This is a genomic window from Rhizobium sp. P2_G9, from assembly GCF_056403475.1.
This window is the reverse complement of the sequence record NZ_JBFUFK010000033.1, coordinates 1-55785: the sequence shown is the minus strand read 5'-3', so window position 1 is coordinate 55785 and position 55785 is coordinate 1. Positions and strand designations below refer to the sequence as shown.

The window sequence follows — 55785 nt, the reverse complement described above, 5'->3', positions numbered from 1 at the left end:
GACACCTTCGGTCACCTCGATCGTCAGCCTTGCCGGATCGAACGCCGCCTCGGCCAGGATATCCCCGACCTGCGATGCGAAATAGGGATTCCGCAGTTGCAAGGGCGAGACGTTCACGGCCACGCCGATACCCGGCCACCGCGAGGCTTCACGGACCGTGGTGCGGAGGACTTCGAATCCGAGCTGGTCGATCAAGCCGGCCTTTTCAGCAACGCGGATGAACACTTCGGGCGAGACGTCGCCGCGTGTGGGGCTTTTCCAGCGTGCAAGCGCTTCAAGGCCGCGCACCTGCCGCGTGGAGGCGTCGATGAGCGGTTGGAAGACGGCGCGCACCTGGCCTCGCGACAATCCCTGCCGGAGTTCCTGCTCCAGCTCGGCATTCTTTCCGGCATCCTCATCCAGGGAAGGGTCGTAGCTCACGGCAGTCCCGCGGCCCATGTCCTTCGCCCGATAGAGCGCAAGGTCCGCCCGTCGCAAGAGCTCGGGCGCATCCAGGGCTGCGTTCAAAGTTTCGGCGGTTCCAACGCTGCCGCTGATCTCGATGGTGCGCCCGTCAACGACGAACGGTGTCGACAGGCAGCGCAGAATGTCGATCGCGATGGAGCCTGTCTTCTGCTCTTCGGTTCTGGCGATCACCGCGAACTCGTCTCCGCCAAGCCGGGCAATCGCTGAGCCCGCGGGCAATTGGTCCACCAGACGATTGGCGACTGCTTTGATCAGTTCGTCGCCGACAGCGTGTCCCCAGGCATCGTTGACGGGCTTGAAACCATCGAGATCAAGCATATGCAGGCCGATGGCGCGTGGCTCTGAATCGAGAGCGGTTTCGATCTGCTCGAGACATCCCGCCCGGTTCCACAATCCGGTCAGGGCGTCATGTTTTGCCTTGTAGTTCGATGCCCGTTCTCCACTCTTCACCGCGCGGAACGCCGTGAAGCCGACAACCGCCACCGCCGCCAAAAGCAGGATCAGAACCACGCTGGCGCCGATGACGATCGGCCTGACACGGAGGTAGCTTGCCGTACCTGGATCGACATGGGGCCAGGTGAAATATGCAATCTCGCGCCCCTTGATGTCGTCGACGCCGGCATAGAGATCACGCTCCTTGTCGACAGCGCTTTGAAGGGTCAGCCCGTCAATGGTGAAGGTCCGGCTGACGTCGGTCACGACCTTCGCGGTGAACTGTTTGGAGAAGACCAGCACCTTCAAACTGGCTGGATCGACCTTCACATCGTAGGCGGACGGTTGAATGGCGGCTGCGCCGATAATCGCCACGCCATCCGCTGTTCTAATGAAAGCCACGGGAAGGCCGTCGCGGTTCGGGTCCGGTCGCCGGGCGGCTGCGAGAAGCTCATCAAGCTTTCCGAGATAATAAGCATCGGGATCTGTGAGCACCGCTCCCTTGTGATAGGCGATCAGGGGCTTGCCGACAGGCTCGATGACCATCGCAGTGTCGTAAAGCGGATAGTCCGCGGTGGTCGAGCCCCAATTCTCGGTCGCCCAGTCCGCGGCACCCGAAGTCTTCATCTGCCGATAGGCGTCGTCCCAATAGGCATTGTCGCGTACCGTTGCCCCGAGCTGTTTTTGCAATGCGCGCAACGCGCCTTTTGCCGCGGTCACTGCGCGAGCGTCGTCGATGGCGTCGGCTGTCGACGCCATGGAACCGAAGGCTCCGGAGACAATGTAGCCGAGAACGGTCAGCGTCGCGAGAAACACGGCCGAGGTCGCCAGGACCGCCGCGAGACGAAAATTCAACTTAGTCTTGGAAACCGACGCCATAGGTACACCAGTATTGTAGTCGCCCTATACCACATGGGCACCAGTCGGCATCATGCCCGTCAAGCGCTGGTGGGGTAAGTTATCGTTGACTACGTGAATCTGGAGTTAAGAACTGACGGTACGCAAGGGTACAAAGCATCTGCCATCGACCAAGCTTGGCAAAGCCTTAACAATTTGGAAACGCAAGAGGCGCCCGATCCCCGCGAGGAGAGCCTTGATCATCCGACAGTCGGCGATCCCAGCCACTCGGCGGCATCAGCGATGGCCGGTTCCGGCATAAAGCGGGACGCGGTGAAGCCGTTCAAGAGACTACGACACGATCTCTTGCGCCCCCTGAGCAGGATTCCTGGACGCTCGCCTCTGACAAGGCTCCACCGCAATGCTCGAAGGCCTGCGCGGCATTGGATACAAAAAACCCCCGAAGTTGACATCCAACGTTCGGGGGCAATTCATGAGAGCGGGGTTCCGCAATCGATGCGCCCTGACCTGTTAGCGGGCGGCTTTCGCCCGCACCAGGGCCGGGATTTCGTCCCGGCTGATGCCCAGATCCTGCAGGGCGTGGCTATTCAGGCGGCCGAGTTCGGCAACGGTGCGGCGATAGGAAAGCCAGTTGTTGAAGCTGCGTGCGACGTTCATGATGATCCCCTTTCGTGGGCTCTGGTGACGTCGGCAACCTCATTTCCGGTCCGGCGTCTTGATGACACTGATATGGGGAGTGCCCGCTGCCGGAGTAGAAGCGTAAGTTTCAATGCACCTATGCAAATGACGCATGTCGGCGCGCCAAGCTATGAGTGTCCCAGCATCTCGCTCCGGTATGAAATGGCGGCTCACTCCAGCCGCACTCTTGCGCAGACCATATCTGGGGCGATAGCTTGCGCATCATCGGTAACAGGCAGGTAATGCAACGGACGATCAATGAAGAAAAAAGCGCTCTCCTTTGATATTTCCGCCATCAGCCCGGAAACCGGCGCCCCCGCCGTAGACCGGTTGATCGCCGGCAATCCGGTATTCACGACCTGGAACATCGAAGAGGCCGAGGGCGGCCTCTATGCCGGCATCTGGCAGGCCACGCCGGGCAAATGGCGGATCGTCTACGACGAGTGGGAATATTTCCATGTCCTGCAAGGCCATTCCGTCGTCACGGAGGATGGCGGTGAGGCGATTCACCTTAAGGCGGGTGACAGCCACATCCTGCGCCCTGGCTTCAAGGGAACATGGGAGGTGCTTGAAACGACGCGGAAGGAATATGTGATCAGGCTTTGATCGCGGGCTTATCTTTTTTGTTTTTTGCGCAGGTCGTTATCTGAAACCGGAGCCACTTTCGGGTCGCATGTTGCAGTGCGTGCCGGGCGCCGGACATCGAGAGGCAATTACGTCGGGGTGCTGGACCTTTGGAGCAGCAGAAAATAGGTGAGCGAACGGATTGGCGACGAAATGAAGCCAGCCCGCTCGTAAAGCCGACCTGCCTTCTCATCGATCGCGTGAACGAGCAGCGCCCGGATGCCGGCGATCTCGGCTGCTTGCAGCGTGCGAAGCACGGCGTCGCGGAGAAGATCGGAGCCAAGGCCTTGCCCCTGCAATGCCTCGTCGATTGCCAGGCGTCCCAGGATCATGACCGGCACTGGATCGGGCATGTTGCGCCGAATCTTGCCAGGTGCCTCTGAAGCCGCGACATTGCCTGTTGCGAGCGCATAGTAGCCGACGACGCGTTTACCCTCGGCGATGACATATGTGCGGCTGGCCCCCGTATCCTGATTGGCCAATGCCCGGCGCAAGAGCCAGTCATCAAGCGCAAGGTGGCCGCTTGAGAAGAGCGCAACGTCGACGTCGGCTGTCAAAAGGACTGGCGCGGATATCATTTTTCCCAGGCGGGCTTGCGCGCCAGAAGCGCCTCGAGCGCGGGATTGGGACGCGGCGGCGCATCGAGCGCGGTGGTGAACGCCTCCCATTGTGCGGCATCCAGCATGAATAGCCGCTGATCATAAACAGTGTCTTCGGCTGCCTTCCGCACGGTGTCGAGGATGAAATCGGTGCGGGTCTTGCCCGCGACCGAGGCCGCGCGATCGATCAGTCCGAGCGTGTCGGGCGAAACGCGAATATTGATGTTGTCACTGCGGGAAGTACCGGTGCGGGCCATGGTCAAACTCCTGCCCACAATGTAGAAGCAGGCCACAATGGTGTCAATACAATGTGCGCACGAATATTAAAGATGTAGCATTATCAAATGTTTGTAACGACCGCTGTCAAATCTGTTACAGCGGACATCAAGTCCCCTGATCCTTCTCGAAAGCCTCGGCAAATTCCGGCGAGGAGATGAAAGCCAGAACGTTCCGGATTTCGGTTGATTTCTCGGCGCCGAAAACCCTGTCGAAACGGTTCTGGGCAACCCGCCATTTTGCCACCAGCTCTTCCTGCTTGGCTTCACCGAACGCCGTCAGTCGCACGCGCTTGACACGCCGGTCATCGGCATCGGCGATCATTTCGACAAACCCGTCGCGGATCAGCGGCTTGACCGTATGGCCGAGCGCCGAAAGGTCCATCCGCATCGTCTCCGCCAAGGCCTTCATCGACGGCTGGCCATCGTAGCGGATCTGGCTCAACAGGCTGAACTGCGTGCCTTTCAGGCCCGTATCGCCCATGGCGCCCTCGTAGAGCTGGCCGAGTTGGCGCGCGGCGCGGCGGATCGCGCTGTTCGTGCAATGCATCCAGATGGCGTCGGGCATGGTGGGCACTCCTTTACGCTTTACCTATCCGGTTGGGCGGCGCATCGGAAACAACAAAAATTCCGTTGGCGCCCTTGCCATTCAAAATTTCCCTTCCGATATAGTGGCATATGCCAGTAAATTCCAGAAGGAGAGAAATCATGGCACGGACAGCGAATTTGGGTGTGGCGCTCGTGACCGGCGCCTCGGCCGGCATCGGCGCGACGTATGCAAGGCAATTGGCGGAGCGCGGCTACGACCTTCTGCTCGTCGCCCGCGACGTCAAGCGCCTGGAAGCGCTTGGCGCGGACCTGGCAGAGGCGTTCGGCATCAAGACCGAGGCCTTGCCCGCCGATCTCTCCGATCGCGACGAGGTCAGGAAAGTCGAAGCCAGGCTTCGCGCCGATCGATCGATCACGCTGCTGGTCAACAATGCCGGCATCGGCCCCAACGGGCCGGCCCTTTCCAACGATATCGACTATCTGGACCGGATGATCGCCATCAATGTCTCTGCCGTCAACCGGCTGGCGGTGGCAGCGGCGCAAACATTTGCCGAACGCGGCAAGGGCGCCATCATCAACATTGCATCGGCCGTGGCCATCGTGCCTGAACGTTTCAACGGCACTTATAGCGGCTCGAAATCCTTTGTGTGGCGCAGACGCTGTCGCTTGCCGCGGAATTGCAGGGCAAGGGTGTTCGCATTCAGGCGGTACTTCCCGGCTATACGCGCACCGAGATTTTTGATCGCGTCGGCGGCTCGATCGACAATCTGCCACCCGAAATGGTGATGGATGTCGAGGACCTCGTCGCTGCAGCACTCGCGGGCTTCGACCAGGGCGAACTTGTCACGATCCCGTCCGTTGAAGATGCCGGCCTCTACCAGGCTTTCGAGACTGCCCGCGGCGCGCTGGGCCTGCAGGGCTCGCGCAACAAACCCGCCAGCCGCTATGGCGTCAGCAAACAGGCGGCCTGAGTCTTACCAGGCGAGTTCCAGCCGTTCGAGCCCGTGGAAATGATAGACATCTTTGACCGCGGGCTCGGCGGCAAGCCGCATCTGTGGCAGCCGTTCGAACAGGATCGGCAGAGCGATCTGCATTTCGAGTCGCGCCAATGGTGCGCCGATACAGAAATGGATGCCGGCGCCGAAGGACAGGCTCGTGCCCTCGTCGCGGTCCGGCCGAAAGGCGAGGGGGGTGCTGAATTTCCTCGGGTCGAGATTGGCTGCGGCGAGGATCAGCCCGACCTCGTCGCCCTTTTTCAGCTCGATACTCTCGAATTCCACATCTTCAAGCGCCCAGCGCTTGAAGATGTGGACCGGCGCGGAAATGCGAAAACTCTCCTCGACCGTCAGTTCCGTCGCGCGGGCATCGGCAAACAGCGTTCGTGGATCGCATCCCGATTTCAAGATAACGTTCACCGCATTGCCGATCTGATGGACCGTGGCCTCATGGCCGGCATTCAGCAGGACGATGGCCGTGGACACCAGTTCGTCCTCGGTCAGATATTGTCCGTCACGGGCCGGTGACAACATCAAAGTCAGCAGGTCGTCTTTGGGGTCGGCGCGTCGCTCCGCGGCCAGCCCGACGATATAGCCGGCGAATTCCTTTGCCGCCTTGTTGGCACGATATTCGTCTTCCTCGGTCTTGCCGAACATATACATGCGCACATAGTCGTGGCTCCAATCGAGCAGTTGCCGGCACATGTCTTGCGGCACGCCGATCATGCTGGCGATGACGGTGACGGGGATGATCTCGGCAAACGAGGCGAGCAGTTCCGTGCCGCCATTCTTCTCGAACCCGTCGATCAGCTGGTGGGAAAGGGCCGCGATCTCAGGCCGCAAGCGCTCGATATTGCGCGAGACGAAAGCGCGGTTGACCAGCGTCCTCAGCCGCGTGTGTTCCGGCGGCTCGATGGAGAGCAGCGACTTCGATTCCGACCGGTCGAAATCGGCAAGATGCGGCGAGGGCTCCGGCCAGCCCAGATCTTCTCGGCTCATGACATGGGTGATCTGCCGGCCGAAGCGACGGTCGCGCAGCATGGCATTCACGGCATCATAGCCGGTGAAATACCAATGCCCTTGCTCCTCCCACCAGAAGGTCGGGGAGAGGGCATGCATGGCCGCATAGCCCTTGTTGGGTTCGCGGTAGAAGGCGGGATCGCGAGCATCAAGCGAAAGGCGGCGAGTTGCGGGATCGAAGGTGAGGTAGGAAGGCTGGGTCATGGGGCCAATCTGTTATCAACGATTGGCGGGCAACGGAAGACGGGCCTGCACCCTACATACGGGAGACCGTTGTGCCACCTGATGGTCACCAATGACGAAGATGTGGCTAAACTCCTATCCGAGCCAGGAGGTCATCCCAACGACAATTCCAAGATCTGACACATGTCAACTCTTTGAAGACATTTATCCTTTCTTCACCGTCCGACACAATTCCGGTGCAAGCTTGCGTCATTGTAATCCTCATTTAAAGCCGAATCGGACAGGGATACCCGGCAAATTCCCGGTATGGCTTGAAGTCCATGGATCGGACACTCTATGTATGGGAAGAATAAAGAGGATGATTCCCGGAAATCCTGAGCGTTCGGGACAGTTTGTATGAAGGATGGATATGAGAGATCCGATTGAAACGACCATGGCGATTATCCCGCAGGTCATCGAGCAGACCAATCGCGGCGAGCGGGGCTGGGATATTTTCTCGCGCCTCCTCAAGGAGCGCATCATCTTCCTGATCGGCCCGGTCGACGACACCATGGCGGCGCTCGCCTGCGCCCAGCTGCTGTTCCTCGAATCGGAAAACCCGAAGAAGGAAATCGCGCTCTACATCAATTCGCCCGGCGGCTATGTCACGGCCGGCATGGCGATCTACGATACGATGCAGTTCATCCGTCCGCCGGTCTCGACGCTCTGCGTTGGCCAGGCTGCGTCGATGGGCTCGCTGTTGCTGACGGCCGGCGCCACAGGTTCGCGTTTCGCCACGCCCAATGCCCGTATCATGGTGCACCAGCCTTCGGGCGGCTTCCAGGGCCAGGCGTCGGATATCGAGCGGCATGCCCGCGATATCCTGAAGATGAAGCGCAGGCTCAACGAAATCTACGAAAAGCACACCGGCCGGCCCTATGAGGAAGTCGAGCGCGCGCTCGATCGCGACAACTTCATGACGGCGGAAGAGGCGAAGGACTGGGGTCTCATCGACCGCGTCATCACCTCGCGTGTCGAGAACGAAGGCGGCGAGGAGTAGGAAACGTTCAAAACCCCGTCATTTTCCCTGTTCTTGACAAGATTGTCGTGGAAAGGGACTTTGCGGAAGAGGGTATGGGCGTTAAAGATACGTATTAAGCCTATGTTGAAGATTTGTGACATAGGCTTCCCCTGAAGCAGGGGGAGTTGTTGCTGCGTCCGGGCATCCATGTATGATGTCCATAGCAAGCTCCCCGAAGCCTCGTGTAACAGCGGATCTGCCGCTTCATGCCGGGGTGTCAAATTTGACCCCGCGTTGCCAACGCCCGGTCGCGGCGTGCTGGAAGGAAAATGAAATGAGTAAAGTCAGCGGTAACAGCGGCGGCGATTCGAAGAACACGCTTTATTGTTCATTCTGCGGCAAAAGCCAGCATGAAGTGCGCAAGCTGATCGCCGGCCCGACAGTTTTCATCTGCGACGAATGCGTCGAACTCTGCATGGATATCATCCGCGAGGAAAACAAATCCTCGATGGTGAAGTCCCGCGAGGGCGTGCCGACGCCGCAGGACATCATGAAGGTGCTCGACGAATATGTGATCGGCCAGAAGCAGGCCAAGCGCATTCTCTCGGTCGCCGTCCACAATCACTACAAGCGCCTGGCGCATGCGACGAAGAACCAGGATATTGAGCTTTCAAAGTCCAACATCCTGCTCGTCGGCCCGACCGGCTGCGGCAAGACCTATCTCGCCCAGACGCTCGCCCGCATCATCGACGTGCCCTTCACCATGGCCGATGCCACGACGCTCACCGAAGCCGGTTATGTCGGCGAAGACGTCGAGAACATCATCCTGAAGCTCCTGCAGGCGGCGGACTACAATGTCGAACGCGCCCAACGCGGTATTGTCTATATCGACGAAGTCGACAAGATCAGCCGCAAGTCCGACAACCCGTCGATCACCCGCGACGTGTCGGGCGAGGGCGTGCAGCAGGCGCTCTTGAAGATCATGGAAGGCACGGTTGCCTCTGTCCCGCCGCAGGGCGGCCGCAAGCATCCGCAGCAGGAATTCCTACAGGTCGACACGACCAACATCCTGTTCATCTGTGGCGGCGCTTTCGCCGGCCTCGAAAAGGTGATCTCGGCCCGTTCGGAAAAGACCTCGATCGGCTTCGGCGCCAAGGTCGCCGCTCCGGATGAACGCCGCGTCGGCCATGTGCTGCGCGACCTCGAGCCGGAAGACCTGGTGAAGTTCGGCCTGATCCCGGAATTCATCGGCCGTCTGCCTGTTATCGCGACGCTCGAAGACCTTGATGAGGACGCGCTGATCTCGATCCTGTCGGAGCCGAAGAACGCGCTCGTCAAGCAGTATCAGCGCCTGTTCGAGATGGAAGACGTGGAACTCACCTTCCACGAGGACGCTCTGCGCGAAATCGCCAAGAAGGCGATCGTGCGCAAGACCGGCGCCCGCGGCCTGCGCTCGATCATGGAAAAGATCCTGCTCGACACGATGTTCGAACTGCCGGCACTCGACGGCGTTCAAGAGGTCGTGATATCAGAGGAAGTCGCCAAGGGCAGCGCCCGCCCGCTCTACATCTATGCGGACCGGCGCGACGAGAAGGCTCCGGCCTCCGCCTGATTGCCTGCGAAACATTGGATTTGCGGAAAGGCCCGGTCAATCCGGGCCTTTTGCATTGCATACGATGTAAATAACTCGATTTATTCAGAAAAATTCGTTTGCTCCGGCTGGCCGGAAGCGTCAAAGTTTCGATTGATTCCAGGCGTCGAATGCGAGGCTCACCACGTTTGCGCAAGCCTCGCAACATTTGGATCGCCTAATGTGAACTGTGAATTGTGACAGCTGTTTGACAGAGGTCATTGCTCCGGGAGTTGAAAGGCTTGAATTGCATAGCTCAGATATCCACCTGTACCCCAACACAGGCTGGATCGCTGAGACGCTACAGAAGCCGGCGGCCGTAAGGGCCTGGAATGAAAGGGAAAGAAATGACCAAAAAAACATTCCCGACGGAAGGAAATGTGCAGAACTACCCGGTCCTGCCGCTTCGTGACATCGTTGTGTTTCCGCATATGATCGTGCCCCTGTTCGTCGGCCGCGAGAAGTCCATCCGCGCTCTCGAAGAGGTTATCGGCACTGATCGGCAGATTCTGCTCGTCACGCAGAAGAACGCCACGGACGATGATCCGCAGCCATCGGCTATTTTCGACGTCGGCACGGCTGCCAACGTCCTGCAACTGCTCAAGCTCCCCGACGGCACCGTCAAGGTTCTGGTCGAAGGCCGCAGCCGTGCGCGCATCGAAGAGTACACTGATCGTGAGGAATTCTACGAAGCCGCCGCCGTCGTGCTGGCCGAGCCGGAAGAGGATGCCGTCGAGATCGAGGCCATGTCCCGTTCCGTCGTCTCCGAATTCGAGAACTATGTGAAGCTCAACAAGAAGATTTCTCCGGAAGTCGTCTCCGCCGCCGGCCAGATCGATGACTATTCGAAGCTCGCCGACACGGTCGCTTCGCACCTATCGATCAAGCTGACCGACAAGCAGGAAATGCTCGAAACCGTCTCCGTCAAGGGCCGCCTGGAAAAGGCGCTCGGCTATATGGAAGGCGAGATCTCGGTCCTGCAGGTCGAGAAGCGCATCCGCTCGCGCGTCAAGCGCCAGATGGAGAAGACCCAGCGCGAATACTATCTCAATGAGCAGATGAAGGCCATCCAGAAGGAACTGGGTGACGAGGAAGGCCGTGACGAAATGGCCGAAATGGAAGCGCGGATCGCCAAGACCAAGCTTTCCAAGGAAGCCCGCGAAAAGGCCGATGCCGAATTCCGCAAGCTCAAGCAGATGAGCCCGATGTCGGCGGAAGCCACCGTCGTGCGCAACTATCTCGACTGGCTGCTGGGCCTGCCCTGGGGCAAGTTCAGCCGCATCAAGACCGACCTGGCCAATGCCGAAAAGATCCTCGACCAGGATCATTTCGGTCTCGACAAGGTCAAGGAGCGCATTGTCGAATATCTCGCCGTCCAGGCCCGCTCGACCAAGATCAAGGGCCCGATCCTTTGCCTGGTTGGTCCTCCCGGCGTTGGTAAGACCTCGCTTGCCAAGTCGATCGCCAAGGCGACCGGCCGCGAATATGTCCGCATGGCGCTCGGCGGCGTGCGCGACGAGGCTGAAATCCGCGGTCATCGCCGCACCTATATCGGCTCCATGCCCGGCAAGGTCGTGCAGTCGATGAAGAAGGCGAAGAAGACCAATCCGCTCTTCCTGCTCGACGAAATCGACAAGATGGGCATGGACTTCCGCGGCGATCCGTCCTCGGCCCTGCTCGAAGTGCTCGATCCGGAACAGAACTCCACCTTCATGGATCACTACCTGGAAGTGGAATACGACCTGTCGAACGTGATGTTCATCACCACCGCCAACACGCTGAATATCCCGGCGCCGTTGATGGACCGCATGGAGATCATCCGTATCGCGGGCTATACCGAAGACGAAAAGCTGGAGATCGCCAAGCGGCATCTGCTCTCCAAGGCCATGCGCGACCACGCGCTACAGCCGAAGGAGTTCACGATCACCGATGAAGCGCTGATGGAAGTCATCCGTGCCTATACGCGGGAAGCCGGCGTCCGCAACTACGAGCGCGAACTGCAAAAGCTCGCCCGCAAGGCGGTCACCGAGATCCTGCGCAACAAGGTGCTGTCGGTCGAGGTCACCAAGGACAACCTGGCGGGCTATCTCGGCGTGCCGAAGTTCCGTCATGATGAAGCCGACAAGGAAGACCAGGTCGGCGTCGTCAATGGTCTGGCTTGGACCGAAGTTGGCGGTGAGCTGCTCACCATCGAAGGCCTGATGATGCCCGGCAAGGGTCGCATGACCGTTACCGGTAATCTGAAGGACGTGATGAAGGAATCGATCTCTGCGGCCGCATCCTATGTCCGCTCGCGGGCGCTCGATTTCGGCGTCGAGCCGCCGCTGTTCGAGAAGCGGGACATCCATGTCCACGTTCCCGACGGCGCGACCCCGAAGGACGGTCCGTCTGCCGGTATCGCAATGGCAACGGCCATTGTCTCTGTCATGACCGGCATTCCGGTGCATCACGACGTGGCAATGACGGGTGAGATCACCTTGCGCGGCCGTGTGTCGCCGATCGGCGGCCTGAAGGAAAAGCTGCTGGCGGCTCTGCGTGGCGGCATCAAGAAGGTGCTGATCCCGATAGACAACGCCAAGGACTTGGCCGATATCCCGGCCAATGTGAAGAACAATATGGAGATTGTTCCGGTCTCGCGGATGGGCGAAGTGCTCGAACATGCGCTGCTGCGCCAGCCGACGCCGATCGAATGGGACGAATCTTTCGACACAGCGACTGCCAAGGCAGCCGCTGCCACGGACGATGCGGGCGTCGCGATAGCCCACTAAACTGTTCTTCGTGCCAGAATGGCGCAAAAAAACCGATGGCCGGTCTCCTGACCGGCCATTTCTTTATGGAAAACAGCGTAAAAAGGCTGGATTTGCCGGGTTTTTGCTGTATCAGAGTTGCGGCCGGGCCACCGATAATTAATGTGCCCAGAATTATACGATTCGTTTCAAACCAACTACGAAAGGGGTGGAAACATGAACAAAAGTGAACTCGTTGCTGCAGTCGCCGAAAAGTCTGGTCTCTCCAAGACCGATGCGGCCTCTGCCGTCGATGCGGTGTTCGATACCGTTCAGGACGAGCTCAAGAAGGGCGGCGACATTCGCCTCGTCGGTTTCGGTAATTTCTCCGTGACCCGTCGCGAAGCGTCCGTCGGCCGCAATGTTTCGACCGGTGAAAAGGTTGATATCCCGGCACGCAACGTGCCGAAGTTCACGGCCGGCAAGGGCCTCAAGGATGCCGTGAACGGCTGACCCTATCAGAGCCAGTAGGCCCGAACAAAGCCCGGCGCACTCGCGCCGGGCTTTGTTTTTGGTCAAAGAACTTTGGTGTTCGGGGGCACCCCCCTCCGCCCTGCCGGGCATCTCCTCCTCAAAGGGGGAGATTGGCTGGGGGGCACGCTCTTCGCACCAATTCAGGTGTTGAGATCAGGGCGAGTGGTCGCCGCGGGTCGATCTCCCCCCTTGAGGGGGAGATGCCCGGCAGGGCAGAGGGGGGTAACACCACCCACCACCCGCTAAAGCAGCCTCAAGCCACTTGCGCCACCGTCGGAACGACCGCAACGTCATAGGTCGGATCGGTCACCGCGATCGCCGCTGCCGCGACCTCGCGGCCCTTCTGGCGGAAATGCGACAGGAAGAATTCGCGGTGGTCCGGATGCTCATGAAAATGGTGCGGTGTCAGCACCGCCGACAGCACCGGCACATTCGTGTCCAACTGCGCCTGCATCAACCCGTTGATCACCGCGGCGGCGACAAATTCATGCCGATAGATGCCGCCATCGACGACAAGTCCGGCAGCGACGACGGCGCCGAATCGGCCCGAAGCGGCGAGGCGCTTGGCCTTGAGCGGGATTTCGAAGGCGCCCGGCACTTCGAAGAATTTCAGCTCATAGCGGTTTTCGCCGACGGCGAGCATGGCGGCCTCGAAGGCCTCGCGCGCCTGGTCGACAATGTCCTTGTGCCAGCAGGATTGCACGAAAGCCACGCGGATGGGCGGCGTGCTGCGCTCGGCGGGGCGGAGGATGGTCTGGGTATTTTCTTGATCCACGTTCGGGTCCTTTCTTTGCCACAACATGAATCAGGGCAAGCGGACGCCAAACATACGCCCACGCAAATGCGCCGACGTTCAGGCTCCCGATCTCTTTCATCCGGACTATACCGTCGGCTTCGGAATCGCACCGAATCTGCTGACCTTGCCGTTTCCGGAAAGCGCTCGCGGGCTTGCGGACCGTTCCGCTTACCGCCGGTGGGGAATTGCACCCCGCCCTGAGATCACACCTTACGTTTTCGCAAGGTAGTCTACAGATATTGTGTATTTTCACGCTTGGCAAGGGGTGGATGCGAACGGCGCGTCAACTGCCTTCACGATTTCTTTCTGCTATCTTGCCATTCTCGAAAGCCCATGACCGCTGCCATCGTCAGAAATGCAAGTGTCAATGCGGCAAAGCCGACTGTGAGTACCGGTTCGCCTATCGAGGGGCGCTGCTTGCGGATCGACAATGTCTCGAATGACCTGTCGATGAGAGCGCTGTCGCTGCCACGAGCGCGCTCGGGAAACCGTCGCTTATATGTTGCCAGTGTGTACCAGCAGGCCTTGATCACCCGGTCGCCGCGTCCGGATACTCGATTGTAACCCTGGACGTAGTCTGTTCCGAGCGCACCCCGCTTCTCATCACATGCCACAGGAAGGAGATAGGATCGAGGATCGAAGTTCCTGAGAAATTCTGCGAGCAACATTTCCTGCCGTATGTCGGAAATTCCGATCGACAGGAATGGCAGCATAACGATCGGGTAGATCAGGAGAACGGGGCGGACATATTTCCGGTAGGTCTCCTCGGGGAATATGCGGGAAGGGGACATGACAGGGATCGGGCTGGAGGCGATACGTCTACGTAGTGTAGACAAGCGACGTTAGAAATCCTTTCCACCAGAAATTATTTCCTTCCGTCCTGTAACCCACCAGATGCCGGCTTGCGCAGCCGATCTTGATTGCGCCGCAACCCCGCTCTATACCACCTGCGCCTACCATCACTGACCTCACAGGGTGCCTGCTTGACCGATTCGGCCGCGACCAATCCCGATATTCATGTCCTCGAACAATTGCTTGCCGTCGGGCGCCGCCGCTGGAAATCGCTGCTGCTGTTCATCCTGGCTGGCATTGTCCTCGCCTTTCTCTATGCCGAGAGCCGGGCGCCGCAATATTCCGCCTCGGCCGCCGTCATGGTGCGTTCCGGTTTCGCCGCCGACCCTGTGCGGCCGGGCATCGAGACGATCACGCCGGAGGAAGAGGGCCAGTTCCTCAGCCAGCTCGAATATATGGAATCAACGACTGTCGCCGCCCGTGTTGCCGACAAGCTGAAACTGACCGACGACCCTGATTTTGCTCGCCCGGCATTGTCTGGTTACAAGCGCCTGATTGCTGTGGCCAGGCGGCTGGCGCATCTCGGTGCAGCCGACAAGGCGCAGCCGGGGCTGAAGCTCGACCGCGACCAGGTGATTGCGCAGTTGCGGGCCAATGCCGGTGCCGCGCGTGTCGGCCGCACCTATGTGGCGACCATTTCCTATATCCATCCCGATCCTGCCGAGGCGCAAAAGATAGCGCAGGCCTTTGCCGAGGCTTTTCGCGAGACGCTGGCTGACGCCAATGAAGCGGCCAATGCCAAGGTCCGCGTCGCGGTTGAAGCCGAGCTTGCCAAGGCGACGCCCGAGACCAAGGCGGCGCTGCAGCAGAAATATGAGGATACGCTGATCGAGCGCGCTGTTCCCGGCGTCGATGCGGTGGTGATCACCGATGCCCGCAAGCCGGCCGCGCCGAGCTCGCCGCGCAAGCCCTTCATCCTGGCCATTGGCGCGGTGTTGGGCGCTGCCCTTGGCTGCTTGGTTGGCGGCTGGAGAGAGATGAAAGACCATGGCGTGCGCGATGGCGACCGGATGGCGCGCAGCCTCAAGACGCGTTTCCTTGGTTATATTCCGGCCATGGCCGTCGACCGCAAGCCCGGCAGCATCAGCGCCAACAATCTGACATTGCCTGCCGGCGCGCGGCTGGCTGCGTCAGAGCCATTTTCACGCTTTAGCGAGGTCGTGCGTGCTGGCGCCGTCGCCGCCCGGGCCGGCCGCTTGAGCTCGGTGATCGGCGTCACATCCGTTCTGGCGGGCGAAGGCAAGACGGGCTTTGCCGCCAACCTTGCGGCCCATCTCGGCAATCAAGGCCTTCGCGTGCTTTTGATCGACGCCGATGTCCGCCGCCCCGAACTGTCGAACTGGCTGGCGCCCGGTGCAGAAATGGGCATTGTCGATACGCTGCTGCAGAACAAGCCGCTGACCGAAACCGGCCTTTACGATTCGCGCAGCAATGTCACCTTTCTGCCGGCCGCGCTCAATGGCCGCGGCGTCGAGCCGGCCGGCCTGTTGTCCGGCTCGCAAATGCGCGATCTGATCGTTTCACTGCGTGGCCAGCATGAGGCCATCATTCTCAATCTGCCGCCGCTGACGACGGCTGCCGATGCCGCTGCGGCCGCTCCGATCGTCGATGCCTTCATTCTGCTTGCCGAATGGGGCACGCCGTCCCCGGAACTGATCGAGACCGTTCTCGCCGGCGAGCCGGAAGTCTCCGGCAAACTGGCCGGCCTGGCGCTCACCCGCACCAATTTCCATAAACTGCCGCTCTACGTGACGTCGGCGTCGCGTGGCGCTTACCAGAAGCGGATCGGCTGAGCCAATCGGCTCAGCGGCTTGTTTTCCACGGGGCTGCGGCCTGATAAAGGTCGAGCAATCCGTTGCGGACGCTTTCCTCGGAGAATTCGTCTGCCACCAGGGCACGGGCACGCACCGACGCCGCCTGCCATTCCTCGGCCGGCAGCGCATCTGCGGCCTTCAGCGCCGGATAGATCGTCTCGGGCGTGAATCCGGTATGGTAGGCGGCACCGCGTTCGAAGCCGATAGCGAGATTGCATTCGGGCGTCAGGATGGCCGGAATGCCGGCCGCCCAGGCCTCCAGCACCGCCATCGGCAAGCCTTCGCTCTTCGATGGCAGCATGAAATAGCGGGTGACGCTCATCGAGCGGTTCTTGTCCGGACCATATTGCGGGCCGGCGAACAGGGCATTGCCGAAGTCACGGCCAAGTGCTGCGGCCTTGGCCTCGAAACCTTCGATGCCATCGTTCCAGCCGCAGAAGACGAGCAGGGAACGGTCGCGGAAGCCAGGGTCTTCGGCGGAAAGCCTTGCCCAGGCATCCATCAGTTCCATGCAGCCCTTCTTCTCGTGGATTCGGCCGAGGAACAGGTAGACATTGCGGCTGTCGAATTCCGGTTTCCACCAGCCGGGCATCTCGCCGTCACTGACGAAGGGCTGGGCGAAATTGCGCACGATCTTCGCTGGCTGGCCTGTGAGGAATTCGGCGACATCGCCCGTCTCCTTGTCGGTCAGCAGGTGGAAGCCGGCGGTCTTGCGCAGGAAGCGGTCCTGGTAGAGCGCCGACACCGCGCCCTTGAGTCTCGGCGAGCGCGAGCGGATCCAGGGTTCCAGCATGCCGTGCGGCGAGACGATATAGGGCTTGCCCGTCAGCATCGACCAGGCCTGCACGGCGGCGCAGTGGAACTGCCAGACTCCATGCACATGCACCAGGTCCGGCTTGGCGCGCATCAGCGACAGCAACATGCCAGGCGCGAGGCTGAAGCTCTGCGGGCCGTAGAAGCGATGCAGGTAAAGCTTTGCCGCTTGCCACTGCTTCGGGTCGACCTTTTCCATGCGCGTGTCGAGCGTGTGGACGGAAATCTCGTCGAAACCCGCTGACGCCAAAGCGGCTACATGCAGCCGCGCCGCTTCGGCAACGCCGCCGCCGAGCGGCGAGATCGTCGGCAGCGCCAGTGCGAGCCGCCGGATCATCGCTGGTTCCCGATCAGGCCAAGGATGTCCTGCAGGCGGGTGAAATTCTTCTGGTAGACTTTTACCGCATTGCGAATCTCGGCCTCGGCGGCGGCGAGATTGTCATAGTCGGCGGAAAGCTGGCGGATCATGTAGTCGTAGTCGATGCTGTCGATCGGCGTATGCCTGTGCGAGAGCTTCAGATCGTTCATGATATATTCGGTCTTCGGCAGATAGGCGATGGCGAAGGTCGGGCGCCCGGCCATCATCGAGAAGATGCAGGAATGGAAGCGGGTGCCGAGAAACACTTTCGAGCGGGTGATCAGCGCCCGCAGAATATCCGGCTCGCGGCTCTTGGCATCGATGACGACGGGGTTTTTCGCCTTCTTCTGGATCTCATAGGCCGTCGGCAGGTCTTCGGAGACCTGGTTGAAGATCACGGGTGTCAGGCCGTAGGTGCTGCTCATATGGTCCGCGGCACGAGCAACGGCCGTGGTATAGCGGTCGTAATCGGCCTTGGGATCTCTGGATTTCGGAAAAGACCAGCAGACCACGGTCATGCCAAAGATGGGCTTGGCAGGATCGACCCCGATCTCGGTGTAGATGCGGTCGACCAGCTGAGGATCGTCTTCGACCCGATCGTTCCAGAAGGCACTGTCGCCGGTGCGATAGACATTCTTCTCCGGTAGCCTGAGCCCCAAAGCCAGGAAATCCCAGCTATAGCTTTCGCGGGCGCAGAGATAGGGCACCTGACCGAGAACATAGCGGGCAACAGCGCGTGAAACCGGCCGCGAGATCGGGCCAACGCTCTGCGGCGCCAGAACCACCGTCTTGCCCAGGATCGTGCCGAGATGAATGTGGAGCAGCGCGATGAAATAGGCGAAGTTGGTATCGTGGATATAGCCACCCGGCGCCGAAATCACCACATCGCTGTCGCGGATCGCCTCGAAGGTTTCGCGCTGCTTGCCCGGCAGCAGGCGTGCCAGGCCGAGCCAGGGAACATAGGCGCTGACCCAGGCGTAAATCAGATAAAGCAGCGACTTCAGCCGGTTCGCCGCACCGCCGCCGCCGGTATTGCCGATGCGCTCCGACCATTGCACGGTCGGATGCACAGCCTCGGCATCGCCGATGCCCTCGAACACCGCGCCGGCAATCTGCGCATCGGGGAATTTCGCCCGGATCTCATGGATGCATTCGTCCAGCAGGACGGAGTCGCCGCGGTTCGAACGGCCGAACGCGTTGACGATCATGAATTTCATCGGGCTCTCCGGTGGGTGTCTCTTATGCAGGCTCTCAAAGCCGGAAATTGTGCGGGAAATAAGATGGTTGCGGCCGGATCAGGTCCTGCCAGAGATAGCTGGCTCTGTCAAAGCGGGCAGGGCGACGCGGTTAATCGCTTTCGTCTGCCGTGCTCGCATCCAGCAAAGCACGCCCAGGAAGGCCGGCCAGAGCGGATTGGCGATGAGAAAATTCGAGGCCGGGAAGGCGAAGACGAAATTGTAGAACAGATAGAAATAGAGGAACATCGAGGCGTCGTTGAGCCGCCCCGTGCCGAGATCGACGGCAAACATCCAGATCAGTCCGATGCCCAGTGCGGTCAGCAGCGCGAGGCCGGCAAGACCGAATTTGTGGAACGCCGCGTAGTTTATGAAATGGATGTTGTGCACTTCCGTAGCGCCCAGCAGTGCATGCTGGCCGGGTGTCTTGTCGGCGGCGGCGGTCATGTCGACGGTGTGGCCGAGACCCATGCCGAACAGCCACTCCGCGTCGCCGGCCGTGTCATAGTCCTCCATCACCTTGATGCCTTCATAAACACGTTCATAGGACGAGACGTGGTTATAGACAGGATCGCCTTTCATGATCTGGATGGCTTCCCTGACATTGCGCGGCAGGTCCTGCACAACGTCGTCGTCGAGCGAGACCGCAAAGTTCAACACGCCGATGACTGCGAATATGGAGAACAGCAGCAGGATCAGCCAGCGGCGATAGAGCAGGTAGATCACCCAGATTGTGCCAACGGCGAGGATCGAGGCGCGATTGAGTTCAATCGCCACCCCGATATATTCGTCCTGCGAGCCGAGATGGACGAGGCCATAGATGACGAGCCCCAAAAACTTCTCGATCAGGCGCGGCCGCATCAGCATGGCATAGAGCGCCATCACCTCGACGAGCACATACTGGTAGTCGTTGTCCTTCTTGAAGATAGAGGTGAAAGTAAAGACAAGCACGATCAGCAGCATCGGCAGCGAGAAGATCATGCGCAATGCCTGATCGACCGAAATCTCGCCTCGCGGATTGCGGAAGAACTGAAACGCCAGAATGCCGGTCAGCATGTAGAGCGTCCATGCAATGATGTAGGGCGTGGCGTTGTGGTTGGCGATCCCGATGACCACCGAGATGAACAGCACCGCCATCAGAAGCAGCGCGTAAGGGTGCGGCACTGCGAATCTGAAGGTCACCTGGTTCAGGACAATACCGACAGCGATGAAGCCAAGGCTATAGATATAGGTGAGGCCGTTGAGATAGGGTGTCTTGGCAAAGCCGATAACGCCAAGCCCAAATTCGACGACCATCGATGTTGCTGCATAGGCAAGGATGAAGCCGACGAGAAACAGGCCGAACCTGTCCATCCGCTGCAGGCGCGCAAGCAGGCCGTCTCTGACCTCAGGCATAGGCATGACGGACGAAATTCCTCTTCAGCCAGAAATAAGAGAGCGAGATGACGATCGCATGCGACAAGAGATCGCTGGCGACGAACACCGATACGCCCATCAGCCCGACGAACAGATAGCCGAAACCGATCGCCACCACCACCGCGCTGATCCGCGCCATGGCCGCCGAATGGATGAGATTGCGCGCGAACATCGCCTGCACCAGCGACTGCCCGATCGCTTCGGTGACGATCGTCACCGAGAAGAAGCCGAGGAACAGCCAGGCCTGGTGGGTGAAGCCGCCGGCAAACCAGACGATGACGATGCTGGCAAAGACCACCGCGACCATGATCGCAGCCGTGATGGCAAAGCTGATCTTCTGGATCCAGACGAGCGGGAAGGTGGCGATTCGTGGATTGCCGGCCACAGCCTGCACCATGCGCGGGAACTCGATGCGGCGGGCAAAGCCGGAAATCTGGCTGGCGGCGCTGACGATCTGCTTGGCATAGACAAGCATGGCGGTCGCCGTCGTGCCGAGAAACATCGAGGCGATGGCGAGCTGCGCCCGGAAATAGAGCTGGCCGGGCGCAAGGCCGGCAAGCATCGAGCCTTCCTCGATAAAAGCCTTGCGGATGCCGCCTGGCGTTGGCTGCTGCCATCGGACGCGCCAGCCGAGCACGCGGAGCGCGATGAACTGTACGATGACGGTCAGGATATAGCCGAGGCTGAGCGCGCCGCCGGTGGCCAAGCCCGCCTCGGGCGGCGCCTGGCGCACGGCAAGCACTAGAGCCACCGCCGAAGCCACATAAGCGATGGAGCCGGTCAGCCCGCTGATGCCGCTCTTCTGCAATCCATCGAGAAAACCCGCGCCGTTGAAGGCCCAGACCAGCAGTGCCGGCAACACGCCGAGCAGGTAGTTGCGCGAAAAAACGGGCAGGGGCACCAATGCCTGGAAGATCAGCAGGCCGATGATCAGCGCGGCGGCCATCGTCAGCCGATAGACCGTCGTCTCCCAGTAGACGCGCCAGAGATCGTGCTCGTCGCCCTGTGCGACCAGGAGACGGGCGATCTGCGCCGACAAAATGGTCAGTGACCCAGATTCGACGATGATAATGCCGAGCATGGCAAAGGAAAAATGCGTGCCGAACAGCGCCAGAAGCTCGGTGTGGCCGGCAGCGACGAGATAGGTCTGGGCAAGGAAGATGGAACCCTGGCCGATGCCGAACCCACCGATCAGCATCCCCAAATTGACAAGGCGCCTGATGGCGCCTTGATCACGAAACCCCGGAAGTTTCATCTGTCATCCGGCGAAGGCGTGGACGAAGGAGATGCAGCCGTCCACCTTGGAGAGCTTGCGCGACAGATCGGCACGCCGGTCCTTCTGGTCCTCGCGGTCGCCCTTGGAGGCGTTGAGGATAGCCTTGGCAAGCGCATCGACATCGCCCGGCGGCGTCACCAGAGCGCTATCGCCGAGGAAGTCGGCAAGTTCAGTGCCAAGATCGGCGGTCACCACAACCGGAGCGCCCGAGGCCAGCATACCGCCCAGTTTGGAAGGCAGCACGAGATCGGCGGCACCGCGCTCCTGCGGCAACGCGTGCAGGCTGGCGAGATTCATGAACTCGTTGAACTTCTCATAGGGCTGGAAGGGCAGGAAGGAGACGTTCGCCAACTGTCCATATTTGGCGACCAGCGACTTCTTCGCCGGTCCTTCGCCGGCAATCACGAACTTGATCTTCAGGCTGTTTTCCAGCTTGCTGGCTGCCTCAAGAAGCGTGTCGAGACCTTGCTTGGCGCCGATATTGCCGGAATAGAGGACAATGAAGTCGTCATCGGCATAGCCGAGCTCCTTGCGGTAGCCCGACGTGCGGCCAAGCGGATAGATGTGTTCGAGGTCGACCCAGTTGCGGACGATGGCAACCTGTTCCGGATTGCCTGTCTTCTCTGTCAATTTCTGCGCCATGCGCTCCGAAATCGTGATGATGCGGTCAAAACCCTTGAGCGTGACCTTCTCGAACAGCAGAGCCGCCTTTTTGACGAAGCCGATCGACTTCAAATGCCCGACAGCGAAAGCCGCGTCCACTTCGAGGTCCTGCGCATGCAACACTGTGCGCGCTCCGACGGCCTTCGCCGCGAGAATGGCGAGCGGCGAAGCGAACAGCGTCGGCTCGACGCAAATGACAAAATCTGGACGATGCCGCAGGATCTGCCACAGCACGACGGGTGCTGACGTCGCAGCGAAGCTCAACGGCGCGATCAGCCGCCAGATACCGCCCATGTTTTCCTTGAGGAACAGCGGCACGCGCATAATCTTGACGCCATTCTTCCGCTCGGAGGAATAGGTGTTCTTGTAACCGTCCTTGACCGCCCAGCCGGGATAATGGGGGGGCGTGGTCACAACGCTGACCTCGGCTTTCTGCTTGCTGAGATATTCGGCGATCTCACCGGTATATTTTCCGACGCCAGCGATTTCGGGCGAGAAATTCATGCCATAGACGACAACGCGCTTTCCCTCGATGCGCAGATCGTCGGGAAGCATTTTCGCGGTTTCTATCCGGCTCAGTGGGGCATTCATGTTCATTCTCTCTAGAACCCGTTGTTACGGAAATGCACGAAATCTTGTGAGGTTGAAGTCGGAATGACAGACGATGTAGATGCAAAGGTATTCAACTTGCCGCACATAACGCCTTCACGGCCAGAATTGTTCCAATGCTTCCAACTGCCCGGGCCWGCCGAGTTTTTTGGGAGGGTCACCCGGCTAACAAAACACGACTACTCCTACCTCCGTCAAGATTTCATGCGACGTTTCGCAAGATTTTACAAACCCCTGTGGCCATCGGGTATCGCTTGAAAACTGGCCCAAATTTGGGCCGGATATGAGCTTTTTCGGGTCCCGGAACCATGTCTCCCTACCATGATGAGTCTTGCCCGCCACGCGTCGATCGCGCGCCGTCGACAGTCCACATACATTGGTTCGTTTCACTGCAAGCGACCGAATCTGGGAGAAATTAAGGCGAAGAGAACTTGGCGTTCACATCTACGTGAATTGGTGATTTCACGCAATAATCAGACGGAAAAAATTATCGTTTCAAACGCGACTCAGTTATGTTGTGGCGAGATTAAGAAGCATAATGCAATCAGTCGCTTACCCTATTCGACGCCAGCTTTGTGCCGGGCGCCATTGAATTGCCCAGTTTGGCGTACCATATGCCCAGCGTCGGCCGCGAAATGAGCCGGCTTCGAGCAACGTTGAAATGATCAGAGGAGGGAGTGGAATGGTCGAGGCCAGTCGCGTGTATTCCCGACATCTTGATGACAGGCGTTATGCGTCTTGCGGCTGTGTATCCGGCTGCCTTCTTGAGCGAATGTAGTCTCCGCTCGCATTTTAATCACCCGAATTTTGGTACTGAGCCCGTTAGTAGCGGGAGACAGGGGTCTGTCATGACCAAGCAGGTCGTAGAATATGCCGGCCAACCGGTCGGAATTGCCGTTCCCGAAGACGGCAAGGTCAAATTCATAGCCGTCAAATTCCATGTCATGGAACTCGACAACCATGTTTATCCATCGGTTGCCGCCGTGCAGAATGCCATCCGGTCGCTGCAGACGCATCGGCCGCATGCGGCATAGCCGAAATCATCCAATTTGATGCCATGGAACCGCCGGCTCTTCACCGGCGGTTTCTTTTTGGAAACCCTTTCGGGGTGTCCAGTATTTCCCCCTTGTCTTTGCCACAAACACAGCGTTCTCTCGTGCCGCGACTTCTACCGATGGTGAGCACAAGGAGGGATGGCTCATGAAGAGGAAAGGTACGGATGGCAACTACACGCTTTCAGGCGGTGATGGCGACGATGTCCTCTCCGGCGGCGCGGGCAATGATGTCCTTTATGGCCGCGGCGGCACCGATCTCGATCAGGCGCAAAGTTTCATCCGCTCGAAGACTATAGCCAATATCGGCGAGGGCGCCGTCGAGGTCACCACGGCTCCAGGCGATGACAGCCATCTCTATGGACTGAACAAGCAGAGCGGCACGATCTTCCGGATCGATTCCGATACCGGCAAGAAGACGACCTTTCTCAATATTCCCGACGGCGATTTCTCCAGCGGTGGTGAGCGCGGCGTGCTCGACGTGGCTTTCGACCCCGACTACGCCACGACGGGACGGTTCTTTGTCTATTTCACCGACCCGGACGGCAATATCGAAATCCGCGAATATCATCATACCGCAGGCCAGGCAGACGCCGATGCGGACCCGGTCAAGACCATCATCACCATTCCTCATCCCGGCGAGGACAACCACAATGGCAGTTCGATGGCGTTCGGGCCGGATGGCTATCTCTATATCGGCACCGGCGACGGCGGTGGTAGCGGAGACCCCAACGGCAATGCGCAGAACAAGGACGTGCTGCTCGGCAAGATCCTGCGCATCGACATCAATGGCGATAAGTTCAAGCATGACGACACGAGGAACTACGCCATCCCCGACGACAATGCTTTCGTCGGCAAGGCCGGCGCAGACGAGATCTGGGCGATGGGCGTGCGCAATCCCTGGCGCTTCTCCTTCGACACGAATGGCGATCTCTATATCGGCGACGTCGGGCAGAATGCCTGGGAGGAGGTCGACTATGTCAAGGCAGGCACGAATAGCGGCCTGAACTTCGGCTGGAATTTCCGCGAAGGCCGGCATCCCTTTAACGGCACGCCGCCCGACCCGAAGGCCTTCACAAACCCCGTATTCGAATATTCTCACAATGGCGGAAGTGCCGCGATCACCGGCGGCGTGGTCTATCACGGCGAAGGCGGGCTCGATGGCTCTTACTTCTTCGCCGACTTTGTCACGGGTGCACTTTACACCTTGCATATGGTCGACGGCAAAGCCGTGGGCGCAACAGAGCGAACCGAGCAGGTCAAGGGTGATGCTGTAAACGGCATCGTCGATTTCGGCACGGACGCCAACGGCAACCTCTATGCCGTAACCTTCGACGGTCGCATCATCCACCTGACACCCGGCAAGGGTGCTGGTGATGGGGCAGATTCGCTGCACGGCGGTGATGGCGCCGACAAACTCTATGGCGGTGCCGGCAATGACAAGCTTTCAGGCGATGCCGGCCGCGACCGTCTCGATGGCGGGATCGGCAACGATCTGCTGACCGGCGGCAGCGACGCCGACCGTTTCGTGTTCAAGGACGGCAGTGGCAATGACAGGATCACCGACTTCACAGCCAAGGGCCAGAATCACGATGTCATTGATCTCACGCAGTTCCATGGCATCAAGAATTTTGCCGAATTAATGGGCAATCACGTCACCGAACATGGCGGAAATGTGGTCATCGAAAGCGGTGGCGACAGCATTGTTCTCGTTGGATTGGAGAAAACTGACATAAACCGCCAAGACTTTGATTTTTGAGCAGTTTTTCCACTTGGTGTGGAAAACGCTTCGAAAAGTGTTGAAATAATGTCATCCCCGCTCAATAAAAGGATTGTGACCGGAGCGCGGCGGGGGGTGACCTGTTGCAGCACATCTTGTTTTGCGTTAGCAGCCGGCTTAGTTGATGATTTGACCGCGCCGCCATGACGGCGACGTGGAGACCGTGTTGCTAATGCCCCGACATGAGTGCCGGGGGGTCCGGAGTCTATCCAGCCCATGAAAAAATTCCTGCTCCTGCTCGCCGTCGGCACCATGCTTTCCGCATGCAATTCCAACTATGTGCCCGGGCCCGACATCAAGCTCGAGTCGCATTACAAGGCGCGGGATGTGCGGAAGGGCAAGACTATTGCCCCCGACACCAAATGGTGGGCGAATTTCAGCGACCCGACGCTGAACAGCCTGATCGACGAGGCGCTGGCCTCCAACATTTCCGTCGAGCAGGCGCGGGAACGCATCCGCGAAGCCCGCTTCAGTGCCCGCATCGTCAAGGGCGGCTATTTCCCGTCACTGAATGGCCAGACGGCGGCCACCGCTGCAGAGTCGACGACCAAGCTGGACCAAGGCAAGCTCGTCTGGGTCCCGAATCATCCTGCGCCGGGCAATCCTTTCCAGCCGATGAAGGGTCACTGGGCGCCGACTGGCTTTAGGCCCGTGACGACGGACAATTCCGCGGCAACGGCAGGCTTGGCCGCCACATGGACGCTCGATTTCGGCGCCCGGCCGTCGGCCGAGCAGCAGACCTATCTGGTCGAAGCGCAGAAGGAAGGGCTCAACTCAACCCGACTCGACATCATCGCCGGGGTCACCAATGCCTATCTGAACGTACAAGGCCTCGGTCAGCAGATCATTATCGCGCAGAAGTCGCTTGCCGTTCAGAACAACACGGCGGAAATCACCAAGGCGAAACTCGAAGCCGGTTCGGTTTCGGCACTTGATTCCACCCGCGCCACCGCCCAGGCCTCGTTGACGGCAGCCGACATCCCGTCGTTGGAGCAGGCACGCCAACAGGCGATCAATCAGATCGCCGTGCTGCTCGGCAGGGAACCGGCCGAGGTCGGCAATATTTTCAAATTCAAGTCGGTGCGCTACCCGCGCGTGAAATTCTCCGAAGGCATACCCGCCGACCTTCTGCGCAACCGGCCCGATGTCCGCGTCGCACAGCTTCAGCTGCAGGCACAGCTGGCTGCGATCGGTGTCGCCGAAGCCGATCAATATCCGTCGATCACGCTTTCCGGCAATATCGGCGTTTCGGCCAATGTCGGTTCCCACACCGGCAGCTGGAGCTTTGGTCCGACGATCAATATTCCGATCTTCCAGGGCGGACGTATCAAGGCCAATATCAACCTGAACAAATCGGAAGCGCGCATCGCTTATCTGCAGTATAAGGAGACGGTGCTTACCTCGGTCCAAGACGTCGAGAACGCCATGGTTGCCGTGCGTGCCGAGCAGGAACGCCACGCCCGCCTGACCAAGGCCGTCGCCGATCTGACCAAGGCCGAAGCTCTGGCCCGCCAGCTCAATGAATCCGGTACGACGGAATTCAAGGATGTGTTGGATGCACAGGCGGACCTCTACAATGCCGAGCTTAGCCTTGCGCAGAGCACGCAGCAGGTCAATCTCAATTATGTCGCACTCTGCCAGGCGCTGGGCGGCGGCTGGTTCGGCGATGAACCGGTCATGTCGGAAGACACGATCAAGCTGTTCAACGATCCGACTTACGGCCTCAAGACAAATTAAACGGCGTGATGATCTCGATCGCCGAAAGCTGCGGTCCCGCCATTTGCGGGATCGCATGACGTGATTTCAGGAACGCGCGGAAAACCGAAGCGGCATCGCTGCTCAAGTTGTGATGCAGCACGTAATGCAGCCGCTCCTGCCGCAGCAGTTCGACATTGTCGCGATCGAGATCGTGGCCGACGAAGCAGGCGATTGGCCGGCCGGCGGCAACAAAAGCATTGATGATCGCCCGGTTACCGCCGCCGATCGAATAGACGGCGTTGATCGATGCATCGCGGGCCAGCGCCGCTCGAACCTGTTCGCCGGTGGCGAAATCCTTGCCGTAGCCCTCGCTGATTTCAAGAATGCCGAGATGCGGCCAGCGCTTGCGCAGCAGCCGGCGGAAGCCGATCTCGCGCTCTTCCTCACCGCGAAACCGGCTCGACGACAGCGTCACCAGCACCGTGCCTGCGCTCACTCTTGAACCGATCAGATAAGCGGCAGTCTCGCCGGCCGCCCGGTTGTCAGCGCCGGCATAGGCGATGCGCCGGGAATTCGGCAGATCGGTCACCAGCGTGATGACAGGGATATTCGCTTCGCTCAGTTCAGCCACGGCCTGGGCGATTGCCGGCGTGTCGGCAGCCTTCAGCACCACGCCATGGCTGCCCCGCCGGCGCACCTTGGCGATCAGCTGCAGCATATCCTGCTCGCGCATCTGTTCGGCGACATGGAAGCGGGAGCGCAGAACGGTCGGCAGAAAGGCGACAGCCTCGCTTTCGAACGCGGCTCGCACGGCATTGGAAAACCGGTCCGGCGTTTCCATGATCACGTCGAAAACATAGGTGCGGCCGGCCAGCGCCGCAGCCTTTTCCTGCTGATGCAATTCGGCAAGGGCCGCTTCCACGCGCGCTTTCGTTTGTCGTCGCACGCCGCCGCGATCGTTGATCACCCGGTCGACGGTGGCTGTGCTCAACCCCGCCTGGAAGGCTATGTCCTTGATCAGGAATTCATGCGCCATTGATGGCCGCTCGCTGTGGTTTTGATGGATTTTTGATGGTTTCCGCTGCTGGGCATATCACCGAAGCGACATATACTCCAGCCCATCAACGGTCACCCATGGGAGGAAATCATGAAAACCGACAATCCAGCAGCCGCTCGCTCCAACCGTGTCTGGTACACCGAGGCCGATTGCGACCTCGAGGATTTTGCCGCCTGGCTCGCCGAGACCACCAATCTCGCCGATTATCCGCATGCCAGCGCGCTGGAGAAGAATGTGGTGATCTACGACACCGCCCGCGTCGTCGATGCCTGCCGCACGGCCGAAGGTCGCAAGGCGGTGCTGGCCGAAATCTGCGATGTCTTCATGGGTGGTCCCGGCGTCGCCGTGTTCAAGCAGGCCTATACCGATCATGCGGTAATCGATCGCGCCACGACAGTGTTTACCGACATCATCGACGAGCAGCATCGGATGAAGACCGGCGGCGGCGACCATTTCGCCAAGCCCGGTGCCAACGACCGCATCTGGAATTCCCTGGAAAAGCACTGCCTCGCCGATCCCGAGGGTTTTGCGCAGTATTATGGCAATGCCATCATAGCGCTCGCTTCCGAAGCCTGGCTTGGCCCGCACTACCAGATGACGGCACAGGTCAACCGCGTCAATCCGGGCGGTGCCGCACAGCGCTCGCATCGCGACTACCATCTTGGCTTCCAGGCGCCGTCGGAAATCGAACGCTTCCCCTCGCATGTCCATCACCTCTCGCCGGTGCTGACGCTGCAGGGCGCGGTCGCCCATTGCGACATGCCGCTCGAAAGCGGTCCGACGCTGTTCCTGCCGTTCAGCCAGCGCTACCCGCTCGGCTTCCTCGTCTCCACCCGCCAGGAATTCCAGGATTATTTCGACCAGCACCATGTGCAACTGCCGCTGCAAAAAGGCGACGTGGTGTTCTTCAATCCGGCGCTCATCCACGCCGCTGGCACCAATCGCTCCAAGGATATTCTACGCATGGCGAACCTGCTGCAGGTGTCCTCGGCCTTCGGCCGCGCCATGGAATCGGTCAACCGCGAGAAGATGAGCTCAAAGCTCTACCCGGCGCTCAAGACGATGCTCGCCAATGGCGCCATCGACCAGACCGCTGCCGACAACGCCATTGCTTCCTCGGCCGAGGGCTATTCCTTCCCGACCAATCTCGACCGCGACCCGCCAGTCGGCGGCTTGGCGCCGAAGACCCAGGCCGCACTCTTCAAGGAGGCTCTGGCCGGCGATTGGAGCCCGGAGGAGTTCAACGAAGCGCTGGCGCTCCAGGCTGCGAAGAAGCTGACCTGATCGAATAGATCCAGAACCGCATCGACGGCAGCTCTCTGTCCCGCTGGACAGAAGGCTGCCGTTGTCATTACTCGATTGAATGGAGGAAACCATATGTCTGAAAATGCAGCCCGTCTGGAAGGCAAGATCGCGGTCGTCACCGGCGGCACGCAGGGGCTTGGCGCCGCAATTGCGCGCACTTTTGCCGAGCGCGGCGCGGCGGGCATCGTCATCTGCGGCCGCAACCGCGACAAAGGCGAGGCCAAGGCCACGGAGATTGCCGCCGCTACGGGCACGAAAATCATCTACCAGCAGGCCGATCTCGAAAAGGTCAAGGATATCAGAGCCGTCATCGCTTGTGCCGACCATGAATTCGGCCGCGTCGACGCGCTGATCAATGCCGCGGCGTTGACCGACCGTGGCACCATTCTCGACACCAGCCCGGAACTGTTCGACAGCATATTCGCCGTCAATGTCCGTGCGCCGTTCTTCCTGATGCAGGAGGCGGTCAAGGTCATGCGCCGTGAGAAGATCGAGGGCACGATCGTCAATATCGGCTCAATGTCGGCCATGGCCGGCCAACCGTTCATCGCCGCTTACTGTTCATCCAAAGGTGCGCTGGAGACATTGACCAAGAACACCGCCTACGCGCTGTTGCGCAACCGCATCCGCGTCAACGGCCTCAACATCGGCTGGATGGCGTCGGAAGGCGAGGACCGCATCCAGCGGCAATATCACGATGCCGAACCGGATTGGCTGGAAAAAGCCGCGGCCCAATTGCCGAACGGCCGGCTTGTCGACCCCAATGAAGTGGCGCGCGCCTGCGTCTATCTCTCCTCGTCCGAGTCGGGCCTGATGACCGGTTCGGTGATCTGCTTCGACCAGTCGATCTGGGGCGCCTATGAAGCCTCGCCGCAACCGGCGGCGGCGCTGTAAGACAAACGCTCTGCTCCTGCTGCGATGCGGCAGGAGCGATGCCGCTGAATTGCAATCCGATCGCCACTGGAACTTTGAGTTCATCCGAACATTCTAAAACCAATCGGTTTTAGAAGAGGAAGCAAAAATGCTGAAATGGGCCCTGATTTTCCTGGTTATTTCAATCGTTGCCGGTATTTTCGGTTTTTCCGGCATATCGGCGGCAACCGCTCAGATCGCGAAGATCCTGTTCATCATCGCCTTGGTGCTCTTCGTCATCTTCCTGATCCTGGCTTACACTGCTGCGGGCAGCATCTTGTAGCCTATCGCGGTTCGACCTCGTAGAGTTCGATCGGCAATCCATCGGGATCGGCGAAGAAGGTGAAGCGGCTGCCGGTATATTCATCGATACGGACATCCTCAACAGCGACGCCCGTGGCCTTCACGCGCATTACCGCGGCATCCAGATCGGCAACGGCAAAGGCGAGGTGGCGCATGCCCCTTGCCTCCGGCCGCGAGGGGCGGGGTGGGGCATTTTCAAAACTGAAGAGCTCGATCTGCGCATCGCCGCTCCTGAGATCGCATTTCCATGACCGGCGCACTTCGCGGAAATTTTCGGCGAGGATCTCGAAACCAAGGACGTCACAGTAGAAGCGCTTCGACGTCTCGTAGTCGCCGCAGATGATGGCGATGTGGTGGATTTTGTTGAACATGACTTTTCCGATGTTGGTTGACTGTCAGCGTTCCCTTACGGCCCGCGCCGTTTCCGCAATCCGCAAAAACTCCCGCGCCGCCAGCGGCAGCGACGAACCGCGGCGCCACACCAGCCCCACCTGCACCACAGGCAGCGAGCCCGATACGTCGCGGCTTTCAATCCTGTCACCTTCCAGTGACCAGGGGCGATAGACGAGGTCTGGCAGTAGCGCGATGCCGGCGCCGGTGGCGACAAGGCTGCGCACCGCCTCGACCGAACGGGTACGGAAGGCGACATGCGGCTTGGCGCCGAGTGCGGTCAGCAGTTTGCCGGTATTCTCCTCGATCTCGTCCACGGTGAGCATGATCAGCGGCTCCTGCGCGATGTCTTTCACCGAGATGATATCGGCGCTGCCGAGCTTGTGGCCCATGGGCAGCCAGAGGCGATAGGGCGAGGTCTCGATGATCTCGGCCTGCAGCGCCATGCGGTCGCGCAGGTTGGAAATGGTCATCACGGCAATGTCGAGCTCGCCGCCGATCAGCAGGTGTTCGAGATAGCTGCCATTGTCTTCGATTGCCGACACGTCGACGGCCGGATAGGCGCGGCGATAGCGGCGCAGGAGGTCGGAGAGCACATAGCCTGCCACCAGCGACGTGACGCCGAGATTGAGCGAGCCGGTGGTCTTGTCCCTGTTGTCGGTGAATGTCCGCCGCGCATCCGAGACGGAGGCGAGGATATTCGTCGCATGCCGCAGGAACTGTTGGCCGTTATGGGTGATCGTCAGCCCGCGCGAATGCCGCTCGAACAGCATGACACCGAGATCGCTTTCGAGTTCCTTCATCGCCTCGGTGACGGACGATTGCGAAATCGACAGGACCTGCGCAGCGCCGCTGACGGTGCCCTGCTCGGCCACGGCGATGAAATATTGCAGCTGTCGGAAGGTGAATGCCATGATCTGGATATGCCACAGCCGCGTTGACTTTCGCAAGACAGCCGAAATCGCTCAGGCATCATCGCTGGGGCGGACAAGAAGGAAGCGTGCGCATGAACTCGGTTCCCGTCGCCACAAGTCTCGCCAACTGCCGGCTGGTCGGACGCTCCGATATTCATGGATTTCGTCGGTAAGTGATCGAAGTTTGGAGCGGCACCGACGCTGACGAACGGCCAGATTGAAAACCTGCCACTGCTTGGCACAAAAACCTCCACGGCACAGGCAATGCAGTCGACAATGCCTTGATCGGCAATGCCGGCAGCAACGTTCTCAATGCCGGTGCATGAGAGATGCTGACCGGCGGAAAGGGCGCCGACACATTCGTCTTCGCCACCGGGCAAGAAACCGATACCATCTCCGATTTCGGCCACGGCGCCGACAAGATCGATCTCTCTGGCCGCGCTGACATCGCCGACTTAAAGGACCTGATGGCGCATCATCTGACGGGCGTCGCATGGGGACGTCCATATCGACAGCGGCACGATGGACGAACTGATCCTTCAGAATGTCGCTGTGGCCGACCTGAACAGGCGAGTTCATCTTCGCACAGTGTCTCTGGTCGGTGAGATGGCATAGGCGAGGGGAGATCGGCAAGGCAAAGCCCGCTAGGCGAAGGTCTGTTGCAACCAGGCTTTCAATGCAATCAGGTCCTCGTCGCTGATGTCGTGGCCGCAATCATGCTGCCGATGGGTGACTTCCGAGCCGGACTCCCGGAAGTCTGCAGCGACGACCTCGTGATCACGGGGTTCGCGCCGACCATCATGGCGCGCGGCCAGGATCAGCAGGGGATAATTGTTCAGCGCCGCAGGCTTCGTGTCCCTGAATGGTGACAATGGGCGCATCAGGACGGCGCCGGATGTCAGGCTGTGCCGCCGGGCAATCAGCGAGGCCGTGATGATGGCCCCGTTGGAAAAGCCGACGATCACCGGCGGTCTGGAAAGCGTGTGCCGCCGCGCCAGCGCTTCCAGGAATCTCGCCAGCCCCTCAGTCTGGGCGGCAAGATCGTCGTAATCGAGAGTTCTGTCGGGGTTGCGGCGGAAAAAGGCAAAGCCATCTTCCCAGGCCAGCGATCCACGGAGCGCGAAGACGGATGTACCGGGCGCAACGGTCCCGCCGATGCCGTCCCATGCGTTTTCCGAACCGCCGCTGCCATGCAGGAGCACCAGCGGCGGCAGCGATGACGGTCCGGGCCGCGCCCAGTAGTGATAGCCTGCCAGAAATTCCATTGCGATTGATCACTCGCTTGCCAAGGCTCGTGAAATCGCACGGCTCGATTTGGCAGGCAAGGCACTACGGCGCTTCCACGAATGCTCCATCCGCCACTGCAGATAGAGCCCCTTCTCGCCGGACGGGTCCCGGTCGCTGATCGTCCAGTCCGGCCCTTCCTCGACTGTCATGAACGACAGCAGCCGAACACCGTTCGAGAGTTCGATTTCGATCTCCGGCAGCCGACCGAAATGGGTGACGTCGACGACCGTTGCGCCCAGCAAGCCATCGAACACAGGCTTCCAATCGTCGTCATCGCTCCAACTACCGCAGACGATACGATTCCCATATTCGATCCGCCAACTCCAGGAGAGAAAGACGCTCATCTCGCCGGTCGGGAAATTCCGCCGCTTTGCCTTTGGAAAAAAGCCATATCTCAGATTGCCGAATTCGAGGAAATACGCCGAACCATAACCCTGCCACGCATAGGTCAATTCCATACCGCGCAGCCTTTTTTGGCGCGCTTCGAACAAATGCTCGTTCATTTTCGATTTTCCGTGTCAAACATCGCGTTGCCGGAGCGGCGGCCAAGCCGATCCGGCTGTCGGGGATATCGGTCCCTAAAAGTAATGATCGCGCAGCGACCCGTCATAGCGCCCGCTCGTCATGCAGCAGTGCTTGAAACCGCTTCCATGAACCGCAGGGGCAGGGGTCGTTGCGACCAAGTTTTTCGATGAGTTCCACGCCGCCGTGGTCCGTCTGGTCCCCGGTTTTCACCCGGCTTTCGGATGGGAAGGATTTACGTCGCTTGGACGTGACCTCAAAAGCTCACGTCGTGGAGGTGTTTGCGCTTGTTCGACATGGTCGCCTCCTGTGCTTTGTTGTCGTTCGAACGAGCGGACAATGGCGCAAACCGCTGCAACCTTCAAGTCGCCAATTGCATTTGGCCGATGCGGAATGGGGGACTTGGCTACTGCTTCGATTTTGGCTCGGAGAACTGTTTGTAGCAGTCAAACTGATAGCCACTCCAGAATTCTCTTATCGCCCGCTGTTGTCTATCCTCGGTGTCGTAGACCGGTTCGTCGTAAGCTTTGATCACCATCTCGCGAACCGTTAGCGGAATTAATGCGTTGCTTTTAGCGAGACGAGCCATAACTTCGCCCATGGATGTGCCATGCTGCCGCCGTTCCATGAAAGCGCCGGCAGTTGCACCGATTTCATAACAGAGCTTGTCGGCGTCTGCCTTCTGGGCAAGTGCGGCGGTTGCCGACACGAACAGCCAAGCTGTCGCGATGACGCATTTCATGTTTTTCTCCCGAGGTCCGCCTGCTTCAGAAAAGCGGGGAGTTTGCGAGCTACCTGCGAACATGGAGCCAGATCAATTCGATGGCCGAAAGAAGGCCGGTTGCCATGAATATATTGGCGGACACGCTTCCCCTGACAAAGCCGGTGCTGACAAGGTCGCCGCAATCGCTCGCCACGGCGACGAAAAGCAGCCCGAAGCCGAATATGCCGAAGAACACGGCCAATTCCAGGAATGACGGCCGGCTGGTAAAGAAGATCAAGCGCAAAGCCAGAGGCACGATCATGAAAACGAAGTACATCATCGTCACCTCATCATCGCTGCCGCTGGACATGAGATCTGCGCATCTGAACAGGTGGCCGCCTGAATAGGAATAGAATCCATCTGAACCGGCGAGAAGGAGGGCGCTAAGCACATTTGCCGCGACGAGCATGACATAGGCGAGGTCGAGATGATCGTCTCTCAAGGAATGGATGCTTTCCAACAGTTGTACAGTGAGCCTACACCACCACATTCGGCCGGTCGATGATCTCCCTGAGTGCAAAGCTCGAATTGATCTTCACCACGTGCGGCAGTGCGGACAGCCAGTCGCGGTGGATGCGCTCGTAGTCCTCCAGATCCTTGCAGGCGACGCGCAGGATATAGTCATATTCGCCCGACATCAGATAGCAGACGAGCACGTTCGGCACTCGCTTCACCGCCGCTTCGAATTCGCTCAGCGTCTTGGCGAACTGGCCCGACAACGAGATATGCACGATGACGATCATCTTGTAGTCGAGTGCTTTGGCCGACACCTGGGCGTAATATCCGCTGATCACGCCGGATTTTTCCAGGATGTCGAGCCTTCGCGAACAGGCCGACGCCGATAGCCCGACCTTTTCGGCAAGGTCGGCATTGGAGATTCTGCCGTTCTGCTGCAATACCCGCAGCATGGAAAGATCGATATGATCCAGGTTCTCCATTCGTGGAACCTTCGAAAAATACTCGTTTGAACGAAAGATTATTCGAAAATTGCCCCGATGGCAAATCCGCTTTGCAAGGACATTTCACGGCTTTTGCGCTCTAATCACGGGCATCAACAACCGCCCGTCAAACCGATCAAAACAGGGGAATACCATGCGCGTCGGCTGCCCGAAGGAAATCAAGAACCATGAATACCGCGTCGGCCTGACGCCGGCCTCCGTCCGCGAATATGTCGCGCATGGCCATTCCGTGCTGGTCGAGACCAATGCCGGCGCCGGCATCGGTGCCGCCGATGCGGATTATGTCGCCGCCGGCGCCAAGATTGCCGGTACGGCTGCGGAAGTCTTCCAGAGCGCCGACATGATCGTCAAGGTCAAGGAGCCGCAGCCGTCCGAATGGGTGCAGCTGCGCGAAGGCCAGATTCTTTATACCTACCTGCACCTGGCTCCGGATGCGGAACAGACCAAGGGCCTGCTCGCCTCCGGCGTCACCGGCGTTGCCTATGAGACGGTCACCGACGACCGCGGCGGCCTGCCGCTGCTCGCACCGATGTCGGAAGTCGCAGGCCGCCTGTCGATCCAGGCGGGCGCCGTGGCGCTACAGAAGGCCTATGGCGGCCGTGGCGTGCTGCTCGGCGGCGTGCCTGGCGTGCTGCCGGGCAAGGTCGTCGTCATCGGCGGCGGCGTGGTTGGCCTGCATGCCGCCCGCATGGCCGTCGGTCTCGGTGCCGACGTCACCATTCTCGACCGTTCGCTGCCGCGTCTGCGCCAGCTCGACGATATCTTCCAGGGCCGTATCCACACCCGCTTCTCGTCGATCGACGCGCTTGAAAACGAAGTCTTCTCGGCTGACGTGGTCATCGGCGCCGTGCTGATCCCCGGCGCCGCCGCGCCGAAGCTGGTCACGCGCAAGATGCTGGGCGGCATGAAGAAGGGTGCCGTCATCGTCGACGTCGCCATCGACCAGGGCGGCTGCTTCGAAACCTCGCATGCCACCACCCATTCCGACCCGACCTATGAAGTCGACGGCATCATCCACTATTGCGTCGCCAACATGCCGGGCGCTGTGCCGGTGACGTCCGCGCATGCGCTCAACAATGCCACGATCCAGCACGGCCTGGCACTGGCCGACAAGGGCATCCAGGCGATCCTCGCCGACAAGCACCTGCGCAATGGCCTCAATGTCCACAAGGGCAAAATCACCAACGCGCCCGTCGCCGAGGCGCTCGGCTACGAAATGTATGCTCCGGAAGCCGCACTCGCAGCCTGAGCCTGACAATTTTGAGCACAACGGGCCGGTCCGATCCGTCGGGCCGGCTCTTTTGATTCAGGCGCGATCAATGCGGCACTGATAACAATTGTTGCGCGCCGAGCGGACATGCACATAGGCGATGTCGTCGCGCCTCAGCAGCCCCTCTGCATATTTGGCAATGTCCTCCTTGAGGACGACGGCACCGGTGCCGTAGACGATGCGGTTGTTGTCGCCATAGCCGCGCAGAATGAAATCCTTGCTCGTCTGCAGCACGGCCGGTTGCACCTCTTCGGCCTGATAGCGCCGGCAGGGCCGGGCGTGAAGGAAGATCGGGCCGGTCTCGGCATAGGGCTGCAGTTCCGGGAAGGGACGATAGGCGAAGACATAGAGTTCTTCGCCTTCATTCACATTGGCAAGGCAATGCCGGCAGGGATGGCCGGGGCCATCCGAAATCATTTTCTCGGCCGAAAAGCCGTAGGAGTCCTTGCCGCCGGCCCAGATGGCTTCGGCGTCTTCTGTCGGCATTGCATGAAACAGGATGTCGGTCATGGCAAATCTCCTCGATTGGATTTGCCCGACTATCCGATCATATGGCGGCGGCTGCCACCCGAAACCTGCCAGGGGACAGTTTTGCCCGAGCGCTCGGCATATGTGCCTTGATCATCACCGGGCTTGCCCGCAGGTGAGTGGCTTCAGCAGCCCAACGACTGTCAGGCGCCGTAAATCTTGAGAATTTCCTCATCGCTGAGCGGCCGCACAAGCGCATCCGACGTCGAGACCGGATTAAAGCCGAACATCTGATAGAGCTGCAGAGCCCGCGGATGGTCGAGATTGTTGGTGCTCACCGTCACCTGCTTCGGCTCGAAAGCCCAGGCCGCATAGAGCGCCTGCAAAAGCAGCCATTTACCGACCCCCATGCCGAGCGCATGTTCGATCAGCCCGAAATGGCTGAGTTCCACGACCTCTTCGGTTGCGTGGAAAAGCTCGTAAAAGCCGGCCGGTGCGCCGTTGACATAGAGCACCGTGACGTGATTACGGCGGTCGCGCAAGACGCGCGTCAGCTCCTCGTCGCTCATACGCAGCCGATCGACCCAATGCCAGCGCCGTCCGACCTCGGTATAGAGGAAACGGTAGAAGGGCAGGGGAATATCCTGCACCCGCATCAGTGCGGTGGTGAGGTTGACGGGCAGCGGCAGGCTCCTCGTCGGCGGCGCGGTCATTTCCAGCCGGGTGATATGGGCTTTGAGCGCACGTGGCTTTTTCGAAAGAGTCGCCATCGTCAATCCTTGACGACGGCAGTGTCGTTGCGTCCGCCCCATTCCGACCACGAGCCGTCATAGAGCGTATTGTCGGTATGGCCGAGGGAGGTGAGCGCCAGTGTGATCACCGCCGCCGTCACCCCTGAACCACAGCTGGTGACCACCGGCTTCGAGAGATCGACGCCGGCCTCCGTGATCATCTGCCGGAGTTCCGGCAGGGATTTGAACGTTCCGTTCGCGGAAAAGCTCGTTGCCGGCAGGCTTTTCGCGCCCGGCATATGACCGGAGCGCAGGCCGGCGCGCGGCTCGGGATCGGTGCCGGCAAAACGGCCAGCGCTGCGGGCATCGACGATCTGGCGCGTGCCGCGCGCCACGATGTCCTTCATCGCCTCGAGCGACGTGACCTTCGACGTATCGACATGCACATGGAACGTCGCCGGCGTCGGTTCCGGCAGGTCGGTTTCGAGCGGCCGTCCTTCCTTGTTCCAGCCGTCGAGACCGCCATCCATGACATAGACCTGTTTCGCGCCCATCAGCCGAAAGAGCCACCAGACGCGCGGTGCGGTGGCAATGCCCGGACCGTCATGGACGACGATCGTATCGGTGTCGGCAATACCCATCTTGCCGACTTCGGCGGCGAACATGTCCGGCGTCGGAACAGTGTGCGGCAGGCTGCTCGTATGATCGGCGATCCCATCCTGGTCGAAGAACACGGCGCCGGGGATATGGCCGGCCGCATATTCCTCCGCGCCATTGCGCTGCTGCGCCGGCAGATACCAGGCGGCGTCGACGACGCGGAAATTCGGCGCGCCGAGATTCTTCTCCACCCAGTCTGCGGATACCACGAAGGGGCTCTTGTCCTCGGCCATGTTCAGTCTCCGGTCATGCCAATAATTGGGTCAGGCTTCGGGCTTGCCGAACTTTATACGGAAGCGCCGATTTTCCTTACCCTTTTTCTCGATCTTGGCGATGTGGATATCGCCGACTTCCTGCGTTTCCGACACATGCGTGCCGCCGCAGGGCTGGCTGTCGATCGAGGCATTCTCGCCGATGCAGATCAGGCTGACGCGGCCGAGCCCCATCGGCGGACGGACATTCTTGGATTTGACGATGCCGGGATTGGCGGCAAGCTCGGCATCGGTGATCCACTGCGTGTAGATCGGATGGTTGGCGCGAACGATCTCCATCATCTTCGCCGTCACCTCGTCCTTGTCGATCGTCTCGGACATGTCGAAATCGACACGGCTGTCATCTTCGCCGACGGCCGCGCCGGTGATCGGATAGGAGCAGACGACGGAAAGGATGTGGCAGGCCGTGTGCATGCGCATCAGCTTGTAGCGGCGCGGCCAGTCGACATGCAGCACCAGCGTCTCGCCGACGGAGGGCGAGGGCTGGCCTTCGAGCGGCATGTGCAGGATGACGCTCTTGTCCTCGCCATTGACGGTGGCGCCAAGTTCGATACGTGAGCCATCGGCGCGTTCGAGGAAGCCGCTGTCGCCGGGCTGGCCGCCCGACATGGCGTAAAAGCAGGTCTGGTCGAGTTCGATCGCGCCGTTGTCGCGGACTGTCGTGACCGTCCCCTCCGCCGTCGCCAGATAGAAATCGTCACGAAAGAGGGGCAGGGTCGACATGCATGGTCTCGCGGGTTAAGCGGCCTCGTAGGGCGGCTTGATCGTCGATTTGCGCGCCATCCATTCGGGGATCGGCAACCCCTTGGCGGCGAGGAATTCCGGGTTGAACAGTTTTGACTGATAGCGATTGCCATAGTCGCAGAGCACGGTCACGATCGTATGGCCCGGTCCTAAGTCTTTTGCAAGCCGGATCGCGCCGGCAATGTTGATGCCGGTCGAGCCGCCGAGGCACAGCCCCTCTTTCTCGACCAGATCGAAGATCAGCGGCAGCGCCTCGGCATCGGGAATCTGGTACTGGTAGTCAGGTTTGAAACCTTCGAGATTGGCGGTGATCCGGCCCTGGCCGATACCCTCGGTGATCGAATTGCCTGCCGATTTCAGCTCGCCATGCGCATAGAATTCATAGAGTGCCGCGCCCTCGGGATCGGCAAGGCCGATCTTGATCCCCGGATTGAAGCTACGCAGGCCCTCCGCCACGCCGGCCAGCGTGCCGCCGGAGCCGACGGCGCAGATGAAGCCGTCGACCTTGCCGCCAGTATCCTTCCAGATCTCCGGTGCCGTGGTCTCGATATGCGCCTGGCGGTTGGCGACATTGTCGAACTGGTTGGCCCAAATGGCGCCGTTCGGCTCGGTCCGGGCGAGCTCGGCGGCGAGCCGGCCAGACAGCTTCACGTAATTGTTGGGATTCTTGTAGGCGACGGCCGGGACTTCGACCAGTTCGGCGCCGAGCAGCTTCAGCGCGTCCTTTTTTTCCTGGCTCTGGGTCTCAGGGATGACGATGACGGTGCGATAGCCGAGCGAACAGGCGACCATGGCAAGGCCGATGCCGGTATTGCCGGCCGTACCTTCGACGATCACGCCGCCGGGTTTCAGCAGGCCGCGGCGCTCCGCATCACGGATGATATAGAGCGCGGCACGATCCTTGACCGACTGGCCCGGATTGAGGAATTCCGCTTTGCCGAGGATGGTGCAGCCGGTCGCCTCCGACGCGCCCTTCAGCTTGATGAGCGGGGTGTTGCCAATGGCTTCGAGGACATTTGCATGCGCTGACATGGATTCTCGCCTATGTTTCCGGTCTTGAAAGTAAGCTCCGTGTTTCTCATCGGCAAGCCGGTAAAGGCAAGGAAATTCATGCCGGGGGATGGGTTTGGCGAAGAAGATAATTCCAGCGAGGGGTGGGGGAGACGATGATGAGGCGGTTTGCAGGTGAATGAGGCGGGCGAGAATTACTCCACCAACTTCGACCAAGGGTTCGCTTAAGCTCACCCGGTCTTCGTATCCTCGAAGACATGGATGCAGACATAGGATTTCTGGTTGCCGGCTATCGGCATGCCTGTCTTGCGCACTTCACAGGAAGATGGGTTTGCAGGCGCCGAAAGGTATCATAGCAGATCGTGATCAGGTCCCATCAACGACGTGTTCAATCTTATTCCACACCAGGGGCAGTGGCCGATCACGTTCCCTTCGCCATTGGCCGGATCGACTGTAATCGAATATACATTGTGCTGCTTGACGATGATCTTGTTGAGCTTGTCGCTGCTGGCATAGGCGAGGTGAACGCAATCGAAGTCGTTGACGTCGACCTCCCCGCTGATTTCGAGATACCAGTAGAGGTCTGACTTCAGGTCGCTGTCTTGCAACAGTGCGTCGATGATAGTGTCGGGTATCAGAGGAACGAGTGAGTGTTGTTCCGTCTGGATGAAACGCATCACCTTCTCCGCCGGGTACAATTTTGCGTAGGGTAGTACATCGGAAAGCCTGAGATTTTTCATGGTGTCCGGTATCTGTGATCATCGCCTTGCATCGGTCCGGCACTTCTAGCCAATCGGCAGAAGAGAACAAGCGGGGTGATTGCATGAGGCGGGGCAGATTTACCCCTCACCAGCTTCGACCAGGGGTTCGCTGAAGCTCACCCAGTCTTCGTATCCTCTCCTACAGGGGGGCGAGGAAGGGAGCGCGTTGCGCCTTCACGACCAACGCGCCGCCGATTTCGTGGCACGGCCGATGCACTAGGTTTTTCCTCACGACCCGGCGGCAAGCGACTTTTCCAGCCGCTCCCAATTGCGATCCATGGCGATTGCTTCGGAGATGTAAGGGATGCCGATATGGCCGTAGCGGAAGGAAATCTGCTTTTCGGACTCCGATTCGCTGCGCCCGGCGATCTTGTAGAGATAGATCGCCGACACCAGTCCGGTGCGGTCGGAGCCGGATTTGCAATGCACGAGGATGGGCTTCGGCGCATCGTGCAGGATCTCGATCAGTTTCTCGACCTGGGCATCGGTGAGTTCCTTGCGGGCCGACATCTTGAAATCGACGAACTTGACGCCGAGCTTTTGTGCCTCCGCCACCTCGTCGCGGTACCATTGATCGCCGGTGTTCAGTCCGCGCAGGTTGAGCACCGTCTTGATGCCGTATTTGTTGACATAGCGGTCGAGGTTGGACGGTGTCGGCTGGGCGGAGCGGTAATATTCTCCCGGGATGACTTCATCGAAATTGCCGAACAGCTGCAGTGTCGACAGGAAGAACGCGATAGCCGCCACCGGCACGAGCACGATGATCCCGATGGCAATGGCCCAGCGGTATTCCACAATCAATCCCCACATCTATCCGTTCAATCCTTCGCGCGGGCGATCAGCGATCGCCGACCGGGTAGCCACAACCTTCTCGGAAAATTCCGGCGCCAGCCGCAGCAACGCGCATCTTCCTGCGAATATCACATCCTTTTGACGGCACTGCGACATTCACGACAATGAAAATCGCAACTAACAGATTTTATGCACTTTGAAAATGCTCTATTGGCGGATCGGCCGCATATCGCGAATCCGGTCGATCGAGGAACCAAATGAAATCCAAACACAGTCTCGGTGCCAAGTTGCGCTACCTGTTCGACCGCACCATGGGCGCGGGCACCGGCGCGCTGATCGGCTGGCTCGGCATAATCTCGCTTGCCATCATCGTCGTTTTCGGCGGCTTCATCTCGATTTCCGGCGTCACGCAGCAGGGCGGGGACAAGCTGGGTTTCGGCGAGGCGACCTGGGAAGCGCTGATGCGCACGCTCGACTCCGGCACGATGGGCGGCGACACGGGCTGGGACTTCCGCTTCGTCATGCTCCTGGTGACGCTCTCCGGCATCTTCGTCGTTTCGACCCTGATCGGTATTCTCAGTTCCGGCATCGAGGCCAAGCTTGACGAATTGCGCAAGGGCCGCTCGATGGTGCTCGAACATGACCACACCATCATCCTCAACTGGTCGCCCTCGATCTTCGACGTCATCTCCGAACTGGTCATCGCCAATGAGAGCCGGCGCCGTCCGCGCATCGTCGTGATGGCCAATCGCGACAAGGTGGAGATGGAGGACGAAATCGCCGGCAAGATCACCGATCTCAAGAACACCAAGATCATCTGCCGCAGTGGCGATCCCACCGACCTCTACGACCTCGCTATCGTCAACCCGCATGAATCGCGCTCGATCATCATTCTGTCGCCGGATGCCGACGACCCCGATTCCAGCACCATCAAGACCATCCTGGCGCTGACCCAGGCGCCGAACCGGCGCAAGGAGAAATACCGCATCGCCGCCGAAATCCGCGACACCGACAATGCCGAGCTCGCGCGCATCGTCGGTGGCGACGAGGCGCAACTGGTGCTCGCCGACGACCTGATCTCGCGCATCATCGTGCATTCGAGCCGCCAGCCGGGTCTCAGCGCTGTCTATACCGAGCTGCTCGATTTTGACGGTTCGGAAATCTACGCCGTCGAGGAGCCGGCCGTTGTTGGAAAATCCTTCGCCGCGGCGACCATGTTCTACGAGAGCTCGACCGTGATCGGCGTGGTCGACACGGCCGGCAAGGTCGAACTCAACTCCGCCAACGACCGGCGGATCGTCGAGGGCGAGCGGCTGGTGCTGATCGCCGAGGACGATGACAAGATCAAGGTAAAACCTTTCCAGGGCAAATTCGATCGCACCGCCATCCGCCCGGCAGTGGAAAAGCCGGTCAAGCCCGAGCATACGCTGCTGCTCGGCTGGAACCGGCGCGCGCCGCTGGTCGCGGCAGAGCTTTCACGCTTCGTGGCGCCCGGCTCGCTGCTGACCGTCGTCGCCGATGCCGGGGCGTTCGCCAGGCAGGCGGCCGAGATCAAGCTTTCGGACGACAGGCTGCGCCTCGACATCAGGCACGGCGATTCGTCCTCGCGCAGCGTCATCCGCTCGCTCGACCCGCTGGACTACGATCATATCCTGGTCCTCGGCTATCATGAGGACCTGGCGCCGCAGGCTGCCGACACGCGCACGCTGGTGACGCTTCTGCATCTGCGCCAGGTCGCCGAGGAATCGAGCCGCCATGCGAATGTGGTCAGCGAGATGATCGACGTGCGCAACCGCGAACTGGCCGAAGTGAGCCGCGCCGACGATTTCGTCGTCAGCAATAAGCTCGTCAGCCTGATGCTCGCCCAGGCATCGGAAAACCCATATATGGAGCAGATCTTCGCCAGCCTGCTCGACGAGCAGGGCGCCGAGCTTTATCTCAGAACCGCGAGCGATTACGTGGCGCTCGACACCGAGGTGGATTTCTACACGGTGGCGCTGGCTGCACTGGAACGCAACGAAATCGCCATCGGCTACCGCAAGAACGGCATCGAGGAAGACCATCGCCGGCTGGGCGGAATACGCATCAATCCGGTGAAATCCGCAAGATTGAGCTTCGGCCCCGGCGACTGCATCGTCGTGGTCGCAACGGGCTGAGAAGCCGCCACGCTCGACCGCCCGGCGTCCACGCCTTGAACTCCAGGTGTGGACACCCACGATTATGCGCTTGCGCTTTCAGGCCGAACCGACTAGGAGAGCCGCACCGCACACGGCGCGGGCGATTAGCTCAGTTGGTAGAGCGCTTCGTTTACACCGAAGATGTCGGCGGTTCGAGTCCGTCATCGCCCACCAAGCTTTTTCTTGTCCGCCGTCGAGCTCGAGCGTCGCCGACGCGATGTCGGCGAAGATTTTCACCAAGCGTGCAGCTTGTCCTCCTCTCCCTTCGGAGACAATTGGATCATTCGACAGCCCAGACGATTTCACGTCGCCGACGGGGCCTATGCAATTCATCACTCGCCACGAAATGCAATCGTTCTTGTCTCCTCAACGCTGCCGATCGCCAATGTGATGCGGATCGCGCCAGGCAGTTTGCGGGGGACCGTCCAAGTCTCCTGCCACTCTGACCGGTCTGGGATATTGCGGTTCAAATACTCAAACCGGATCTGACTGATCCCATATAATTCGTCGTCAGTGGACGTCGTCGCGGACGGCTCACGCGCAAAGCGGCGCAGCGCTGTTTTGCGAACCAGCGCACCGGTTCCATTTGGCGAAGACCGCATTCCATAACTGACCTCGCGCAATCCTTCCGTCGCAAATCCGGTTCTGACGACGGCGAGAAAGCGAATGGATTGGGGATTGCCGATCATCGGCTGGAAAGTGTCACTGCCGGCAAGCGGCAATTCCAAGGCGGACCCTATGTCCTGGGCGACGACATCAGCCAGGCGGTCGACGGTCTTTTGTGCGTCGTTTTTCGCCTGGATCTGCCGCAGTGGGTGGAGCTGAGGGATGACCTCGGACATCAAAGCGGCAATCAATGCAGTCAATGCCAGTGCGACCAGCAATTCGAGCAAGGAATAGCCGTCATTCGCCGGACTATTCATGGGAGTGCTCGACATAGACGGAGCTGTAGCGATCGATCAGCCTGCCACTGCGATCCCTGAGGTCGAGATCGAAGCTGACCAGATTGCCGCCGCCGGCGCCAAAATGGCCCGAGAGGATTTTTCGTGCGATCGTCCAGCGAATTTCGCCGCTGATGCCAGATTCTTGTTCAGGCTGTTGCGGTGTTCGCACCAGTTTTTCGGCAACCAGCTGTTCGGCCAGGCCTCGCGCCGCTCTTGCCTCATCCGCCCGCCGATAGAGGCGGCCGGAGTAGGAGACGGAGAGCGCTGTGCTGGCGAGCACCATGGCCAGCATCAGGAACGCAATGATGACCTCGATCAGCGTAAAGCCATCGGTCGAGCCGTGCAGCCGTTCAGCCATTCGGAGGCACTTGCCGTGTCAGCCCGGTCAGCCAGTTCGTCTCGATCCTGCTCGACTGGCCTTTCGTGTCGGACAGAACGATGTCGACGCCGGAAGAGGTGCCATCGGGCAGAAACTGTACCTGCAGCTGCTCTTTGTCTGAAACGATTTCGCGACCAACGGTCACGACCAGCTTGAACGAGGCGGGCAGTTCTATTGGATCATCGAAGCTGCTGCTGACGATCTTGCTCTTCATGTCGATGATCGCCATTTCGGGTCGCGCCAGGGTCGTTGCCCGTTCTCTGACATCATTGAGCAGACGCGCAATCTGCATCCCCAGCTTGTCCGGCGAGGCGCGATTCCTGAGGATGGACAGGCTGGCGAAGCTCAATCCGAACACGACGGCCGTAATCGCGAGCACGATCAGGACTTCCAAAAGGGTGAAGCCGGCCTGTTTGTCGCTGACCCCGCCTGTCGTCATTTGAACGCCAGATCGTTGATATCGAGGATGGCGCTCATCACCGAGATGACCAGGCTGCCGATCACCAGGCCCATCGTGATGGTAATGGCCGGGGTGAGCACTTTCAGCAGCCGGTCGAGTTGGCGCGTCGTATCCCGCTCGATCAGATAGGCGGCGCGCTCGGCCATTTCCGGCAGCCGGTTGGCTTCCTCGCCGACACTCAGCAGCGCCAGGCTGGATTCATCGACAAGGCCGGAGGCTTTGAGGCTTGCGACAAAAGCAGCACCCTGAACGACCTTTTTCCGGACCTCCTGCAGCTTCGGATGATAGCTCTTGACCGGGCAAGCGGTGATGCTGAGCCCGAGCGCCTGGTTGATGGGCACGCCGTTTCCGGTCAACAGCGCCAGCGCTTGCAGATAGCGCGTCACCGCACGCTTGTGGATCGTCGTGCCCAGCAGCGGCACCTTCCGGAGCATATCGACCAGGATGCGGCCGCTTGCGGGATGGCGGCTGAAGCCGAGCAGGGCGATGGCGGCGACGATGGCTGCGATAAGAAGAAGATCGAGGTTTTGCGTGACCAGCGCGTTGACCGCGGCCAGGGCTGACAGGATGATCGGCTTTTTCGCCTCGGCATTGTCGAAAATCGGCATCAGCGCCGGAACGAGGTAGAAGGTGATGACGCCCAAAGCGACGCACATCGCCACGGCCAGGAAAACCGGATAGACTAGGGCTTCGATCAGCGCGGCCCGGCGCGCCTCCTGCTTCAGCAGGTCGTTGGCGATCGCGCTGACGACCTTGTCGAGGCGGCCTGAACTCTCGCCGCTTTCAAGCAGCGGCACGATATCCTCCGGCAGCGCCGGTATTTTCGCAAATGCCTCGGCAACCGCATGGCCGCCGCGCAGATGCGTCAGCACCGCGTTCAATATGTCCACTTCTTTTCGGTTGCGCGTTCCGGCGGCAACCGCGGTCAGCGCCGCATCGATGTTGAACCCCGCCGCCATCAGCACATCCAGGTCCTGGAACAGCCGGGTCAGCTTGATTTTGGTGGAGGATTCATAGCGCGGCAGCGAGAACCTGCTCGCCGGTCGACCCTCTTCGTCGAGCTGAAACGGCTGCATGCCGCGCCTGGCAAGCAGGCGCGCCGCCTCCGATCGGCTTTCGGCTTCGAGCTTGCCGTCCTCGATCGATCCGCCTGTTGCGGCATAGGCGCGGTAGCGGAAGGTCTTCACTGTTCAGCCCCCAGACTGACGGAACGGGCGACTTCCTGTGCCGAGGTGCGGTTGCTGGCGACAAGGCTCTTGCCGTAATCGGCCAGCGTCACCATGCCTTCCTTCTGGCCCTGGCGCAGGATATCCATTTCGCGCGCCTCGGTGCTCACCATGGCGGCAATGTCAGGGCTGACATTGAGGATTTCATAGGCCACCGTCCGGCCGGAAAACCGGGAGCCGCCGCAGGTCCGGCAACCCTGAGCGCGGGCCTCGTCGCCTTGGCAGCTGCCGCAATAGGTGCGGACGAGCCTCTGGCCGATAATGCCGCGGACGGTAGCGGCGATGAGATAGGGCTCGACGCCCATGTCGGTGAGCCGCGTCAGCGCTCCCGCGGCGCTGTTGGTGTGCAGCGTCGTCAGCACCAGGTGGCCGGTGAGCGCCGCCTGAATGGCAATCTGCGCAGTCTCCTTGTCGCGGATCTCGCCGACCAGGATGATGTCGGGATCCTGTCGCAGGATCGATCGCAGGGCCCTGGCAAAGTCGAGGCCCAAGGCGGCGTTGACCTGCAATTGGGTTATCCCGTCGATCCGATATTCGACCGGGTCCTCGACGGTAAAAATCTTGGTCTCGGTGCGGTTGAGCATCGAGACAAGTGAATAGAGGGTCGTGGTTTTGCCGCTGCCGGTGGGGCCGGTGATGATCAGGATGCCGTTGGGGGTTTTCGCCAGCGCGGTGATCTCGGCGCGCGCGGCCGGCTCATAGCCGAGTTCGGCGAGATCGAGGCTCATGCCGCGATTGTGCAGAAGTCTCAGTGCGATCGTCTCGCCATGGGCGCTCGGCACGATCGAAACACGGAAATCGACTTCATGGCCGCGAATGGAAAGCCGCATCCGGCCATCCTGCGGTATCCGCCTTTCGACGATATTGAGCTTCGACAGGATCTTGATGCGCGACGAAATGCCGGCCAGCAATTGCCGGGACGCCTGTTCGAGCGGTACGAGCAGCCCGTCCTTGCGCAGCCTGATCTGCACGTGATCGCTCAAAGGCTCGATATGGATATCGGTCGCGTTTTCCTCGAAGGCTCTTTGGGTGATCCGATTGACAAGGCTGACCACAGGGGCGGACAGCGCGATGTCCTGCAGACGATCGATATCTTCCTCCAGCGCTTCGTCCGGTGCGGCGGTGGCGATATCAGGCGCATCGCTGGCGAGAATGGATCTGGCCTCCGTGCAGAGGTTGACGATAGCCGATCGGGCAATGAGACGCGGCTCCAGCGCGGCATCGAAAAAATAGCTGACGATATCGCCGGTCGCGATATCGAACGGATTGGCAAAGGCGAGCTCCAGTTTTTCGTCGAACCGCAGGGGAAATATCCCGCGGTCGCCGGCATAGTCGATGCCGAGCCTGGCGAGCAGGGGGAGATAATCCTCCTGTTCCGGCGGGCCTGCCACCGGCATATCCAGGTATTTCGACAGATGCACGACCAGTTCGGCTTCCTTGAGCAGGCCGAGTTCGGTTGCGACGATGTCAAGTGGCTGGCCGGTGGAGCGGATGGCGCTTCTGGCGCGCTGGACGGCGTCTTCCGTGGCCGCTCCGGCGTCGAGCAGATAGGCATAAAAACCATCGATCGACTTCTCCTCCAGCTCATACATGGGCGGTGGCATCCCCTTCGAGCCCCAGAAGCGATCCGCAGAATTCGGTCCTGTATTCCCTTGCCGAAGGCTCCGTTGGGTCGCCATGGAGCACCTTGCTCGCCACTTCCCGCACATCGCCTTGCTCCGTCAGCCGCACATAGGTCTTGAGCAAGGCGTAGCGGATCCCGTTCGGTCGCGCGGCGTCGACCACGATGTCGAGGTAGCTGAAGCTCCCATTATCGGGCGAAACCTGATCCTTGATCTGCGGCGTCGCATCGATGATGTCACGAAGGCTCTTGGCGGCGGTGTTGTATTCGACATCGCCGGCGCGTCTGTAGATGGTGAAAAAGGGTTGGAGATCGATTGGGGCCAGTTTGAGCGCTTCAATGGCGTCGTTGACTTCCTCGACGCGCTCGAATGGCGCGTGCTTCAGGCTCGCAAGGCTCGATAGCGCCTCGGCTGCCTCCGGAGCGAGGCTGTTGTTGCTCCGGGACGCTTCGACGAATTGTTGCAGGATCTGCGCCTGCTGGTCCGACACGCCCGCGGCTTTGAACCCGGCGATCAGCAAGGCGCTGCTGGCATCGTTGAGGTCGATCTTGCCGTCATGATCCTGCAGGCGGAAGCGAATAGCCAGGTTCTGGAATTGGCAGCTGATCGAATCGTAATCGGCAAACTGGCGAAGAAAATTGCGGTCCGTCCCGAGGCGTGACGCAAAGGCCTCGGTCAATCCGGCAGCCAGAAATTCGATCTTGTAGCCTTCGTTGGCAGCGTCGGTTGCGCTGGCCGCCGTTCTTGACGTTTGCGCAAAGGTGGCGATCACCGGAATGAGGATAAAGCAGAACACCAAGACACCGACGAGGAAAAAGCCCTCGTTGCGCTTGTCGCCTGATCTATTCGGATTGGCGGGCGGCATAGAGTTCAACATCATAGCTACAGTCCGGGGCGCCTTTTTGCGAACAGGTGAAATGCGCGCTTGCCTTGTCGGCTCGGACAAGCACCCAACCATCGAATGCCGCGCCTTGCCTGATCCATCGAATTTCCTTGGTCTCCCGATTTTGCAGAAGCGCAGAGGCACTCGTTCCGAAAATATTGACGCCGAGCAGGCGGATGCGCCGGGGAGCGACCGGCACTTTTGGCGCGATGTTGTCGATGCTTCTCTGCGCCGCGACCTGCACCACCTTGGCGACGAAGGGACGACGCGACGCGTTGAACAGCGGTCGCGCCTCGTTCGCGGCGACGTCGTCGCCGGTGAGCGGTTGTTTCACGCCGCTGACTTTGGCCGGGACCACGGTGCGCTGAGAAGCATGCGCCACCTCCCGAATGGGCTGGGTGTCGAAATCCAGCAGGAAACTGGCATACACAGCGGCACCGACAACGGCCAGGACAACCAGTTTGAGCATAGCGAGCGCATTCATCAAGGGCCGGCCTTGTCCGACAGGCGCGTCACCCCGTGAAAGGCAATGCGCATCGTCACCCGAGGCTCCTGGTTCTCACCGGGTGCGGAACCGGATTGGATTTCGAGGTCATGAACGAACAGAACCGGCTTGGCTGTCTCGATGCGGAAGACGACGTTCTCAATCGACTTCCAATTGCCGTAGATATTGGCCGACAAGCCGATGGAAGCCGGGCCGCGATCGCTGCCGGCATCGCTTTCGATCGACTGCAATGCGGCGCCGGCATCCTGCGCCGCATTGCCCAGCCAGTTCTGCAGTTCGGCGCCGATGACCTCCCGGCTCTTGCCCTGAAGAAAGATATCACTGGTCACGGGTTCGGCAACGGCTGATTTGTCCAGGCCCTTTGCCGCTTCCGAGATCAGCAGCAGATTTCCGAGATAGAGCCGCCGTTCCCTGAGCTCCGAATAGGCGCCGGTCAGCGTGGAGACGGCGAAAGTGATCACGCATGCCAGCGCTACGGCGACCACCAGCAGGACAAGCGCCGCATAGAGCCGCTGCATTCCGGGGGTGCTGGCATAGAGGCGTGTCAGGACATCAGCCAGCATGGCGCAACTCCAGTTCCATGCTGAACTGCTCGCCCTTGCCCTCCGGCACTTTGATGACGGCGGTGGTGAAATGCGGGTTCTGGAACAGCGGGCTGGCGTCGATGATCGAGATCAGCCGCGCGGCCGATGCGGAGAAGCCGGACAGCTGAATTCTCTGGTCCCGGATGGTGAAATCAGTGAGATAGGTGTCATCGGGGATGATGCGCGTCAGTTCGGCCAAGATCCGCGTCGCCGAAATGTAATTCGTCACCTCGCGATTGAGGACTTGTACTTTCGAGACATAGGCGGCCTGCTTCTTGAATGCCGCGCGCGCCTTTGCCGCGGCCGGCTCTGCTGTCGCGATCCGGTCGTCGACCGCAGCCGCAGCACTTTGAACCGCGGCGAAGCTGTTCCAGAAGATCAGGCATGAAGCGGCAATCAAGCCGCCGATAAACAGCCGTTTGCGCAGCCAGGTAAACAGGCTGCCGGTTTCGCCATTGTAAAATTCGACCGCGTAGGGTTCGATCGGCTGGGCGAAAACCGCCCGGTCGAAAGATATCTCGCCCAGGCGATAGCGATGGGTGTTTATCGCGTCGATCAGCGGGTCGAGAATGTCCCGCTTGACCAGCACATATTCGGTGGCCTGGTTCCCGCCGCCGCGTGCGAAGAGGATATGGACGTCCTCGACCGAGAAAGGCGTGTTGGCCGCAATATCCAATTGTGCCATTTGGTAGGCGCGGGAGAGGGGCAGCCTGCGGCCCGAAAGTTGCCTGACGACGAAACGATCGCTGGCCAGTTGGACGTTCAATTTTCTCCGCCCGCCTCGTTTTCCCTGCAGCAAAGAGGCAATGGCGGCATCGGCCTGGCCGGCGCCGAACGGCGTCTTCGTCTCGCCGGCGAGGATGGCGCCACGGGTGACGACGATATCGGCCGGCCGGGCTTGTGTCATGGCAACCGGTGATCTGCGCGAACCGCCGAGCCAGATGCGAAGTTCCGCCGTCCACCAATCGAAGAGCTCGTTGATGGCCGAAGGTGGCACGGGCGATGATCGGCTGCCGAGGCTCACTTCGGAATATCCTCGTCGAGATCGGTGCCGCCTTCCTTGCCGTCGCGTCCAAGCGACCTGACGACCGCCTCATTGTCGCCGCTGGGGGCGACATAGACATATTTGTGGCCCCAGGGATCGAGCAATTCGTCGGCGCCTTTCAGATAGGGGCCATGCCAATTGGCGGCGTCGGCTGGCTGCTTCGCCAAAGCCGCAAGCCCGTCATCGGCCGACGGGAAACTGCCGACATCGAGCGAATAGAGTTCCAGCGCGCTCTGCAGGTTCTTAATCTGGACTTTTGCCGTCTCGACCTTGGCCGTCGACAGATAGTTCAGCACCCGCGGCGCCACGAGTGCCGCAACCAATCCGATGATCGCCAGCACGACCAGCAGTTCGACAAGCGTGAAGCCATCCGTCGGCCCGAGCGGGCGCGGGGGCTCGACCTGCTTCTGAGACCGACGGTCAGCCAATCGAAAACGCATCATAGAAACCATCCAAACCGATGTCGCTGACCCTCAGAATCCAACAGACCAGCAGGCTTAATCCGAGGAAGGGGCCAAAAGGAATTCTTTGCTTCAACGCCGCCGAACCGCCGAAGGCCGCGGCACATGCAACGGAAACCAAGGCGGTGAGGGAGGCTAGGCCGATGAACAGGGGTGCTGCGCCGATGGTGATCCAGGCCCCTGCGGCGCCTGCCATCTTCACGTCGCCAAATCCAAGGCCGATCCTGCCGGTTGCCAGGTGGTGGGCTTTGCGGATCAGCCAGAAGCACAAAAAGTAGAAGACGACGCTTGCCAAAGCTGCAAGCGGCGAGATCGCCAAGGCCTGAAAACCAAGGCCGACCGCGGTGAGCAGAACCAGAACCCAATCCGGGATCGTCCGCGTGCGAAAATCGACGATCGCGATGATCGCCAGCCCAAGCACGAGAATGAAGAGCTGGATGAGAAGTACTGCGCTCATCACTGCACCAGCCTTTTCAAATCCCGCTTGATCCGCTGCGCCGGCGTGTCGGACTTGCCGAAATCCATCTTGGCGCGGAATTCTTCCGTCACCTCGCGCGCTTCGTCGAGGCTGCGCACCACCCGCGGGCGGATGAAAATGATCAATTCCGTCCGCTCGATGCCATCGATCTTCGCCTTGAAGGCATTGCCCAGCACCGGCACGTCGCCAAGGATCGGCAGCTTCTTCTCCGCAAGCGATTTCTTCTCCTGGATCAGGCCGCCGAGCGCTAGGCTCTCGCCATCGTTGACGACGACGCGCGTGGTGATCTTGCGCTGCTGGATGGTCGGGGAGTCGATGCCCGACGTCGTCGTCTGCACGACATCGCTGACCTCCTGGTCGATATCGAGCATGACGCGGCCGGAATTGTTGATCCGTGGTGTCACCGACAGGATGATGCCGGTATCCTTCAGCTCCACCGAATTGACCACCGCCGATGCATTGGTGACGGTGCTCGTCGCCGTCTGGGTGACGATCGGCACCTGATCGCCGACCTGCAGCGTCGCCTGCTGGTTGTTGATCACCATCAGGTTGGGCGAGGAAATGACCTTGACTTTGGTCAGGCTCGAAATCGCGCTCAGCGCAGATTGGACATCGTTGGTCGTATGTGTCCAGGAAAAGCCGGGAAAGGACGGCGTCGGCACGCCATTGTCGGTATCGGTCAGGGCAAAACTGTTCTTGCCGTGCTCGAAATACCAGTTCATGCCATATTTCAGCTGGTCGTTCAGCGTCACTTCGGCGATCACGGCTTCGAGGAAAACTTGCGTCGGCACGACGTCGAGTTGCTGCAGGATCTGCTCGATGCGATGATATTCGCGCGCGGTTGTCGAAATCAGCAGTGCGTTGTTTTCGATGTCGGCGACAATCTTGGGTCCGGCAGCGTTCTGATCGCTCTGGGCGTCCGTCGGTTGCCCGGTGGTCGTCTGGGTTGCCGTCTGGGTGGTCTGGCCGGTCTGCGTCGGCTGTGCCGTATAGGCCGTCGGCGTCAGGTTGGGGGCGACATTGCTCGTCGTGGGCGTGGTGCTGCCATTGGTCAGCACCGATTGCAGCACGGCTGCCAGTTCCTGCGCCGGTCGGTTCTGGATTTGGTAGACGAACAGCTGTTCGTCATTGTTCTCGGCGACGCGGTCCAATTGCCGGATCCAGGCGGCGACCTTGGGCAGATAATCGCGCCGCGAGGTGATCGCCATCACCGAATTGAGCCGGTCGTTCGGAATGAATTTGATGATCTTGGTGCCGGAATCCAGCCCGAACACCGAATAGAGTTCRGTGACCAGCGCATCCGGCTTGGCGGTCTTCAGCGGATAAAGGCCGACGGACATGCCTTTCATGTAGTCGACATCGAAGACATTGACGGCATCCTGAATCGCGCCGAGCTCGCCGCTGTTGCCGGCGACGACGAGATAGTTGCGCTTGGTGTCGATCCGCACGATCGAGCCGCGCCGGGCGATCGGATCGAGAATGCCCTTCATCTCGTCGGCCGCGATATAGCGCAGCTGGATGACCTGCAGCCGCACGCCCGGCCCTGCGGCGCGCAGGCCGGAAACATCGATGGCTGGCGCCGATTTCAGCGCCTCGGTTTCCGGCACGATGTCGTAGCGGCCGTTGCGCTTGACGATCGCCGCATGATTGACGGCCAGCGACGTTTCGAGGATTTCGAGCAGCATGTCCTTCGACACCGGACTGCTGGTCTGCAGAGTGATCTGCCCCTGCACCCGCGGGTCGACCAGATAGTTATAGCCCATGATATCGCCGAGAATCTGCTTGGCCGCCTGGGCCACGGGCGCGCCGACGAGATTGAGCGTATACCCATCCTTGCCACCGGCATCGGTGACATGCGAAATCGCCACCGGCTCCGGATTGACGAACTGTCCCGTGCCGGGAACCATGAAGGCGGCCTGCGACGTCAGCCTGTCATCGTTGCGAACCACTTTCGTCCGCGGCGCGTCGGTATGGGCCAGCGCCGTGTTCTTGCCCACCCCATCCATCAACGCATTCCAACGGTCACCAGTGCCGTCGGAAGCGCAACCCTGCAGCAACGCAACCAGGAGAACAACAGGGTATTTTAGGTTACGCACAGAGACATCCCGCCACTACAGGGTTAACAACTTATTACTGCGGAGTGGCGTTGGAAACGTGTTTTCGATTTGGCAGCGTCTTGTTAACAAGAATGAGTTCTTAGGTGTGGCAGATTTGGCGTGCGTGTTAATTCTCGTGGGTTTCCACTCGATATCCAGACTTAACTCTTTCAATTAAGAGGGTGTCGTTTATCGTCTCACGCATAGGCAGATTGCGTTGCTCACGTGTCAAATGACCGACACGCCACTCTTTTTCTCCGTCCCACAGCCACCAAACGTTCGTCACTCCCGTAGCAGGATCGGCCACCCCCGCACGGAATAGTGGGAGGGGACCGACGTCGTCCGGGAGCGGCAAATGGTCGACAAGTGCGACAACACCTCTAGAAACCGCGGCGCCCAGTGGGAAAAACGCCAAAAATTGCGGCTTACTTGCGATAATAGCGTCAAATCTCAAAGGGCGTTTCTGGTAGAAACTCGGAAAAACTCTTAGTAGGGCCCCGTAATTGTGGTGCTTATGAGAGTATTGAGCGTAACAAAGTCCGTCTTCCGACGAAAACTCTACCACATCTCCTATTTTAGGTCTTTTTTTTATAGTCATTTCTCAGAATCCCGGGTATCCGACACTGTGTAGAATTTCCTGGCCTCGTGCGAGAGCTGCAGCGTATCCCGGATTCGCGGGATTGATGCTGTGATTCATATTCATGAGTTGCCCACCTATCCTAGCCCGAATATCTCACACTATGTTGGTGCATCGGGGCTGAGAATCTGAGAAAGTTGTTTTACCAGAACGACTTAACTCAGGTTCAAAGGAATCCCCGATGCCGGCAGAGTGTAGCGCGTGTAGCGCAAAATCATTCGAATTTGCCAGCATTGAATC

The 55785-nt window shown here is 60.0% G+C and carries 56 protein-coding genes, 1 tRNA gene, 1 pseudogene and 1 riboswitch (1 of these 59 only partly in view); of the genes and pseudogenes, 17 read left to right on the top strand and 41 right to left on the bottom strand.

The annotated features are described in order from the left end of the window. A protein-coding gene (locus AC1DYF_RS25045; RefSeq protein ID WP_477879574.1) for a bifunctional diguanylate cyclase/phosphodiesterase crosses the window boundary here: on the bottom strand, positions 1-1752 show its 5' portion. Its footprint begins 390 nt before the window's first position; 1752 of the gene's 2142 nt are visible here — the first part of the coding sequence; the start codon lies at positions 1750-1752; its stop codon lies beyond the left edge, outside the window. A 513-nt stretch (positions 1753-2265) separates the two neighbouring features. Beyond that, on the bottom strand, positions 2266-2412 hold the full coding sequence (locus tag AC1DYF_RS25040) for a DUF1127 domain-containing protein (protein ID WP_477879573.1): 147 nt from the start codon (positions 2410-2412) through the stop codon (positions 2266-2268). A 279-nt stretch (positions 2413-2691) separates the two neighbouring features. Here AC1DYF_RS25040 and AC1DYF_RS25035 point away from each other — a divergent pair, with 279 nt between their 5' ends. Beyond that, entirely contained in the window at positions 2692-3039 is a 348-nt protein-coding gene (locus AC1DYF_RS25035) for a cupin domain-containing protein (RefSeq protein ID WP_477879572.1), read from the top strand. 107 nt (positions 3040-3146) lie between these two features. Here AC1DYF_RS25035 and AC1DYF_RS25030 read toward each other — a convergent pair whose 3' ends face one another. The 3 genes from AC1DYF_RS25030 to AC1DYF_RS25020 all read right to left on the bottom strand — a co-directional run bounded on the left by AC1DYF_RS25030 (position 3147) and on the right by AC1DYF_RS25020 (position 4499). Continuing rightward, positions 3147-3635, bottom strand: a complete 489-nt coding sequence (locus tag AC1DYF_RS25030; RefSeq protein WP_477879570.1) for a GNAT family N-acetyltransferase — start codon at positions 3633-3635, stop codon at positions 3147-3149. Continuing rightward, positions 3632-3913 (bottom strand): type II toxin-antitoxin system TacA family antitoxin, encoded by a 282-nt coding sequence (locus AC1DYF_RS25025; protein ID WP_477879569.1) that lies wholly within the window; start codon positions 3911-3913, stop codon positions 3632-3634. Before AC1DYF_RS25025 ends, AC1DYF_RS25030 begins: the two co-directional genes overlap by 4 nt. A 127-nt stretch (positions 3914-4040) precedes the next feature. After that, positions 4041-4499: a MarR family winged helix-turn-helix transcriptional regulator gene (locus AC1DYF_RS25020; protein ID WP_477879567.1), complete on the bottom strand. Its 459-nt coding sequence runs from the start codon at positions 4497-4499 to the stop codon at positions 4041-4043. 140 nt (positions 4500-4639) lie between these two features. Between AC1DYF_RS25020 and AC1DYF_RS25015 the strand changes: the two are divergent. Further along, positions 4640-5451: pseudogene (locus AC1DYF_RS25015) on the top strand (SDR family NAD(P)-dependent oxidoreductase). 3 nt (positions 5452-5454) lie between these two features. Here the strand turns inward: AC1DYF_RS25015 and AC1DYF_RS25010 are convergent. Continuing rightward, on the bottom strand, positions 5455-6699 hold the full coding sequence (locus tag AC1DYF_RS25010) for a cytochrome P450 (RefSeq protein ID WP_477879565.1): 1245 nt from the start codon (positions 6697-6699) through the stop codon (positions 5455-5457). Between the two features lie 388 nt (positions 6700-7087). On the opposite strand from AC1DYF_RS25010, the gene AC1DYF_RS25005 reads away from it, so the two are divergent. The 4 genes from AC1DYF_RS25005 (at position 7088) to hupB (ending at position 12547) form a co-directional block, all read left to right on the top strand. Next, on the top strand, positions 7088-7717 hold the full coding sequence (locus tag AC1DYF_RS25005) for an ATP-dependent Clp protease proteolytic subunit (protein ID WP_477879563.1): 630 nt from the start codon (positions 7088-7090) through the stop codon (positions 7715-7717). A 295-nt stretch (positions 7718-8012) separates the two neighbouring features. Next, positions 8013-9290: an ATP-dependent Clp protease ATP-binding subunit ClpX gene (clpX, locus tag AC1DYF_RS25000; protein ID WP_477879562.1), complete on the top strand. Its 1278-nt coding sequence runs from the start codon at positions 8013-8015 to the stop codon at positions 9288-9290. Positions 9291-9655: 365 nt separating this feature from the next. After that, positions 9656-12076: an endopeptidase La gene (gene lon, locus AC1DYF_RS24995; RefSeq protein ID WP_477879560.1), complete on the top strand. Its 2421-nt coding sequence runs from the start codon at positions 9656-9658 to the stop codon at positions 12074-12076. A gap of 195 nt (positions 12077-12271) precedes the next feature. Continuing rightward, complete coding sequence (gene hupB, locus AC1DYF_RS24990; RefSeq protein ID WP_477879558.1) at positions 12272-12547, top strand: DNA-binding protein HupB; 276 nt, start codon at positions 12272-12274, stop codon at positions 12545-12547. Positions 12548-12821: 274 nt separating this feature from the next. On the opposite strand, the gene AC1DYF_RS24985 is transcribed toward hupB, so the two are convergent. Beyond that, positions 12822-13343, bottom strand: coding sequence for a 6,7-dimethyl-8-ribityllumazine synthase (locus tag AC1DYF_RS24985; RefSeq protein WP_477879556.1), 522 nt, complete (start codon positions 13341-13343; stop codon positions 12822-12824). 84 nt (positions 13344-13427) lie between these two features. Next, positions 13428-13573: riboswitch (FMN riboswitch) on the bottom strand. An 84-nt stretch (positions 13574-13657) separates the two neighbouring features. Further along, positions 13658-14155 (bottom strand): hypothetical protein, encoded by a 498-nt coding sequence (locus AC1DYF_RS24980; RefSeq protein ID WP_477879554.1) that lies wholly within the window; start codon positions 14153-14155, stop codon positions 13658-13660. 192 nt (positions 14156-14347) lie between these two features. Here AC1DYF_RS24980 and AC1DYF_RS24975 point away from each other — a divergent pair, with 192 nt between their 5' ends. Beyond that, positions 14348-16009 carry a nucleotide-binding protein gene (locus AC1DYF_RS24975; protein WP_477879553.1) on the top strand — a complete coding sequence of 554 codons (1662 nt, stop codon included), beginning with the start codon at positions 14348-14350 and terminating at the stop codon, positions 16007-16009. A 10-nt stretch (positions 16010-16019) separates the two neighbouring features. Here the strand turns inward: AC1DYF_RS24975 and AC1DYF_RS24970 are convergent, their stop codons facing one another. The 5 genes from AC1DYF_RS24970 to AC1DYF_RS24950 all read right to left on the bottom strand — a co-directional run bounded on the left by AC1DYF_RS24970 (position 16020) and on the right by AC1DYF_RS24950 (position 22382). Further along, positions 16020-17180: a glycosyltransferase gene (locus AC1DYF_RS24970; RefSeq protein WP_477879551.1), complete on the bottom strand. Its 1161-nt coding sequence runs from the start codon at positions 17178-17180 to the stop codon at positions 16020-16022. Further along, positions 17177-18418: a polysaccharide pyruvyl transferase family protein gene (locus AC1DYF_RS24965; protein ID WP_477879549.1), complete on the bottom strand. Its 1242-nt coding sequence runs from the start codon at positions 18416-18418 to the stop codon at positions 17177-17179. Before AC1DYF_RS24965 ends, AC1DYF_RS24970 begins: the two co-directional genes overlap by 4 nt. Positions 18419-18496: 78 nt before the next feature. After that, positions 18497-19837 carry a hypothetical protein gene (locus tag AC1DYF_RS24960; RefSeq protein WP_477879548.1) on the bottom strand — a complete coding sequence of 447 codons (1341 nt, stop codon included), beginning with the start codon at positions 19835-19837 and terminating at the stop codon, positions 18497-18499. Further along, complete coding sequence (locus AC1DYF_RS24955; protein ID WP_477879547.1) at positions 19824-21107, bottom strand: MATE family efflux transporter; 1284 nt, start codon at positions 21105-21107, stop codon at positions 19824-19826. The genes AC1DYF_RS24960 and AC1DYF_RS24955 overlap by 14 nt, the downstream gene beginning before the upstream one ends. A gap of 3 nt (positions 21108-21110) precedes the next feature. Then, a complete protein-coding gene (locus AC1DYF_RS24950) occupies positions 21111-22382 on the bottom strand; it encodes a WcaI family glycosyltransferase (protein ID WP_477879546.1) in 1272 nt (423 codons plus the stop codon). A gap of 866 nt (positions 22383-23248) precedes the next feature. Here AC1DYF_RS24950 and AC1DYF_RS24945 point away from each other — a divergent pair. From AC1DYF_RS24945 to AC1DYF_RS24935, 3 genes are all read left to right on the top strand, one after another. Next, a complete protein-coding gene (locus AC1DYF_RS24945) occupies positions 23249-23434 on the top strand; it encodes a hypothetical protein (RefSeq protein WP_477879544.1) in 186 nt (61 codons plus the stop codon). Positions 23435-23600: 166 nt separating this feature from the next. Beyond that, positions 23601-25211, top strand: coding sequence for a PQQ-dependent sugar dehydrogenase (locus AC1DYF_RS24940; protein ID WP_477879542.1), 1611 nt, complete (start codon positions 23601-23603; stop codon positions 25209-25211). A gap of 237 nt (positions 25212-25448) precedes the next feature. Then, on the top strand, positions 25449-26969 hold the full coding sequence (locus tag AC1DYF_RS24935) for an efflux transporter outer membrane subunit (protein ID WP_477879540.1): 1521 nt from the start codon (positions 25449-25451) through the stop codon (positions 26967-26969). Here AC1DYF_RS24935 and AC1DYF_RS24930 read toward each other — a convergent pair. Then, positions 26956-27966 carry a LacI family DNA-binding transcriptional regulator gene (locus tag AC1DYF_RS24930; RefSeq protein WP_477879538.1) on the bottom strand — a complete coding sequence of 337 codons (1011 nt, stop codon included), beginning with the start codon at positions 27964-27966 and terminating at the stop codon, positions 26956-26958. The two genes, AC1DYF_RS24935 and AC1DYF_RS24930, sit on opposite strands and share 14 nt — an antisense overlap. A gap of 111 nt (positions 27967-28077) precedes the next feature. Between AC1DYF_RS24930 and AC1DYF_RS24925 the strand changes: the two genes are divergently transcribed. The 3 genes from AC1DYF_RS24925 (at position 28078) to AC1DYF_RS24915 (ending at position 30487) form a co-directional block, all read left to right on the top strand. Then, entirely contained in the window at positions 28078-29271 is a 1194-nt protein-coding gene (locus AC1DYF_RS24925; protein WP_477879536.1) for a phytanoyl-CoA dioxygenase family protein, read from the top strand. Positions 29272-29364: 93 nt separating this feature from the next. Further along, positions 29365-30186, top strand: a complete 822-nt coding sequence (locus tag AC1DYF_RS24920; RefSeq protein ID WP_477879535.1) for an SDR family oxidoreductase — start codon at positions 29365-29367, stop codon at positions 30184-30186. Positions 30187-30313: 127 nt separating this feature from the next. Continuing rightward, on the top strand, positions 30314-30487 hold the full coding sequence (locus AC1DYF_RS24915; RefSeq protein WP_477879533.1) for a DUF1328 domain-containing protein: 174 nt from the start codon (positions 30314-30316) through the stop codon (positions 30485-30487). A gap of 1 nt (position 30488) precedes the next feature. Here AC1DYF_RS24915 and gloA2 read toward each other — a convergent pair whose 3' ends face one another. Together gloA2 and AC1DYF_RS24905 are read right to left on the bottom strand one after the other, a co-directional pair. Then, the gene (gene gloA2, locus AC1DYF_RS24910; protein ID WP_477879531.1) at positions 30489-30878 is read right to left on the bottom strand and encodes an SMU1112c/YaeR family gloxylase I-like metalloprotein; all 390 of its coding nucleotides are present in this window, start codon (positions 30876-30878) and stop codon (positions 30489-30491) included. 24 nt (positions 30879-30902) lie between these two features. Further along, positions 30903-31811, bottom strand: a complete 909-nt coding sequence (locus AC1DYF_RS24905) for a LysR family transcriptional regulator (RefSeq protein WP_477879529.1) — start codon at positions 31809-31811, stop codon at positions 30903-30905. Positions 31812-32140: 329 nt separating this feature from the next. Between AC1DYF_RS24905 and AC1DYF_RS24900 the strand changes: the two genes are divergently transcribed. After that, entirely contained in the window at positions 32141-32416 is a 276-nt protein-coding gene (locus AC1DYF_RS24900) for a M10 family metallopeptidase C-terminal domain-containing protein (RefSeq protein ID WP_477879527.1), read from the top strand. A 39-nt stretch (positions 32417-32455) separates the two neighbouring features. On the opposite strand, the gene AC1DYF_RS24895 is transcribed toward AC1DYF_RS24900, so the two are convergent. From AC1DYF_RS24895 to AC1DYF_RS24870, 6 genes are all read right to left on the bottom strand, one after another. After that, on the bottom strand, positions 32456-33076 hold the full coding sequence (locus tag AC1DYF_RS24895; RefSeq protein ID WP_477879525.1) for an alpha/beta hydrolase: 621 nt from the start codon (positions 33074-33076) through the stop codon (positions 32456-32458). Positions 33077-33085: 9 nt separating this feature from the next. Continuing rightward, on the bottom strand, positions 33086-33601 hold the full coding sequence (locus AC1DYF_RS24890) for a hypothetical protein (RefSeq protein ID WP_477879523.1): 516 nt from the start codon (positions 33599-33601) through the stop codon (positions 33086-33088). Positions 33602-33704: 103 nt separating this feature from the next. Then, positions 33705-33800 (bottom strand): SEC-C metal-binding domain-containing protein, encoded by a 96-nt coding sequence (locus AC1DYF_RS24885; RefSeq protein WP_477879618.1) that lies wholly within the window; start codon positions 33798-33800, stop codon positions 33705-33707. A 226-nt stretch (positions 33801-34026) separates the two neighbouring features. Beyond that, entirely contained in the window at positions 34027-34362 is a 336-nt protein-coding gene (locus AC1DYF_RS24880) for a hypothetical protein (protein ID WP_477879522.1), read from the bottom strand. 49 nt (positions 34363-34411) lie between these two features. After that, positions 34412-34825, bottom strand: a complete 414-nt coding sequence (locus tag AC1DYF_RS24875) for a hypothetical protein (RefSeq protein ID WP_477879520.1) — start codon at positions 34823-34825, stop codon at positions 34412-34414. 34 nt (positions 34826-34859) lie between these two features. Next, a complete protein-coding gene (locus tag AC1DYF_RS24870; RefSeq protein ID WP_477879518.1) occupies positions 34860-35321 on the bottom strand; it encodes an Lrp/AsnC family transcriptional regulator in 462 nt (153 codons plus the stop codon). 154 nt (positions 35322-35475) lie between these two features. On the opposite strand from AC1DYF_RS24870, the gene ald reads away from it, so the two are divergent. Continuing rightward, positions 35476-36591: an alanine dehydrogenase gene (gene ald, locus AC1DYF_RS24865; protein WP_477879517.1), complete on the top strand. Its 1116-nt coding sequence runs from the start codon at positions 35476-35478 to the stop codon at positions 36589-36591. Between the two features lie 57 nt (positions 36592-36648). On the opposite strand, the gene AC1DYF_RS24860 is transcribed toward ald, so the two are convergent. From AC1DYF_RS24860 to AC1DYF_RS24830, 7 genes are all read right to left on the bottom strand, one after another. Continuing rightward, entirely contained in the window at positions 36649-37122 is a 474-nt protein-coding gene (locus AC1DYF_RS24860) for a DUF1203 domain-containing protein (RefSeq protein WP_477879515.1), read from the bottom strand. Positions 37123-37283: 161 nt separating this feature from the next. Then, complete coding sequence (locus AC1DYF_RS24855; RefSeq protein WP_477879513.1) at positions 37284-37850, bottom strand: GNAT family N-acetyltransferase; 567 nt, start codon at positions 37848-37850, stop codon at positions 37284-37286. A gap of 2 nt (positions 37851-37852) precedes the next feature. Further along, positions 37853-38701: a 3-mercaptopyruvate sulfurtransferase gene (gene sseA / locus AC1DYF_RS24850; RefSeq protein ID WP_477879511.1), complete on the bottom strand. Its 849-nt coding sequence runs from the start codon at positions 38699-38701 to the stop codon at positions 37853-37855. A gap of 30 nt (positions 38702-38731) precedes the next feature. Then, on the bottom strand, positions 38732-39463 hold the full coding sequence (locus tag AC1DYF_RS24845; RefSeq protein WP_477879509.1) for an alanyl-tRNA editing protein: 732 nt from the start codon (positions 39461-39463) through the stop codon (positions 38732-38734). Positions 39464-39478: 15 nt separating this feature from the next. Then, the gene (locus tag AC1DYF_RS24840) at positions 39479-40516 is read right to left on the bottom strand and encodes a cysteine synthase A (protein WP_477879507.1); all 1038 of its coding nucleotides are present in this window, start codon (positions 40514-40516) and stop codon (positions 39479-39481) included. A 329-nt stretch (positions 40517-40845) separates the two neighbouring features. Beyond that, complete coding sequence (locus AC1DYF_RS24835; RefSeq protein ID WP_477879506.1) at positions 40846-41172, bottom strand: hypothetical protein; 327 nt, start codon at positions 41170-41172, stop codon at positions 40846-40848. Between the two features lie 312 nt (positions 41173-41484). After that, positions 41485-42051, bottom strand: a complete 567-nt coding sequence (locus tag AC1DYF_RS24830; RefSeq protein WP_477879504.1) for a dual specificity protein phosphatase family protein — start codon at positions 42049-42051, stop codon at positions 41485-41487. 254 nt (positions 42052-42305) lie between these two features. Here AC1DYF_RS24830 and AC1DYF_RS24825 point away from each other — a divergent pair, with 254 nt between their 5' ends. Together AC1DYF_RS24825 and AC1DYF_RS24820 are read left to right on the top strand one after the other, a co-directional pair. Next, positions 42306-44204 (top strand): CASTOR/POLLUX-related putative ion channel, encoded by a 1899-nt coding sequence (locus AC1DYF_RS24825; protein WP_477879502.1) that lies wholly within the window; start codon positions 42306-42308, stop codon positions 44202-44204. A gap of 119 nt (positions 44205-44323) precedes the next feature. Beyond that, a tRNA-Val gene (locus tag AC1DYF_RS24820) sits at positions 44324-44399 on the top strand. Between the two features lie 158 nt (positions 44400-44557). Here the strand turns inward: AC1DYF_RS24820 and AC1DYF_RS24815 are convergent. From AC1DYF_RS24815 to gspD, 12 genes are read right to left on the bottom strand one after another with little or no spacing between them, the layout of a single operon-like run. After that, positions 44558-45148 carry a type II secretion system protein GspJ gene (locus AC1DYF_RS24815; protein WP_477879500.1) on the bottom strand — a complete coding sequence of 197 codons (591 nt, stop codon included), beginning with the start codon at positions 45146-45148 and terminating at the stop codon, positions 44558-44560. After that, positions 45141-45527 carry a type II secretion system protein gene (locus tag AC1DYF_RS24810; RefSeq protein ID WP_477879498.1) on the bottom strand — a complete coding sequence of 129 codons (387 nt, stop codon included), beginning with the start codon at positions 45525-45527 and terminating at the stop codon, positions 45141-45143. Before AC1DYF_RS24810 ends, AC1DYF_RS24815 begins: the two co-directional genes overlap by 8 nt. After that, positions 45520-45987 carry a prepilin-type N-terminal cleavage/methylation domain-containing protein gene (locus AC1DYF_RS24805; RefSeq protein WP_477879496.1) on the bottom strand — a complete coding sequence of 156 codons (468 nt, stop codon included), beginning with the start codon at positions 45985-45987 and terminating at the stop codon, positions 45520-45522. The genes AC1DYF_RS24810 and AC1DYF_RS24805 overlap by 8 nt, the downstream gene beginning before the upstream one ends. Next, positions 45984-47195 carry a type II secretion system F family protein gene (locus AC1DYF_RS24800; RefSeq protein WP_477879494.1) on the bottom strand — a complete coding sequence of 404 codons (1212 nt, stop codon included), beginning with the start codon at positions 47193-47195 and terminating at the stop codon, positions 45984-45986. Before AC1DYF_RS24800 ends, AC1DYF_RS24805 begins: the two co-directional genes overlap by 4 nt. Further along, a complete protein-coding gene (locus AC1DYF_RS24795) occupies positions 47192-48826 on the bottom strand; it encodes a GspE/PulE family protein (RefSeq protein WP_477879493.1) in 1635 nt (544 codons plus the stop codon). The genes AC1DYF_RS24800 and AC1DYF_RS24795 overlap by 4 nt, the downstream gene beginning before the upstream one ends. Further along, the gene (locus AC1DYF_RS24790) at positions 48819-49736 is read right to left on the bottom strand and encodes a hypothetical protein (protein ID WP_477879491.1); all 918 of its coding nucleotides are present in this window, start codon (positions 49734-49736) and stop codon (positions 48819-48821) included. Before AC1DYF_RS24790 ends, AC1DYF_RS24795 begins: the two co-directional genes overlap by 8 nt. Further along, positions 49699-50223, bottom strand: a complete 525-nt coding sequence (locus tag AC1DYF_RS24785) for a hypothetical protein (protein ID WP_477879490.1) — start codon at positions 50221-50223, stop codon at positions 49699-49701. Before AC1DYF_RS24785 ends, AC1DYF_RS24790 begins: the two co-directional genes overlap by 38 nt. Continuing rightward, on the bottom strand, positions 50223-50807 hold the full coding sequence (gspM, locus tag AC1DYF_RS24780; protein ID WP_477879489.1) for a type II secretion system protein GspM: 585 nt from the start codon (positions 50805-50807) through the stop codon (positions 50223-50225). The genes AC1DYF_RS24785 and gspM overlap by 1 nt, the downstream gene beginning before the upstream one ends. Beyond that, positions 50797-51852 (bottom strand): PilN domain-containing protein, encoded by a 1056-nt coding sequence (locus AC1DYF_RS24775; protein ID WP_477879487.1) that lies wholly within the window; start codon positions 51850-51852, stop codon positions 50797-50799. Before AC1DYF_RS24775 ends, gspM begins: the two co-directional genes overlap by 11 nt. After that, entirely contained in the window at positions 51849-52316 is a 468-nt protein-coding gene (gene gspG, locus AC1DYF_RS24770; RefSeq protein ID WP_477879485.1) for a type II secretion system major pseudopilin GspG, read from the bottom strand. Before gspG ends, AC1DYF_RS24775 begins: the two co-directional genes overlap by 4 nt. Then, the gene (locus tag AC1DYF_RS24765; RefSeq protein ID WP_477879483.1) at positions 52294-52791 is read right to left on the bottom strand and encodes a prepilin peptidase; all 498 of its coding nucleotides are present in this window, start codon (positions 52789-52791) and stop codon (positions 52294-52296) included. The genes gspG and AC1DYF_RS24765 overlap by 23 nt, the downstream gene beginning before the upstream one ends. Further along, positions 52791-54908, bottom strand: coding sequence for a type II secretion system secretin GspD (gene gspD, locus AC1DYF_RS24760; RefSeq protein ID WP_477879481.1), 2118 nt, complete (start codon positions 54906-54908; stop codon positions 52791-52793). Before gspD ends, AC1DYF_RS24765 begins: the two co-directional genes overlap by 1 nt. Positions 54909-55785: the final 877 nt, after the last annotated feature.

Excerpts from the sequence above, each read along its gene's own strand:
- AC1DYF_RS24845 (WP_477879509.1), bottom strand. The coding sequence starts at position 39,463 with ATGTCGACCCTGCCCCTCTTTCGTGACGATTTCTATCTGGCGACGGCG.
- AC1DYF_RS24980 (WP_477879554.1), bottom strand. The coding sequence starts at position 14,155 with ATGTCCCCTTCCCGCATATTCCCCGAGGAGACCTACCGGAAATATGTC.
- AC1DYF_RS25035 (WP_477879572.1), top strand. The coding sequence starts at position 2,692 with ATGAAGAAAAAAGCGCTCTCCTTTGATATTTCCGCCATCAGCCCGGAA.
- AC1DYF_RS24860 (WP_477879515.1), bottom strand. The coding sequence starts at position 37,122 with ATGACCGACATCCTGTTTCATGCAATGCCGACAGAAGACGCCGAAGCC.
- AC1DYF_RS24795 (WP_477879493.1), bottom strand. The coding sequence starts at position 48,826 with ATGTATGAGCTGGAGGAGAAGTCGATCGATGGTTTTTATGCCTATCTG.
- AC1DYF_RS24970 (WP_477879551.1), bottom strand. The coding sequence starts at position 17,180 with ATGATCCGGCGGCTCGCACTGGCGCTGCCGACGATCTCGCCGCTCGGC.
- sseA (WP_477879511.1), bottom strand. The coding sequence starts at position 38,701 with ATGGCCGAGGACAAGAGCCCCTTCGTGGTATCCGCAGACTGGGTGGAG.
- AC1DYF_RS24790 (WP_477879491.1), bottom strand. The coding sequence starts at position 49,736 with ATGATGTTGAACTCTATGCCGCCCGCCAATCCGAATAGATCAGGCGAC.
- AC1DYF_RS24950 (WP_477879546.1), bottom strand. The coding sequence starts at position 22,382 with ATGAATGCCCCACTGAGCCGGATAGAAACCGCGAAAATGCTTCCCGAC.
- gspM (WP_477879489.1), bottom strand. The coding sequence starts at position 50,807 with ATGCTGGCTGATGTCCTGACACGCCTCTATGCCAGCACCCCCGGAATG.
- clpX (WP_477879562.1), top strand. The coding sequence starts at position 8,013 with ATGAGTAAAGTCAGCGGTAACAGCGGCGGCGATTCGAAGAACACGCTT.
- AC1DYF_RS25010 (WP_477879565.1), bottom strand. The coding sequence starts at position 6,699 with ATGACCCAGCCTTCCTACCTCACCTTCGATCCCGCAACTCGCCGCCTT.
- ald (WP_477879517.1), top strand. The coding sequence starts at position 35,476 with ATGCGCGTCGGCTGCCCGAAGGAAATCAAGAACCATGAATACCGCGTC.
- AC1DYF_RS24895 (WP_477879525.1), bottom strand. The coding sequence starts at position 33,076 with ATGGAATTTCTGGCAGGCTATCACTACTGGGCGCGGCCCGGACCGTCA.
- AC1DYF_RS24915 (WP_477879533.1), top strand. The coding sequence starts at position 30,314 with ATGCTGAAATGGGCCCTGATTTTCCTGGTTATTTCAATCGTTGCCGGT.
- AC1DYF_RS25030 (WP_477879570.1), bottom strand. The coding sequence starts at position 3,635 with ATGATATCCGCGCCAGTCCTTTTGACAGCCGACGTCGACGTTGCGCTC.
- AC1DYF_RS25005 (WP_477879563.1), top strand. The coding sequence starts at position 7,088 with ATGAGAGATCCGATTGAAACGACCATGGCGATTATCCCGCAGGTCATC.
- AC1DYF_RS24835 (WP_477879506.1), bottom strand. The coding sequence starts at position 41,172 with ATGCGTTTCATCCAGACGGAACAACACTCACTCGTTCCTCTGATACCC.
- AC1DYF_RS24855 (WP_477879513.1), bottom strand. The coding sequence starts at position 37,850 with ATGGCGACTCTTTCGAAAAAGCCACGTGCGCTCAAAGCCCATATCACC.
- AC1DYF_RS24960 (WP_477879548.1), bottom strand. The coding sequence starts at position 19,837 with ATGCCTATGCCTGAGGTCAGAGACGGCCTGCTTGCGCGCCTGCAGCGG.
- AC1DYF_RS24805 (WP_477879496.1), bottom strand. The coding sequence starts at position 45,987 with ATGACGACAGGCGGGGTCAGCGACAAACAGGCCGGCTTCACCCTTTTG.
- gspG (WP_477879485.1), bottom strand. The coding sequence starts at position 52,316 with ATGATGCGTTTTCGATTGGCTGACCGTCGGTCTCAGAAGCAGGTCGAG.
- AC1DYF_RS25025 (WP_477879569.1), bottom strand. The coding sequence starts at position 3,913 with ATGGCCCGCACCGGTACTTCCCGCAGTGACAACATCAATATTCGCGTT.
- AC1DYF_RS24900 (WP_477879527.1), top strand. The coding sequence starts at position 32,141 with ATGCTGACCGGCGGAAAGGGCGCCGACACATTCGTCTTCGCCACCGGG.
- AC1DYF_RS24930 (WP_477879538.1), bottom strand. The coding sequence starts at position 27,966 with ATGGCGCATGAATTCCTGATCAAGGACATAGCCTTCCAGGCGGGGTTG.
- AC1DYF_RS25020 (WP_477879567.1), bottom strand. The coding sequence starts at position 4,499 with ATGCCCGACGCCATCTGGATGCATTGCACGAACAGCGCGATCCGCCGC.
- AC1DYF_RS24880 (WP_477879522.1), bottom strand. The coding sequence starts at position 34,362 with ATGAAATGCGTCATCGCGACAGCTTGGCTGTTCGTGTCGGCAACCGCC.
- AC1DYF_RS24890 (WP_477879523.1), bottom strand. The coding sequence starts at position 33,601 with ATGAACGAGCATTTGTTCGAAGCGCGCCAAAAAAGGCTGCGCGGTATG.
- AC1DYF_RS25040 (WP_477879573.1), bottom strand. The coding sequence starts at position 2,412 with ATGAACGTCGCACGCAGCTTCAACAACTGGCTTTCCTATCGCCGCACC.
- AC1DYF_RS24810 (WP_477879498.1), bottom strand. The coding sequence starts at position 45,527 with ATGGCTGAACGGCTGCACGGCTCGACCGATGGCTTTACGCTGATCGAG.
- AC1DYF_RS24870 (WP_477879518.1), bottom strand. The coding sequence starts at position 35,321 with ATGGAGAACCTGGATCATATCGATCTTTCCATGCTGCGGGTATTGCAG.
- AC1DYF_RS24785 (WP_477879490.1), bottom strand. The coding sequence starts at position 50,223 with ATGAATGCGCTCGCTATGCTCAAACTGGTTGTCCTGGCCGTTGTCGGT.
- AC1DYF_RS24905 (WP_477879529.1), bottom strand. The coding sequence starts at position 31,811 with ATGGCATTCACCTTCCGACAGCTGCAATATTTCATCGCCGTGGCCGAG.
- AC1DYF_RS24965 (WP_477879549.1), bottom strand. The coding sequence starts at position 18,418 with ATGAAATTCATGATCGTCAACGCGTTCGGCCGTTCGAACCGCGGCGAC.
- AC1DYF_RS24815 (WP_477879500.1), bottom strand. The coding sequence starts at position 45,148 with ATGAATAGTCCGGCGAATGACGGCTATTCCTTGCTCGAATTGCTGGTC.
- hupB (WP_477879558.1), top strand. The coding sequence starts at position 12,272 with ATGAACAAAAGTGAACTCGTTGCTGCAGTCGCCGAAAAGTCTGGTCTC.
- AC1DYF_RS24840 (WP_477879507.1), bottom strand. The coding sequence starts at position 40,516 with ATGTCAGCGCATGCAAATGTCCTCGAAGCCATTGGCAACACCCCGCTC.
- AC1DYF_RS24955 (WP_477879547.1), bottom strand. The coding sequence starts at position 21,107 with ATGAAACTTCCGGGGTTTCGTGATCAAGGCGCCATCAGGCGCCTTGTC.
- AC1DYF_RS24925 (WP_477879536.1), top strand. The coding sequence starts at position 28,078 with ATGAAAACCGACAATCCAGCAGCCGCTCGCTCCAACCGTGTCTGGTAC.
- lon (WP_477879560.1), top strand. The coding sequence starts at position 9,656 with ATGACCAAAAAAACATTCCCGACGGAAGGAAATGTGCAGAACTACCCG.
- AC1DYF_RS24945 (WP_477879544.1), top strand. The coding sequence starts at position 23,249 with ATGACCAAGCAGGTCGTAGAATATGCCGGCCAACCGGTCGGAATTGCC.
- AC1DYF_RS24920 (WP_477879535.1), top strand. The coding sequence starts at position 29,365 with ATGTCTGAAAATGCAGCCCGTCTGGAAGGCAAGATCGCGGTCGTCACC.
- gloA2 (WP_477879531.1), bottom strand. The coding sequence starts at position 30,878 with ATGTTCAACAAAATCCACCACATCGCCATCATCTGCGGCGACTACGAG.
- AC1DYF_RS24935 (WP_477879540.1), top strand. The coding sequence starts at position 25,449 with ATGAAAAAATTCCTGCTCCTGCTCGCCGTCGGCACCATGCTTTCCGCA.
- AC1DYF_RS24940 (WP_477879542.1), top strand. The coding sequence starts at position 23,601 with ATGAAGAGGAAAGGTACGGATGGCAACTACACGCTTTCAGGCGGTGAT.
- AC1DYF_RS24765 (WP_477879483.1), bottom strand. The coding sequence starts at position 52,791 with ATGAGCGCAGTACTTCTCATCCAGCTCTTCATTCTCGTGCTTGGGCTG.
- AC1DYF_RS24825 (WP_477879502.1), top strand. The coding sequence starts at position 42,306 with ATGAAATCCAAACACAGTCTCGGTGCCAAGTTGCGCTACCTGTTCGAC.